At 66.6% G+C, this 55,501-nt stretch carries 52 protein-coding genes, 1 tRNA gene and 1 riboswitch (2 of these 54 cut by a window edge); of the genes, 22 read left to right on the forward strand and 31 right to left on the reverse strand.

All coding sequences use genetic code 11. The annotated features are described in order from the left end of the window. Positions 1-162, reverse strand: the 5' end (the start) of a protein-coding gene (locus ACGLHS_RS12920; protein WP_394480183.1) for an NAD(P)/FAD-dependent oxidoreductase. 921 nt of this gene lie to the left of the window's left edge; the window shows 162 of its 1,083 coding nt (coding positions 1-162); its start codon is at positions 160-162; its stop codon lies off the left edge, out of view. A 116-nt stretch (positions 163-278) separates the two neighbouring features. Then, the gene (locus ACGLHS_RS12925) at positions 279-1,232 is read right to left on the reverse strand and encodes a LysR family transcriptional regulator (protein ID WP_093246936.1); all 954 of its coding nucleotides are present in this window, start codon (positions 1,230-1,232) and stop codon (positions 279-281) included. Positions 1,233-1,394: 162 nt separating this feature from the next. On the opposite strand from ACGLHS_RS12925, the gene ACGLHS_RS12930 reads away from it, so the two are divergent. The 5 genes from ACGLHS_RS12930 (at position 1,395) to ACGLHS_RS12950 (ending at position 4,781) form a co-directional block, all read left to right on the forward strand. Then, a complete protein-coding gene (locus tag ACGLHS_RS12930; RefSeq protein ID WP_394480186.1) occupies positions 1,395-2,096 on the forward strand; it encodes a pirin family protein in 702 nt (233 codons plus the stop codon). Between the two features lie 86 nt (positions 2,097-2,182). After that, a complete protein-coding gene (locus ACGLHS_RS12935; RefSeq protein WP_394480188.1) occupies positions 2,183-2,602 on the forward strand; it encodes a DoxX family protein in 420 nt (139 codons plus the stop codon). Positions 2,603-2,636: 34 nt separating this feature from the next. Then, entirely contained in the window at positions 2,637-3,197 is a 561-nt protein-coding gene (locus ACGLHS_RS12940; protein ID WP_093246990.1) for a flavodoxin family protein, read from the forward strand. Positions 3,198-3,229: 32 nt separating this feature from the next. Then, the gene (locus ACGLHS_RS12945; protein WP_394480190.1) at positions 3,230-4,156 is read left to right on the forward strand and encodes a pirin family protein; all 927 of its coding nucleotides are present in this window, start codon (positions 3,230-3,232) and stop codon (positions 4,154-4,156) included. 208 nt (positions 4,157-4,364) lie between these two features. Beyond that, on the forward strand, positions 4,365-4,781 hold the full coding sequence (locus tag ACGLHS_RS12950) for a hypothetical protein (protein WP_093246940.1): 417 nt from the start codon (positions 4,365-4,367) through the stop codon (positions 4,779-4,781). Between the two features lie 51 nt (positions 4,782-4,832). Here the strand turns inward: ACGLHS_RS12950 and ACGLHS_RS12955 are convergent, their stop codons facing one another. The 5 genes from ACGLHS_RS12955 to ACGLHS_RS12975 all read right to left on the reverse strand — a co-directional run bounded on the left by ACGLHS_RS12955 (position 4,833) and on the right by ACGLHS_RS12975 (position 10,135). Beyond that, a complete protein-coding gene (locus tag ACGLHS_RS12955) occupies positions 4,833-6,401 on the reverse strand; it encodes a tripartite tricarboxylate transporter permease (RefSeq protein WP_093246941.1) in 1,569 nt (522 codons plus the stop codon). A gap of 4 nt (positions 6,402-6,405) precedes the next feature. Next, positions 6,406-6,930, reverse strand: coding sequence for a tripartite tricarboxylate transporter TctB family protein (locus ACGLHS_RS12960; RefSeq protein ID WP_176801267.1), 525 nt, complete (start codon positions 6,928-6,930; stop codon positions 6,406-6,408). A gap of 145 nt (positions 6,931-7,075) precedes the next feature. Further along, positions 7,076-8,656, reverse strand: a complete 1,581-nt coding sequence (locus ACGLHS_RS12965) for a sensor histidine kinase (protein ID WP_394480193.1) — start codon at positions 8,654-8,656, stop codon at positions 7,076-7,078. After that, entirely contained in the window at positions 8,616-9,323 is a 708-nt protein-coding gene (locus ACGLHS_RS12970; protein WP_093246943.1) for a response regulator, read from the reverse strand. The genes ACGLHS_RS12965 and ACGLHS_RS12970 overlap by 41 nt, the downstream gene beginning before the upstream one ends. 26 nt (positions 9,324-9,349) lie before the next feature. Beyond that, positions 9,350-10,135 (reverse strand): sulfurtransferase, encoded by a 786-nt coding sequence (locus ACGLHS_RS12975; protein ID WP_093246944.1) that lies wholly within the window; start codon positions 10,133-10,135, stop codon positions 9,350-9,352. 61 nt (positions 10,136-10,196) lie between these two features. Between ACGLHS_RS12975 and dnaE the strand changes: the two genes are divergently transcribed. Together dnaE and ACGLHS_RS12985 are read left to right on the forward strand one after the other, a co-directional pair. Further along, entirely contained in the window at positions 10,197-13,715 is a 3,519-nt protein-coding gene (gene dnaE / locus ACGLHS_RS12980) for a DNA polymerase III subunit alpha (RefSeq protein WP_394480196.1), read from the forward strand. 95 nt (positions 13,716-13,810) lie between these two features. Then, complete coding sequence (locus tag ACGLHS_RS12985) at positions 13,811-14,185, forward strand: YgiW/YdeI family stress tolerance OB fold protein (protein WP_394480198.1); 375 nt, start codon at positions 13,811-13,813, stop codon at positions 14,183-14,185. 43 nt (positions 14,186-14,228) lie between these two features. On the opposite strand, the gene ACGLHS_RS12990 is transcribed toward ACGLHS_RS12985, so the two are convergent. The 11 genes from ACGLHS_RS12990 to ribD all read right to left on the reverse strand — a co-directional run bounded on the left by ACGLHS_RS12990 (position 14,229) and on the right by ribD (position 23,885). Continuing rightward, positions 14,229-15,959 carry a peptidoglycan D,D-transpeptidase FtsI family protein gene (locus tag ACGLHS_RS12990; protein WP_394480200.1) on the reverse strand — a complete coding sequence of 577 codons (1,731 nt, stop codon included), beginning with the start codon at positions 15,957-15,959 and terminating at the stop codon, positions 14,229-14,231. Between the two features lie 106 nt (positions 15,960-16,065). Beyond that, positions 16,066-16,983, reverse strand: a complete 918-nt coding sequence (locus tag ACGLHS_RS12995; protein ID WP_394480202.1) for an energy transducer TonB — start codon at positions 16,981-16,983, stop codon at positions 16,066-16,068. A gap of 3 nt (positions 16,984-16,986) precedes the next feature. Further along, positions 16,987-17,424, reverse strand: a complete 438-nt coding sequence (locus ACGLHS_RS13000; RefSeq protein WP_093246948.1) for a biopolymer transporter ExbD — start codon at positions 17,422-17,424, stop codon at positions 16,987-16,989. A 16-nt stretch (positions 17,425-17,440) separates the two neighbouring features. Continuing rightward, positions 17,441-18,163 carry a protein TolQ gene (tolQ, locus tag ACGLHS_RS13005; protein ID WP_093246949.1) on the reverse strand — a complete coding sequence of 241 codons (723 nt, stop codon included), beginning with the start codon at positions 18,161-18,163 and terminating at the stop codon, positions 17,441-17,443. Then, positions 18,160-18,618, reverse strand: a complete 459-nt coding sequence (locus tag ACGLHS_RS13010) for a YbgC/FadM family acyl-CoA thioesterase (protein ID WP_394480205.1) — start codon at positions 18,616-18,618, stop codon at positions 18,160-18,162. The genes tolQ and ACGLHS_RS13010 overlap by 4 nt, the downstream gene beginning before the upstream one ends. 13 nt (positions 18,619-18,631) lie before the next feature. Further along, positions 18,632-19,819, reverse strand: a complete 1,188-nt coding sequence (locus ACGLHS_RS13015) for a pyridoxal phosphate-dependent aminotransferase (protein ID WP_394480207.1) — start codon at positions 19,817-19,819, stop codon at positions 18,632-18,634. After that, a complete protein-coding gene (gene nusB / locus ACGLHS_RS13020; RefSeq protein WP_394480209.1) occupies positions 19,816-20,352 on the reverse strand; it encodes a transcription antitermination factor NusB in 537 nt (178 codons plus the stop codon). Before nusB ends, ACGLHS_RS13015 begins: the two co-directional genes overlap by 4 nt. Next, a complete protein-coding gene (gene ribH, locus ACGLHS_RS13025; RefSeq protein ID WP_093246953.1) occupies positions 20,349-20,813 on the reverse strand; it encodes a 6,7-dimethyl-8-ribityllumazine synthase in 465 nt (154 codons plus the stop codon). The genes nusB and ribH overlap by 4 nt, the downstream gene beginning before the upstream one ends. Before the next feature lie 6 nt (positions 20,814-20,819). Next, positions 20,820-21,974 carry a bifunctional 3,4-dihydroxy-2-butanone-4-phosphate synthase/GTP cyclohydrolase II gene (ribBA, locus tag ACGLHS_RS13030; RefSeq protein ID WP_093246954.1) on the reverse strand — a complete coding sequence of 385 codons (1,155 nt, stop codon included), beginning with the start codon at positions 21,972-21,974 and terminating at the stop codon, positions 20,820-20,822. Next, on the reverse strand, positions 21,971-22,624 hold the full coding sequence (locus ACGLHS_RS13035) for a riboflavin synthase (protein WP_093246955.1): 654 nt from the start codon (positions 22,622-22,624) through the stop codon (positions 21,971-21,973). The genes ribBA and ACGLHS_RS13035 overlap by 4 nt, the downstream gene beginning before the upstream one ends. A gap of 133 nt (positions 22,625-22,757) precedes the next feature. Then, entirely contained in the window at positions 22,758-23,885 is a 1,128-nt protein-coding gene (gene ribD, locus ACGLHS_RS13040) for a bifunctional diaminohydroxyphosphoribosylaminopyrimidine deaminase/5-amino-6-(5-phosphoribosylamino)uracil reductase RibD (protein ID WP_394480213.1), read from the reverse strand. Positions 23,886-24,052: 167 nt separating this feature from the next. On the opposite strand from ribD, the gene pilV reads away from it, so the two are divergent. Genes pilV through ACGLHS_RS13070 form a run of 6 tightly spaced genes read left to right on the forward strand, consistent with a single transcriptional unit; the run spans position 24,053 to position 31,195 of the window. After that, complete coding sequence (gene pilV, locus ACGLHS_RS13045) at positions 24,053-24,640, forward strand: type IV pilus modification protein PilV (RefSeq protein ID WP_394480215.1); 588 nt, start codon at positions 24,053-24,055, stop codon at positions 24,638-24,640. Next, positions 24,627-25,601: a PilW family protein gene (locus ACGLHS_RS13050; RefSeq protein ID WP_394480217.1), complete on the forward strand. Its 975-nt coding sequence runs from the start codon at positions 24,627-24,629 to the stop codon at positions 25,599-25,601. Before pilV ends, ACGLHS_RS13050 begins: the two co-directional genes overlap by 14 nt. After that, positions 25,598-26,251 (forward strand): PilX N-terminal domain-containing pilus assembly protein, encoded by a 654-nt coding sequence (locus ACGLHS_RS13055; RefSeq protein WP_394480219.1) that lies wholly within the window; start codon positions 25,598-25,600, stop codon positions 26,249-26,251. Before ACGLHS_RS13050 ends, ACGLHS_RS13055 begins: the two co-directional genes overlap by 4 nt. Then, positions 26,248-30,204: a pilus assembly protein gene (locus ACGLHS_RS13060; protein ID WP_394480221.1), complete on the forward strand. Its 3,957-nt coding sequence runs from the start codon at positions 26,248-26,250 to the stop codon at positions 30,202-30,204. Before ACGLHS_RS13055 ends, ACGLHS_RS13060 begins: the two co-directional genes overlap by 4 nt. Beyond that, the gene (locus ACGLHS_RS13065; protein ID WP_394480224.1) at positions 30,201-30,620 is read left to right on the forward strand and encodes a type IV pilin protein; all 420 of its coding nucleotides are present in this window, start codon (positions 30,201-30,203) and stop codon (positions 30,618-30,620) included. The genes ACGLHS_RS13060 and ACGLHS_RS13065 overlap by 4 nt, the downstream gene beginning before the upstream one ends. Continuing rightward, positions 30,617-31,195: a GspH/FimT family protein gene (locus ACGLHS_RS13070; RefSeq protein WP_394480226.1), complete on the forward strand. Its 579-nt coding sequence runs from the start codon at positions 30,617-30,619 to the stop codon at positions 31,193-31,195. Before ACGLHS_RS13065 ends, ACGLHS_RS13070 begins: the two co-directional genes overlap by 4 nt. A gap of 79 nt (positions 31,196-31,274) precedes the next feature. On the opposite strand, the gene nrdR is transcribed toward ACGLHS_RS13070, so the two are convergent. From nrdR to ACGLHS_RS13085, 3 genes are all read right to left on the reverse strand, one after another. Beyond that, positions 31,275-31,718, reverse strand: a complete 444-nt coding sequence (gene nrdR / locus ACGLHS_RS13075) for a transcriptional regulator NrdR (protein WP_093246962.1) — start codon at positions 31,716-31,718, stop codon at positions 31,275-31,277. Between the two features lie 34 nt (positions 31,719-31,752). After that, entirely contained in the window at positions 31,753-32,997 is a 1,245-nt protein-coding gene (glyA, locus tag ACGLHS_RS13080) for a serine hydroxymethyltransferase (RefSeq protein WP_093246963.1), read from the reverse strand. A 38-nt stretch (positions 32,998-33,035) separates the two neighbouring features. After that, positions 33,036-33,161, reverse strand: a riboswitch (ZMP/ZTP riboswitch). A gap of 29 nt (positions 33,162-33,190) precedes the next feature. Next, positions 33,191-34,027, reverse strand: coding sequence for a lytic transglycosylase domain-containing protein (locus ACGLHS_RS13085; RefSeq protein WP_093246964.1), 837 nt, complete (start codon positions 34,025-34,027; stop codon positions 33,191-33,193). Between the two features lie 604 nt (positions 34,028-34,631). On the opposite strand from ACGLHS_RS13085, the gene ACGLHS_RS13090 reads away from it, so the two are divergent. Then, positions 34,632-38,459, forward strand: a complete 3,828-nt coding sequence (locus ACGLHS_RS13090; protein WP_394480230.1) for a DUF748 domain-containing protein — start codon at positions 34,632-34,634, stop codon at positions 38,457-38,459. Positions 38,460-38,650: 191 nt separating this feature from the next. Then, positions 38,651-41,521: a DUF349 domain-containing protein gene (locus ACGLHS_RS13095; RefSeq protein WP_394480232.1), complete on the forward strand. Its 2,871-nt coding sequence runs from the start codon at positions 38,651-38,653 to the stop codon at positions 41,519-41,521. Between the two features lie 82 nt (positions 41,522-41,603). Here the strand turns inward: ACGLHS_RS13095 and ACGLHS_RS13100 are convergent, their stop codons facing one another. The 6 genes from ACGLHS_RS13100 to ACGLHS_RS13125 all read right to left on the reverse strand — a co-directional run bounded on the left by ACGLHS_RS13100 (position 41,604) and on the right by ACGLHS_RS13125 (position 45,709). Beyond that, positions 41,604-42,200 carry a hypothetical protein gene (locus ACGLHS_RS13100; RefSeq protein ID WP_394480234.1) on the reverse strand — a complete coding sequence of 199 codons (597 nt, stop codon included), beginning with the start codon at positions 42,198-42,200 and terminating at the stop codon, positions 41,604-41,606. A gap of 94 nt (positions 42,201-42,294) precedes the next feature. Continuing rightward, positions 42,295-43,086, reverse strand: coding sequence for a zinc-dependent peptidase (locus ACGLHS_RS13105; RefSeq protein WP_394480236.1), 792 nt, complete (start codon positions 43,084-43,086; stop codon positions 42,295-42,297). Between the two features lie 16 nt (positions 43,087-43,102). Further along, positions 43,103-43,879 carry a UDP-2,3-diacylglucosamine diphosphatase gene (locus tag ACGLHS_RS13110; protein ID WP_394480238.1) on the reverse strand — a complete coding sequence of 259 codons (777 nt, stop codon included), beginning with the start codon at positions 43,877-43,879 and terminating at the stop codon, positions 43,103-43,105. A 19-nt stretch (positions 43,880-43,898) separates the two neighbouring features. Then, positions 43,899-44,411, reverse strand: a complete 513-nt coding sequence (locus ACGLHS_RS13115; protein WP_394480240.1) for a peptidylprolyl isomerase — start codon at positions 44,409-44,411, stop codon at positions 43,899-43,901. Positions 44,412-44,438: 27 nt separating this feature from the next. Next, a complete protein-coding gene (locus ACGLHS_RS13120; protein WP_176801271.1) occupies positions 44,439-45,032 on the reverse strand; it encodes a peptidylprolyl isomerase in 594 nt (197 codons plus the stop codon). Between the two features lie 86 nt (positions 45,033-45,118). Then, a complete protein-coding gene (locus ACGLHS_RS13125) occupies positions 45,119-45,709 on the reverse strand; it encodes a tetratricopeptide repeat protein (RefSeq protein ID WP_394480243.1) in 591 nt (196 codons plus the stop codon). 193 nt (positions 45,710-45,902) lie between these two features. Between ACGLHS_RS13125 and cysS the strand changes: the two genes are divergently transcribed. From cysS to ACGLHS_RS13155, 6 genes are all read left to right on the forward strand, one after another. Continuing rightward, positions 45,903-47,279: a cysteine--tRNA ligase gene (gene cysS, locus ACGLHS_RS13130; RefSeq protein WP_394480245.1), complete on the forward strand. Its 1,377-nt coding sequence runs from the start codon at positions 45,903-45,905 to the stop codon at positions 47,277-47,279. Between the two features lie 17 nt (positions 47,280-47,296). After that, the gene (locus ACGLHS_RS13135; RefSeq protein ID WP_093246973.1) at positions 47,297-47,947 is read left to right on the forward strand and encodes a DNA-3-methyladenine glycosylase; all 651 of its coding nucleotides are present in this window, start codon (positions 47,297-47,299) and stop codon (positions 47,945-47,947) included. A 16-nt stretch (positions 47,948-47,963) separates the two neighbouring features. Further along, positions 47,964-48,944, forward strand: a complete 981-nt coding sequence (locus tag ACGLHS_RS13140; RefSeq protein WP_093246974.1) for an acetyl-CoA carboxylase carboxyltransferase subunit alpha — start codon at positions 47,964-47,966, stop codon at positions 48,942-48,944. 7 nt (positions 48,945-48,951) lie between these two features. Then, complete coding sequence (tilS, locus tag ACGLHS_RS13145) at positions 48,952-49,929, forward strand: tRNA lysidine(34) synthetase TilS (RefSeq protein WP_394480248.1); 978 nt, start codon at positions 48,952-48,954, stop codon at positions 49,927-49,929. A 55-nt stretch (positions 49,930-49,984) separates the two neighbouring features. Next, entirely contained in the window at positions 49,985-51,253 is a 1,269-nt protein-coding gene (locus ACGLHS_RS13150; RefSeq protein ID WP_093246976.1) for an aspartate kinase, read from the forward strand. A 26-nt stretch (positions 51,254-51,279) separates the two neighbouring features. Next, positions 51,280-51,372: transfer RNA gene (locus ACGLHS_RS13155), tRNA-Ser, on the forward strand. 98 nt (positions 51,373-51,470) lie between these two features. Here ACGLHS_RS13155 and ACGLHS_RS13160 read toward each other — a convergent pair. Beyond that, complete coding sequence (locus ACGLHS_RS13160) at positions 51,471-51,827, reverse strand: 2Fe-2S iron-sulfur cluster-binding protein (RefSeq protein ID WP_394480251.1); 357 nt, start codon at positions 51,825-51,827, stop codon at positions 51,471-51,473. Positions 51,828-51,943: 116 nt separating this feature from the next. On the opposite strand from ACGLHS_RS13160, the gene ACGLHS_RS13165 reads away from it, so the two are divergent. Next, complete coding sequence (locus ACGLHS_RS13165; protein WP_394480253.1) at positions 51,944-53,449, forward strand: PLP-dependent aminotransferase family protein; 1,506 nt, start codon at positions 51,944-51,946, stop codon at positions 53,447-53,449. Between the two features lie 51 nt (positions 53,450-53,500). On the opposite strand, the gene ACGLHS_RS13170 is transcribed toward ACGLHS_RS13165, so the two are convergent. The 3 genes in view from ACGLHS_RS13170 to ACGLHS_RS13180 are tightly spaced (at most 38 nt apart) and all read right to left on the reverse strand, a layout consistent with a single transcriptional unit that may run on beyond the window. Further along, positions 53,501-54,298 carry a hypothetical protein gene (locus ACGLHS_RS13170; RefSeq protein WP_394480255.1) on the reverse strand — a complete coding sequence of 266 codons (798 nt, stop codon included), beginning with the start codon at positions 54,296-54,298 and terminating at the stop codon, positions 53,501-53,503. Further along, positions 54,285-55,145 (reverse strand): hypothetical protein, encoded by an 861-nt coding sequence (locus ACGLHS_RS13175; RefSeq protein WP_394480257.1) that lies wholly within the window; start codon positions 55,143-55,145, stop codon positions 54,285-54,287. Before ACGLHS_RS13175 ends, ACGLHS_RS13170 begins: the two co-directional genes overlap by 14 nt. A gap of 38 nt (positions 55,146-55,183) precedes the next feature. Beyond that, positions 55,184-55,501 carry the 3' portion of a sensor histidine kinase gene (locus tag ACGLHS_RS13180; protein WP_394480260.1) on the reverse strand. The gene runs 1,044 nt beyond the window's last position, so 318 of the gene's 1,362 nt are visible here — the last part of the coding sequence; the start codon falls outside the window, past its right edge; the stop codon is at positions 55,184-55,186.

A 55,501-nucleotide genomic window follows, 5' to 3' on the forward strand; every position in this document is an offset into this window, starting at 1 on the left:
GGGTGCCTCGTTGCGCTCGAACAGCGTGACCTTGTGGCCCGCCTGCCGCAGCGTGCGGGCACAGGCCACGCCGGCAATGCCGGCACCGATGACGGCGTAGTGGCGCGGGGTGGCGGGCGTTCGATGGCGGTCGGCTGGCTTGGCAGTTGCGCTTTTGGGCATGGCGGACTCTTTTCTTCTGGATGGAATGCGGATGGATGTGTGTGCACTCTACATCGGTCTGCAGGGGCTGCCGGCTAAGGGCTCACCCTCGGATTGCAAACATGGCGGCCATGTTCTCAGCGGCCGCGATGCCTCTCGAGCAGCGCGCGGCGCGTGGCCTCGTGCTCGAACTGCGCGAGCCACCATTCGAGCGCGCGCCCCGGCCTGCCCGCGCTGCGCACGCGCCACGCGCAATGCATGGTGCCCAGCGGCGGCTGGCGTTCCGTCGCGAGTTCGACCAGGTGCCCGGCCTCGATGTAGGGCCGCGCCATCGGCTCGGGCAGAAAGCCGCCGCCCAGGCCGTGCAGCTGTGCGGCGATTTTGGCCTGCATGCTCGGCACGGTGAGCACGTCCTGCCCGCCCATGAGGTTGACGGTCATGCTCGATCCGCCGCGTGCCGAATCGGCTGCGGCCACCGCGCGGTGCTGGCGCATGACCGCATCGCTCAAGGGCTGGGGCACGCGCGCCAGCGGGTGATGCGGCGCCACCGCGTAGACGAAGCGCAGCTCGCCGATCGGCCGGCTGCGCAGGCCCGTGGCGGTGAGGGCCAGGCTCGGTGCATCGAGCACCGCGCCGATCGCAAGGTCGGCCTCGCCGCTGGTCAGTGCCTCGATGGTGCCGAACAGCGTCTCGTCGCGTAGCTTCAGGCGCGTGGGCGGCTCGAGCGCGAAGAAGGCGGTGCACAGGTCGAGCAGCGGGTCGCGCGCGATCACGCTGTCGACCGCGATGGTCAGCATCGGCTCCCAGCCGGTGGCCACGCGCTTCACGCGATTGGCCACCGCATCGATCTCGCCCAGCAGCCGCGTCGCTTCGCGCAACAGTTCGGCACCGGCCTCGGTCAGTCGGGCCTGGCGCGCGCTGCGGTCGAACAGCAGCACGTCGAGCGCGTCCTCGATCTGGCGCACCCGGTAGCTCAGCGCGCTGGGCACGAGGTTCAGCGCGCGGGCGGCACCGGCAAAGCTGCCCGCGCTGGCCACGGTCTGGAGCATGGCGAGGGCGTCGGGGGTCAGTACATCTCGGGGGCTGGGCATGGCGGCTCCATCGATCAAATTATTTGAATGGTGCCATCAAACCGCGGCGTCTTTCACAAGGGGCCGCAGACCTAAAGTTCCTTACATCCGCTGCGCATCCGGCGCGGCATACGAAGAAGGCCCGAACAGTCCCCACAGGGCAGGGCCACAAGGAGTTCGACGATGTTGCAAGTCCGTAAATCACAGGAACGCGGTTATGCCGACCATGGCTGGCTGCGCTCGTTCCACAGCTTTTCTTTCGCTGGCTACTACGACCCGGCCCACATGGGCTTCGGCAACCTGCGCGTGATCAACGAAGACCGCGTGGCCGCCGGTGCCGGTTTCGGCACCCACGGTCACAAGGACATGGAGATCATCAGCTACGTGCTGTCGGGCGAGCTGGCGCACAAGGACAGCATGGGGAACATCGAGTCCATTCCCCCCGGCGACGTGCAGCGCATGAGCGCGGGGCGCGGCGTGATGCACAGCGAGTTCAACCACAAGGCCGACGAGACCACGCACTTCCTGCAGATCTGGATCGAGCCCAACGTGCGCGGCATCGCTCCCGGCTACGAGCAGAAGAAGTTCAGCGACGCCGAGAAGCGCGGCAAGTTGCGCCTGGTGGCTTCGCCCGATGGCAGCGACGGCTCGGTCACGGTGCATGCCGATGCGCGCCTGTATGCAGGCCTGCTCGACGGCGACGAAAAGGCCAGCCTGGCGCTGGACCCGAAGCGCAAGAGCTACGTGCACCTGGTGCGCGGCGAGCTCGAAGTCAACGGCCAGAAGCTCGCGGGCGGCGACGCCGCGATGCTCGAAGGCGAATCGCAACTGACGCTGGCCGGCGGCAAGGACGCCGAAGTGCTGGTGTTCGACCTGGTCGCGTGATCGATGCCGGGCGCTCGTCGCCCGGCTTTTTTCTTGTTCCCCTTTTCCTGATCTTTCCACTTCAAACAACCGAGGAGTTTTCAACCATGGCAACCACAACCACCACCCCCAACGCCGCACAAGACACGCTGGCCCTGATCGGCCGCCTCATGATCGCGTTCCTGTTCATTCCCGCCGGCATCGGCAAGCTCATGGGCTTCGGCGGCACCGTCGGCTACATCACCTCGGCCGGCCTGCCGTTGCCCGAAGTGGCGGCTGCGGTTGCCATCGTCATCGAGCTGGGCCTGGGCATCGCGCTGCTGCTGGGCTTCAAGACCCGCTGGACCGCCATCGTGATGGCGATCTTCACCGTGGTCACCGCGCTGTTCTTCCACAAGTACTGGTCGGCGCCCGAAGCCATGAAAATGATGCAGCAGATCAACTTCAACAAGAACATCGCGATTGCCGGTGGCCTGCTGGCGCTCGCGGCCTTCGGCCCCGGCCGCTTCAGCATCGACAAGCGTTGATCGATCGATTCCAGTCCTCAAGGAGCACATGAACATGGCCGACATCGTCGTCGTCTTCCATTCCGGCTACGGCCATACCCAGCGCGTGGCCCAGGCCGTGGCCGAGAGCGCGGGCGCGCAGCTGCTCGCCATCGATGCCGACGGCAACCTGCCCGAAGGCGGCTGGGAAACGCTGGCCGCGGCCGACGCCATCATCTTCGGCTCGCCGACCTACATGGGCGGCGTGAGCTGGCAGTTCAAGAAGTTCGCCGATGCGTCGTCGAAGGTCTGGTACACGCAGGGCTGGAAAGACAAGCTCTTCGCCGGCTTCACCAACAGCGCCACGATGAACGGCGACAAGGTCGCGACGCTGACCTACCTCTGGACGCTTGCGATGCAGCACAGCGGCATCTGGGTCAGCCTGGGCATCCTGCCGAGCAACAACAAGGCGGCCACGCGCGATTCGATGAACTACGTGGGCGGCTACAGCGGCCTGCTGACGCAATCGCCGTCCGACGCCAGCCCGGCCGAGATGCACAAGGGCGACTTCGAGACCGCCCGTGCATTTGGCGCACGCGTGGCCGAGGTGGCAAGATCACGCGCGACTGCCAAGTAACGCCAAGCAACCCGCCGCCCACGGAGACCACGATGACCGACAACGCCGCCCCGCTGACCCAACTGCTTCGACCGCACGACAAGGACCTGGGCGGTGGCTTCAACGTGCGGCGCCTGCTGCCCGCGGCGCAGCGCCGCTCGGTCGGCCCCTTCGTGTTCTTCGACCACTTCGGGCCGGCCACCGAGCAGCCGGGCAACGCGCACGACGTGCGGCCGCACCCACACATCGGCCTGTCGACGGTCACCTATCTCTTCAAGGGCGCGATGATGCATCGCGACAGCCTGGGCAGCGTGCAGGAGATATTGCCCGGCGCCATCAACTGGATGACCGCGGGGCGCGGCATCGTGCACTCCGAGCGCAAGCCCGAGCGCCTGATGGCCGACACCTACGTCAACCATGGCCTGCAGCTCTGGGCCGCACTGCCGCAGGAGCATGAAGAAGTCGCGCCGAGCTTCGAGCACACGCCGTCCGAAGCCATTCCCGAACTCACCGAGCAGGGCGTGGCGGTGCGGGTGCTGGTGGGCGAAGCCTTCGGCGCACTCTCGCCCGTCAAGACGCTGTCGCAAACGCTCTATCTCGACATCGCATTGCCGGCCGGTGGCCGCTTCGAACTGCCCGCGCTGGCGCCCGAGCTGGCCGTGTACGCGGTCGATGCCGACGTCAGCGTCGATGGCGAGGCGGTGCCCGCGCACACCATGGCCGTGCTGCCCGACGGTCAGGGCGCGGTGCTGACGGCCGACACCGCCGCGCGCGTGATGGTGATCGGTGGCGAGCCGCTCGACGGCCCGCGCTACATCACCTGGAACTTCGTCTCCAGCCGGCGCGAGCGCATCCTCGAAGCCGGCGCCGACTGGGCCGCGCAACGCATGGGCCACGTGCCCGGCGAGACCGAGTTCATTCCGTTGCCAGGCAAGCCCTTCGACGTGCGCGAGCCCGACACCGGCGGCAAGCCGGCCTGAGCCTTCACCTTCATTTCGCCGCGGCGCGCCCCGTTGCCTTGTGCACGGGGCGCGCTGCCGTTTTGTCCTGATCGACGTGCGCCTCGCGCGTTGGCACCGGCGTGATTTCGCGAGATTCGCCTACATCCGCGAGTAGTAAGCTGCGCCCCGCAAACGGCGATCGAGGGGATCGCCGTCCCAACGACATCCCAGAAAGGGAGCAAGGCACATGGCAGTTTTCCAGACCCCCGAGGTTGCACCGGGCGAGTACGGCGATCTTTTCGAGTTCCTCATGAAGGAACTGAAGCTCTTCAAGCGGCAGCTGGTCTTCATGCTCAAGCATGCGCAGACCGGCGAGTCGATGGTCTTCGACCGTGTCTGGTACCAGTTCAACCGCAAGGAGCAACTGGCGCAGCTCCTGACAGAGGGCAACTACGCCGCAGTCTCGCAACTGCCCGTCAACAAGGAGGGCCAGTCGGGCATCTACATCGAGACCCGCTACGTCAAGTCCGGCAAGCTCGTGAGCTTCCAGATGGTGGAGGCGAGGCCGCACGAGGGCGGGCGCTACGTGGGCCTGACGCCGGCCATGGTGTTCACCGACGCCGACGGCGAGCGAATGCTCCCGTTCGTCAAGAACCTCCAGTAATAAAAAAGGGCCCGCGCATGCGGGCCCTTTGCCTTGTGCGGTCGGTCGGCGTTATTCGCCGCTGATCGACACGGCTTCGGCCGGTGGTGCACCTTCGGGTGCCTTCGGCAGCTCGACCATCTTGTTGCGCCCGCCGCGGCCACGCCAGGCCGAGTAGCCCACGCCCAGCAGCAGCAGCACGCACAGGCCGATGAAGGTGCCGCTGATCGGACGCGTCACGAACACCGTCATGTCGCCCCGCGAGAGCAGCAGCGCACGGCGGAAGTTTTCTTCGACCATCGGCCCGAGCACGAAGCCCAGCAGAATCGGCGCGACCGAGAACTCCAGCGTCATCAGCAGCGCACCGACGATACCGAACACCAGCACTTCCCAGATCTGGAACAGGCTGTTCTGCGTGCTGTACACGCCGGTCGCAATGAAGAACATCGCGGCCGGGAACAGGTACTTGTAGGGCACCTTCAGCAGCTTCACCCACACGCCGATCAGCGGCACGTTCAGCACCACCAGGATCACGTTGCCAATCCAGAACGAGGCGATCAGGCCCCAGAAGATGTCCGGATGCTCCGTGATGAGCTGCGGGCCGGGCTGGATACCCTGGATCAGCAGCGCACCCAGAATCAGCGCCATCACCGCGTCGCCCGGAATGCCCAGGCTCATCGTCGGAATGAAGTCGACCTGCGTCTTCGAGTGAGCCGAAGCCTCGGGGCCCGCCACACCTTCGATCATGCCGGTGCCGAACTTGTTCGGCGTCTTCGACACCTTGCGCTCCAGCGCATAGGCGATGAAGGTGGTGATGGTCGGGCCCGTGCCGGGCATCGCGCCGAACACCGTGCCCACCAGCGTGCCGCGCAGCATGGCGGGGAAGGCACGCTTGAGCTCTTCCTTGCTCGGGCGCATGTCGCTGAGCTTCAGGGTGCCCGTGTCGCCGATGGTCTTCATGCGGTTCACGTTGAGCAGGAAGTCGGCCACGCCGAACAGGCCCATCGAGATCGCCACGAGTTCGAGGCCGTCGCTCAGTTCAGGCAGGCCGAACGCGAAGCGGAAGCTGCCGCTGTTCACGTCGGTGCCGACCACGCCGCACAGCAGGCCGAACAGCGTCATGGCCACGCCCTTGAGCGGCGAGCCGCGCGACATGGTGGAGCCAGCCAGCAAGCCCAGCAGCATGATCGAGAAGATCTCGGTCGGGCCGAACTTGAACGCGATCTGCACCAGCAGGGGCGAGGCGAAGATCATCACGATGATGCCGACGGACGCCGCGAAGAACGAGGCGATCATCGTCACCCCGAGCGCGACACCCCCCTTGCCCTGCTTGGTCATGGGGTACCCGTCCAGACAGGTCACTGCATGCGGCGGGTGCGAAGGCATGTTCATCAGGATGGCGCCGATGGCACCGCCGTACTGCGAACCGTAGAAGATACCGGCCAGCATCAGGATGGCGGGCACCGGGTGCATCACGTAGGTGAGCGGCAGCAGGATCGAGATGGCCTGCAGCGCGCCCATGCCCGGCAGCACGCCGATCAGGTTGCCCACCAGCACACCGAAGAAGGACCACATCAGGTTCGAGCCCTGGAAGGCCACGCCGAAGCCGAACCACAGGTCGTGTAGCGATTGACCGATCATGGTGTCAGCCTCCCCACTGGAACAGGGGGAGCTGCAACTTGAGCGCCCACCAGAAGACAACTACCGCGATGAACGACATCGCGAGCGAAAGGAGCAGCGCTTCGGTCAGCGTGTTGTCGCGGTCGCCGAGCGCCGAGATGAACACGATGGCGAAGGTCGCCGGCAGCAGGCCGCCGTACTCGCCGAACAGCAGGAACGCCAGGATGCCCAGGATGATGCAGACGCCGCCACGGATGTCGGGCATGCCGCCCGGATGTCCGTGCGACACGGCTTCCTCATCGGACGCCGGCTTGTCGCCGCGCGCCGAGACCGCGATCAGCAGCCCGGTGAGCGCGAGCAGGGCGCCCAGCGCCACGGGAAAGAAGCCCGGTCCCATGTGCGCCAGCTCGCCGACGCGATAGCCGATGCCGGCATACACCGCGGCCAATCCGATGACGATCAGCAGGGCTCCGCCGTAGTAGTCTTTTTTGAATTTCGATGCGGGCCGAGGCGCGTGCGAGGCCGGATCTTCACCGAGCTGGTGCTGCATAAGTCTCCTTCGATTTAGAAGGAGCGCAGTCTAGAAATCGAGGCTTTCAATCGGCTTTCGGACAGGGCGCAAACGACCTGCGGAGGCTCAAAATACGTGTAATCACGTACCGGCGTATCCGGTGAAACCCTTGCAAAAAAGGGCCTCAGGCGACGTGCAGCGGCAGTCGCAAGATCGCGCGCAAGCCACCGCCCGTGGCGCTCTCGGGCATGCCGGCACTTTCGAGTTCGATCTCCGCGCCATTGCGTCGCGCGTAGCTGCGCGCGATGGTCAGGCCAAGGCCTGCGCCCTGCGCCGCGCCCGCGGTGCCGGCATCGGGATCGCGATGGAAACGCTCGAACACGCTGTCGCGCCGTTCGGGTGCGATGCCGGGGCCGCTGTCACACACCTCGGCCACCGCCTGCGAGCCTTCGCGCCGCACGGTCACGGTGATGTTGCCGCCGCGCGGCGTGTACTTGATGGCGTTGTGCACGAGGTTCGCGAGCACCTCGTGCAGCTCGGCGGCGTTGGCCATCACGGGCAGCACCGGCGGGTCGTCGGCCTCGCCGGTTTCATCGGTGCCGTCGGCGTCGTCACCGGCCATGCCTTCGGTGGCGACGTCGCCGCGCGCATCGACCCAGCCCAGGTCCTGGTCGTTCTCGCGCGCCAGCGGCAGGTACTGCAGCACCACGGCGCGGGCGATGGCATTGAGGTCGACCACGGCGGGCTCGACGGCGGCGATGGCGTCGTCGGTGGTGGCATGGGCCAGGGCCAGCAGTTGTTCGCTCAGGCGGCGCGTGCGCGCGAGCTGCGCGACGATGGCGTGCAGCGATTCGCGCATGCGGGCCGGGTCGGTCTCGCGCACCGCGTAGCCGGCCTGGATCGAGAGAATGCTCAACGGCGTGCGCAGCTGGTGCGAGGCATCGGCCAGAAACTGCGAGTGCTCGGCCACCATGCGCCGGTGGCCTTCGATGTGATGGTTGACCGCATCGACCAGCGGCACCACTTCCTGCGGCACGCCGCTGGCGTCGAGCGGCTTGAGGTCGTCGCGCGAGCGTTCGCGCAGCGAGCGGCGCAGCCGGTCGAGCGGGCGCAGCGTCCAGGCCACACCCAGCCACACGAGGATGGACATCACCAACACCATGCGCGTGTCGCGCAGCAGCTCCTGGCGCAGCGTTTCCGATTGCGCCTGCACGCGCGGGCCGGTGCCTTCGGCGGCCTGGATGAGCACGCTCCAGGCGGAGCCGGGGTGCACGTTGTCGTACACGGTCTGGCGCAGGGCGGCCACGCGCACTGCATGCTTCTCGTATACCGCGTCGTAGAACACCGGCGTGCCGTCGGGCGGGCGCTGCGCCGGGCGCGGCAGGCCGGGCACGCCCATGAGCGTGGTCTCGGGCGCGTTGACGTCGAGCTGCTCGCCCTTGGCGATGCGCTGCACGCCCACGTGCAGGTACTTGTAGCGCAGGTGGGTCGAGTCGAACATCGACTGGATCGAGAAGGGCTCCTGCACGCGCACGCTGCCGTCGCTGGCCACAACGATGCCGTTGGCCAGCGCCTGCACAGGTTCGAGCAGGCTCTGGTCGTAGGCCACGACCAGCGCGTCGGTGAGCGCGCGGTAGTCGTTCCAGCTGTCGAGTGCCAGCAGCGCGATGATGCCCGGCAGCAGCAGTGCGAGCAGGCGCGCGCGGATGCCGAAGCGACGCGGCTCAGTTGTCGGCGGGGGCGTCGTCGGGGAGCGTGGGTCCATCGGCAATGCTCTCGAGCATGTAGCCCAGGCCGCGCACGGTGACGATGCGCACGTCGCTGTCCGCGAGCTTGCGCCGCAGCCGGTGCAGCACAACCTCGATGGCGTCGGGGCCCGCGGTGCTGTCGTTGGTGAACACCTTGGCGAAGAGCTGCGACTTGCCGACCGGCGCGCCGCTGCGCATCAGCAGGGCCGTGAGGGCGGCCTGCTCGCGCGGCGTGAGCGACAGCAGCGTGCCGCGCAGCGAGAAGGCGTGGCTTTCACTGTCGTACGAGAGCGAGGCGCACTGCAGCCGCGGATGCTGCTTGCCGCGGCTGCGCCGCACCAGCGCCGACAGGCGCGCCTCGAGCTCGACCAGCTCGAAGGGCTTGGTGAGGAAATCGTCGGCGCCCAGGTTGAGGCCGCGCACCCGGTCCTGCAACGCGCCTTGCGCGGTGAGGATCAGCACCGGCGTGCGGTCGTCGGCATCGCGCATGTCGGCCAGCACGCTCAGGCCGTGCTTGTCGGGCAGGCGCAGGTCGAGCACGATGGCGTCGTACTCGGTACCGGCGATGAAGGCTTCGGCGGTGCGCGCGTCGGGCGCGTGATCGGCGACGAAGCCGCTCTGGGTCAGCGCCCGGATCAGCCACGAGGCCATGTCCAGTTCGTCTTCCACCAGGAGGATGCGCATGGGAGGCCCGTGGTTGTCTTATGGGTTTATTGCTTGATGCCGAGGTCCGGGTCTTCGGAGGCCCGTGCGCTGGCGTGTGCCGAGCGTGCGCTCAGGTCGGGCGCGAGCGCCTCGCGGCCGTCGAACACGAAGCAGTCGCCGTGGTAGTGCGCGCCGCCGACCTGCTCGAAATATTTGAGGATGCCGCCTTCGAGCTGCAGCACGTGCTCGATGCCTTCCTCGCGCATCAGGATGGCCGCCTTCTCGCAGCGGATGCCGCCGGTGCAGAAGCTCACGACGGTCTTGCCCTTGAACTCCTCGCGGTGCGCCTTCAGGGCGGGCGGGAATTCGGTGAACTTGGTGATGCGCCAGTCGATCGCGCCGTCGAAGGTGCCTTCATCGACCTCGAAGTCGTTGCGGGTGTCGAGCAGGGCGATCTCGCGGCCTTCGTCGTCATGGCCCTGGTCGAGCCAGCGCTTGAGCGTGGGCGCGTCCACGCCCGGCGCCCGGCCGGCGGCGGGCTGGATGGCGGGGTGGTCCATGCGGATGATCTCGCGCTTGAGCTTGACCAGCATGCGCCGGAAGGGCTGCGTGGCGGACCAGCTTTCCTTGGTTTCGAGGTCGGCAAAGCGCGCGTCGGCACGCAAACGGGCCACGAAGGCGTGGATGGCGTCGGCGGTGCCCGCCAGGAACAGGTTGATGCCCTCCGGGGCCAGCAGGATGGTGCCCATCAGGCCCAAGGCCTGCGCGCGGGCGCGCAGGTCTTCACGCAGCACGGGGCTGTCGTCTATGCCTACGAATTTGTAGGCCGCGATATTCAGAATCTCTTGCACGGGGGGCGATTGTAGGGATTGCCAACCCACATCGTGGAGTGGCGCTTTCTACAATGGAAGGATGTTTGTTCACCTGCGCCTGCACACCGAATTTTCCGTCGTCGACGGCACCAACCGGATCGACGAAGCCATCAAGGCCGCTGCTGGCGACAAGCAGCCAGCCCTCGCCATCACCGACCTGAACAACCTGTTCGGGGCCATCAAGTTCTACAAGCAGGGCCGGGGCAAGGGCGTCAAGCCCGTCATCGGGGCTGAAATCTTCATCGAGGGGCTCGGCAAGGAGCCGGGCGTGCTCACCCGCATCGTGCTGCTGGTGCAGAACATGGAAGGCTATCTGCACCTGTCCGAGCTGCTGGCGCGGGCCTGGACGCAGAACGTGGGCCGGGGCCAGTCGCAGGCGGCCTGCAAGCTCGAATGGGTCGAGGAACTGCAGGGCGGCCTGATCGCGTTGTCGGGCGCACAGGCCGGGCCGCTGGGCGCGCCGCTGCTGCAAGGCCAGGAAGAGCGCGCGGCCGAGCTGGCGCTGCAATTGGCGGGAATGTTCCCGCATCGCTTCTATATCGAGCTGCAGCGCGCCGGCCGTCCTGAAGACGAGCCGCACGTCATTGCCGCCGTCAAGCTCGCGGCGCGCCTGAACCTGCCGGTGGTGGCCACGCACCCGGTGCAGTTCGCGGAGCGCCAGGACTACGAGGCGCACGAGGCGCGCGTCTGCATTTCCGAAGGCGAGATCCTGGGCAACCCGCGCCGCGTGCGCAAGTTCACTGAAGAGCAGTACTTCAAGTCGACCGCCGAGATGCAGGCGCTGTTCGCCGACGTGCCGAGCGCGCTGGCCAACACGGTCGAGATCGCCAAGCGCTGCAACCTGACGCTGGTGCTGGGCAAGCCGCAGCTGCCCGACTTTCCCACGCCCTTCGTCAGCGAAGGCGTGCGCATGCCGATCGACGATTTCTTCCGCCAGGAGTCGTTCGACGGGCTGGAGATGCGGCTGAAGCATCTCTACCCCGACCAAGCCAAGCGCGATGCCGAACGGGGGCGCTATGTGGAGCGGCTGGAGTTCGAGATCAACACGATCCTGAACATGGGGTTCCCGGGCTACTTCCTGATCGTGGGCGACTTCATTCAATGGGCCAAGGCCAACGGCTGCCCGGTGGGCCCGGGCCGGGGCTCGGGTGCCGGCTCGCTGGTGGCGTACGCGCTGAAGATCACCGACCTCGACCCGCTCGAATACAAGCTGCTGTTCGAACGTTTCCTGAACCCCGAGCGCGTCTCGATGCCCGACTTCGACATCGACTTCTGCCAGGGCAACCGGGACCGCGTGATCGACTACGTGAAGGACAAGTACGGCCGCAATGCCGTGAGCCAGATCGCCACCTTCGGCACGATGGCCGCGCGCGCCGCGATCCGCGACGTGGGCCGCGTGCTGGACATGAGCTACATGTTCTGCGACGGCATCAGCAAGCTGATTCCGAACAAGCCGGGCATGTCGGTCACGCTGCAGTACCCGCCCGAGAAAAAGATCGAGGGCGACAAGAACAACTACGCCATCGAGATGGAGCCGCAGCTCGCGCAGCGCATCGAGAAGGAAGAAGAAGTCAAGATGCTGGTCGAGCTTGCGCAGAAGCTCGAAGGCATGACGCGAAACATCGGCATGCACGCCGGGGGCGTGCTCATTGCGCCGGGCAAGCTCACCGACTTCTGCCCGCTCTACCAGCAGCCCGGCAGCGACTCGGCCGTGAGCCAGTACGACAAGGACGACGTCGAAGCCATCGGCCTCGTGAAGTTCGACTTCTTGGGCCTTGCGACGCTCACCATCCTGGAGATCGCCAAGGAGTTCATCGTCAAGCGCCACAAGGGCCAGGAGAACTTCGCGTTCGAGGACATCAAGCTGAACGACGCGGCCACCTACCGGCTGTTCTCCGAAGGCAAGACCGAGGCCGTGTTCCAGTTTGAATCGCGCGGCATGCAGGGCATGCTGAAAGACGCGCGGCCGACGCGGCTCGAAGACCTGATCGCGCTGAACGCGTTGTACCGACCGGGCCCGATGGACCTGATTCCCAGCTTCGTGGCGCGCAAGCACGGCCGCGAAGAAGTGGAGTACCCGCACCCGGCCGTGGCCGAGATGCTCTCCGAGACCTACGGGATCATGGTCTACCAGGAGCAGGTGATGCAGACCGCGCAGATCCTGGGCGGCTACTCGCTCGGCGGCGCCGACTTGCTGCGCCGCGCGATGGGCAAGAAAAAGCTCGAGGAGATGGCCGAGCACCGCGAGAAATTCCGCGCGGGCGCGCTTTCCACGCACGGCATTCCGCAGGACAAGGCCGACGAAATCTTCGACTTGATGGAGAAGTTCGCGGGCTACGGCTTCAACAAGTCGCACGCTGCCGCGTACTCGCTGCTGGCGTACCACACGGGCTGGCTCAAGGTCCACTACACGGCCGAGTTCTTCTGCGCGAATATGACCGTGGAAATGGACGACACGGACAAGCTCAAGCTGCTGTTCGAGGACGCCCAGAAAAACTTCGGCATCACCTTCGAGCCGCCGGACGTGAACCGCGGCAACTACCGCTTCGAGCCGGTCACCAACAAGGTGATCCGCTACGGGCTCGGCGCGGTCAAGGGCACGGGCCAGCTCGCGGTCGAGGCCGTGGTGCGGGCGCGCGAAGAGGGCGGGCCGTTCAAGAGCCTGTACGACTTCTGCGTGCGTATCGACCGCCAGCGCATCAACAAGCGCACGGTCGAAGCGCTCATCAAGGCGGGCGCCTTCGATGCGATCCAGCAGAACCGCGCGTCGCTGATCGCCTCGGTCGACCGCGCCTTCGAATTCGCCAACGCCACGGCGGCCAATGCTTCGCAGGCCGACATCTTCGGCGACTGCGACCACGGCTCGGCCACCGCCGAGCCCGACCTGGTCGACGCCACGCCATGGGGCGTGAAGGAGCGCCTGACACTCGAGAAAACGGCCATCGGCTTCTACCTGTCGGGCCACCTGTTCGACGAGGTCTCGCACGAGGTGCGGCGCTTCTGCAAGCGCGAGATCGGCGACCTGCTCGACAGCCGCGACCCGCAGGTGATCGCCGGCATCGTGAGCGACTTCCGCGTCATCAACGGCCAGCGCGGCCGCCTTGCGATCTTCAAGCTCGACGACAAGTCGGACGCCATCGACGCCACCGCCGACGAGGCACTGATCAACGCCAACCGCAACACATTGAAAGACGACGAACTGGTCATCGTCAGCGGCCGGCTGCAGCCTGCGCGCGGCGGCTTCGAGGCGCGCTTCCAGGTGCAGCAGGTGTGGGACCTGGCGACGGCGCGCTGCCGCTTCGGCAAGTTCCTGCGCGTGGCGGTCAACGGCAAGGTGCCCGAGATCGCGCGGCTGGTGAAAGACTTTCCGCCGCGCACCGAGCAGACCGAAGTGGGCGACCTGGTGCAGGGCCTGCCGGTGCGCCTGTCGATGGCGCGTGGTGGCGCACAGGTCGAGTTGCAACTGGGCGAGCGCGCCAAGTTCTTTCCGACCGACGCGGCGCTCGCAAGCTGGACGGCGCAGGCAGAGGCGGGCAAGGCGCTGGTCGTCTACGAGTAATGGCCCCGGGCTGACAAGGGTCGTGGAACCATTCGGACGCGTGTGGCGTCCATCTGGTTCTTCACAACCAGGCCGTTCGAGGAGGAACGATTGCCATGACCCATGCCCAGAACAAGACCCTGAAGAACGCCGCGCTCGCGCTCGGCATGTCGCTGTCGATGGCGGCCGCCTTCGCGCAGTACGCCGGCCCGAACACCGTGCCGACCCTGACCGTCAAGCAGCTGCTCGACACCGGCAAGGATGACCAGCACGCCACGCTGCGTGGCTTCATCGTGTCGCACGATGGCGGCGAGGACTACACCTTTGCCGACGACAGCGGCCGCATGAAAGTGGAGATCGACGCCAAGTATTTCCCCCCGGGCGTGAAGATCGACGACAAGGTGCGCGTCGAGATTTCCGGCAAGTTCGACAAGAGCCTCGTCGGCAACAAGGTCGAACTCGAGGTCAAGCGCCTGAGCCTGGCGCCCTGAGCGTCGGCTGGCACTGCCGCCGCTGCCGCATGCGCTGCGGCGGTCAGTGCGACATCGGCGCCACCGCAAGGTCGGGCAGCACGTTCATGATGCGCAGCGTCTGCTGCACCACCTGGCTGAACACCGGCGCCGCCACGAGGCCGCCGAAATACTTGCCCGCACTCGGCTCGTCGATCATCACCGCGACGATGATGCGCGGCTTGTCGATGGGCGACATGCCGGTGTACCAGGCGCGGTACTTGTTGCTCGCGTAGCCCTTGCCGACCTGCTTGTGGGCCGTGCCGGTCTTGCCGCCGACCGAGTAGCCCTGGGTCTGCGCGAGCGGCGCGGTGCCACCGGGCGCGGCGGCCAGATGCATCATCTGGCGCACCTCGCTGGCGACCGTCGGCGAGAACACCCGCACGCCGGCCGGCTCGGTGCCGGTGTTCTTCAGCAGGCTCACCGGGATGACTTCGCCGTCATGCGCAAAGGCGGTGTACGCGTGCGCGATCTGGAACAGCGAGGCCGAGAGGCCGTAGCCGTAGGACATGGTGGCCTGCTCGATCGGCCGCCACGACTTCCAGGGCCGCAGCCGCCCGGTCACGGCGCCGGGGAAGGGCGTCTGCGGCTTCTGCCCCAGGCCCACGGCCGTGAGCGAGTTCCACATCTCCTGCGCCGACATGCGCTGCGAGATCTTGGTGGCGCCGACGTTGCTCGACTTCTGGATCACGCCCTCGACGGTCAGCACACCGAAGTTCTCGTCGTCGTGGATGGTCGCACCCGACACGGTGATGCGGCCGGGATTGGTGTCGATGATGGTCTTGGGCGTCACGCGGCCGAGCTGCAGCGCGGTGGCGACGGTGATCGGCTTCATGGTCGAGCCGGGCTCGAAGACGTCGGTCATGGCGCGGTTGCGCAGCTGTTCGCCGGTGAGGTTGTGGCGGTCGTTGGGGTCGTAGCTCGGGTAGTTGGCCATGGCGAGCAGCTCGCCCGTCACGGTGTCGACCACGACCACGCTGCCGGCGCGGGCCTTGTTGGCGATCACGGCGTCGCGGATTTTTTCGTAGGCCACGAACTGCACGCGGTCGTCGATGCTGAGTTGGATGTCGTGGCCGTCGGTCGGCGGCACCTGGTCTTCGGTGTCTTCGACGATGTGGCCCAGCCGGTCTTTCAGCACGTGGCGCGAGCCGGCCTTGCCGGCCAGGTCCTTGTCGAAGGCCAGTTCGATGCCTTCCTGGCCGATGTCCTCGACGTTGGTGAAGCCCGCAAGGTGCGCGGCCGCCTCGCCTTCAGGGTATTGGCGCCGGTAGTCGCGGCGCAGGTAGATGCCCTTGATGTTGAGCGCGGCGACCTGCTTGGCCACCGACTGGTCGACCTGCCGCTTGAGCCAGACGAAGCTCTTGTCTTCGTCCGCCAGCTTCTTGTCGAGCTCTTTCTGCGGCATGCCGAGCAGCTTGGCCGCCTCCTTGAGCTTGCCCTGCACGGCGGGGTCGTCACGCTCGATGTCTTCGGGAATGGCCCAGATACTGGGGGCCGGGATGTCGGACGCGAGGATCAGCCCGTTGCGGTCGAGGATGCGGCCGCGGTTGGCCGGCAGCTCGAGCGTGCGCTGGTAGCGCACTTCACCCTGGTGCTGGAAGAAGTCGTTGTTGAAGATCTGTACGTAGGCGGCCCGGGCTGCCAGCAGCACGAAGCCGAAGGCGATGCTGGCCACGATGAACTTGCTGCGCCATACGGGCGTCCTGCTGGCGAGAAGCGGACTGCTGCCGTACCGGATGTGACCGTTGGGGTTCATCTTTTGCGGGCGTGGGGCCCTGCTGTTGTTTTGTTCGCGTGTAGACAGCGCGACGTTGATCAAGTTCCGGGCGGTTCGTGAAAGCCGCCCGGAGCTTGAGCATAAATCAGCGTTTGGGGCGCAGAGTAACGATCAGCGACGGAAAGATGCGTCCATCGGTGTCACGCGGCAGCTTGTCGGTCTTGCGCAGGCCGCGTTCCGCCGCGTCGTCCCAGCCCGGCAGGCCGCTCGTCTTGCTGAGCTTGACGCCGACGATGGTGCCGTCGGGCGCCAGGCTCACTTCGAACTCGGCCGCCGGATTGCCGTTCACGGTGTCGGCATCGGGGAAGGTGATGTTCGGGCGCACCGCGGCGGCGATGCGTCCGGCGTAGCCGCTCGACGGGCCGGACGAGCGCATGGCCGTGCCCTTCGAGTCATCGGAGCCGCTGGCGCCGGCCAGGCCTTGCATGCGTTTGAGCATGGCGGCGCGGTCGGCGGCGGCCTGCTTGGCGGCGGCCTCGGCCTTCTTCGCTTCGGCCTGCTTGGCGTCGGCTTCCTGCTGCTTTTTCTGCTCGGCCAGCTTCTGCTGCTGTTCCTTCTTGCGGTCGGCCTCGTCCTGCGCGCGCTGCTTGGCTTCCAGCTCTTTCTTCTTTTGCTGTTGCTGCTGCTGTTCGAGCTCGCGCTCTTTCTGTTCCTTCTGCTCCTTGAGCTTCTTCTCGCGCTCCAGGGCGATGTCGGGTGCGCGCGGTGCGGGCGCCGGCTCGGGCTCCTTGGCGACAGGGGGCGGTGGCGCGGGCGCGGGAGGCGGCGGTGCGGGTGTCGGCACCGGTGCCGGCGGCGCGGACAGGCGCGGGGCGGCCTGCTGCACCGTGGACGACCACAGCTCGGCATCGACTGCGCCTTCGTCAGGGTCGCTTTTCCAGCGCACGCCCCAGGTCAGCGCCGCGATCAGCAGCGCATGCGCAATAAGGGCGAGCACCACGGCGCGCGGCGTGCCGCGCTGCGGCGGTGGCGCGAACTCGGGGCGGTCCAGTGCGAGCGACATGCCTTATTTGCTGCCCGTGGTCGTGACCGACAGCCCCACGCGCTCGATGCCGCTGCGCTTGAGCTGGTTCATGGCCTTCACGACGGTTTCGTACTTCACCGACTTGTCGGCGCTGATGACCACCGGGCGCTGGTCGTCGCCGCCCTGGGCGGTCTTGGCGGCCGAGCCGATCTGCGTCATGGGGATCGACGTGCCGCCGGTGCCGGTGGACGGATCTTTCTTGATCTGCACTTCGTCGTCGCTCTTGATGACGATCTCGATGGGCTTGTCGGGCTGCTTGTTGGCGCGGTCGACCGTGGGCAGGTTGATCACGCTCGGCGTGATGAGCGGCGCCGTGACCATGAAGATGATCAGCAGCACCAGCATCACGTCGATGAACGGGACCATGTTGATCTCGTTGATCGTGCGGCGTCCTCGGCCGCGGGATGAAACGGCGGGCATGCGCTTGTGTTCCCGCTCAGCGGTTGGCCGGAGCCACCGACGATGCAGAGCCGCCCGCGTTCGGGTTGGCCGAGAGGTTGCGCTGCAGGATGTTGGAGAACTCCTCGATGTAGGTTTCGAGGGCGATGGCGATCTTGTCGATCTCGCGGGCGAAGCGGTTGTAGCCGACCACCGCGGGAATGGCGGCGAACAGGCCGATGGCGGTGGCCACCAGCGCTTCGGCAATGCCGGGGGCCACAGTGGCGAGCGTCACCTGCGTGAGGGCGGCCAGGCCGGTGAAGGCATGCATGATCCCCCAGACCGTGCCGAACAGGCCCACATACGGCGACACCGAACCGACGGTGGCCAGGAACGAGAGGTTTTGTTCAGCCGCATCCAGCTCGCGCTGGAAGCTCGCGCGCATCGCGCGGCGGGCGCCGTCGAGCAGCGTGCCGGCGTCGGTGACGTGGCGCTCGCGCAGCTTCTGGTACTCGCGCATGCCGGAGGCAAAGATGCGTTCCATGGGGCCGGCGAACTTGGCGTTCTGGGCAGCCGAGGCAAACAGCTCGTTCAGGCTGGTGCCCGACCAGAACTCACGCTCGAAGTCGTCGTTCAGCGCACGCATGCGCTTCAAGGCGAAGAACTTGCGGAAGATCGCGGCCCAGCTGGCGATCGAGACGATCACGAGCAGCAGCACGACCAGTTGCACCACGAAGCTCGCATGGAGCAGGAGATTGATGATGGAGAGGTCTTGGTTCATGGCTTGAAAGGTTGAGTCATGGAGCCGCTGTAGCGCTCAAGGGTTCCCGTCACTTGTTTCGGTATGCGTGCAGGACGCAATGTGGTGGCGTCCACCCAGCCGATACGGATCGTGCCTTCGCACAGCAAGACAGGCGCTTCGGCCCCTGTTTGCTCTTGCTCTGTTTTTGATAGCACACGCTGACCGATTATCAACGACGCACTGCCCAATTGTTGAAGATCGGCGGTAACCAGCAGTTCGTCGTCGAGCCGGGACGGCCGATGGTATTTGAGCTGCGTTTCGCTCACCACGAACTGGCCGCCGGTTTCCTCGCGCAGCTTGCGCTGCTCCACGCCGAGCGAGCGCAGCCACTCGGTGCGGCCGCGCTCCATGAACTTCAGGTAGTTGGCATAGAACACGATGCCGCCGGCGTCGGTGTCTTCCCAGTAGACGCGAAGCGGGAACGCGTAGCTCACCGGAGTGCCTCGCTCATTGCGCGGTCATGGCCCGCAAGCGGGCAATAGCTTCCTGCAGGTGCGCCATCGAGCTGGCCGTGGAAAAGCGCACGAACTTCGCCGTCTCGGCGGTGCCGAAGTCGCGGCCTGGCGTGACGGCGACATGGGCGCGCTTCATGGTCTCGAAGGCGAAGTCCCAACTGCCCGAGATGCCGAGTTTTTCGGCCACGCCGGTGCAGTCGGCCCAGGCGTAGAAGGCGCCATCGGGCATCACGGGCACATTCAGGCCGAGCGCGTTCAGCTGCGGAATGAACCAGTCGCGGCGTGCCTTGAACTCGGCGCGGCGGCGTTCGTACTCGGCGATGCTCTCGGCCTCGAAGCAGGCCAGGGCCGCGTACTGCGACACCGTGCTCGCGCAGATGAAGAGGTTTTGCGCGAGCCGCTCGACCACCGGCACCAGCACTTCGGGCACCACCAGCCAGCCCAGGCGCCAGCCGGTCATGTTGAAGTACTTGCTGAAGCTGTTGATGCTGATGACGTTGTCGTCGATGGCCAGCGCCGTTTGCCCGAAGGCATCGTCGTACGAGAGGCCAAGGTAGATCTCGTCGATCAGCGTGATGCCGCCGCGCTTCGACACCACCTCGTGGATGCGGCGCAGCTCATCGGGTGCGATCGAGGTGCCGGTCGGGTTGGACGGCGAGGCGAGCAGCACGCCGCGCGTCTTGTCGGTCCAGGCGGCCTCGACCTTGGCGGCGGTGAGCTGAAAGCGCTCTTCGGCCGTGGTCGGAATCAGCACCGCCTTGCCGTCCGCCGCGCTCACGAAGTGGCGGTTGCAGGGGTAGCTGGGGTCGGGCAGCAGGATCTCGTCGCCGGACTCGATCAGTGCGAGGCAGGCCAGCTGGAGCGCGGCCGAGGCGCCGGCCGTGACGACGATGCGGCGGGCCGGCACGTCGACATTGAAGCGGCTCTTGTACCAGCCGCTGATGCGTTCGCGCAGATGGTCCAGGCCCGTGGCCTGCGTGTACTGCGTGGCACCGGCGCGCACGGCGCGGGCGGCGGCTTCCTGCACCAATGGCGGCGCGGTGAAGTCGGGCTCGCCGATGTTCAGGAAGATCATCGGCCGGTCGGTGTGGGCCACTTCGCGTGCCAGCACACCGGCGGCCTTCGCCACTTCCATCACATAGAAGGGCTCGATGCGCTCCGCGCGCGTCGAGATCCTCATGCCTTTGCTTTCCCCGAAGCCCGGTCGGCTTCCACTTCCAGCGGGCGCAGCTTCGGCGCCAGGCCATTGAGCACGGCGTTCACGTACTTGTGGCCGTCGGTGCCGCCGAATTCCTTGGCCAGCTCGATGCACTCGTTGAGCACCACGCGCCAGGGCACGTCCAGGCAGTTCTGGAATTCGTACACACCGATCCACATCACGGCGTGCTCGATGGGCGAGATTTCTTCGAATTTGCGATCGAGCAGCGGGCGGATCAGCGCGTCGAGCTGTTCGGCGCCTTCGATCGAGCCGTGCAGCAGCGCGTCGTAGTGCAGCGCGTCGGCCTTGTGGAAGCCCGCGAGGTCGCGCGTGAAATGGTCGATGTCGGTCGGGTCGTTGCGGCCCACCAGGTGCTGGTAGAGCGCCTGCAGCGCGAATTCGCGGGCGCGGCTGCGGTTCGACTTGGCCGAAGCCTTGCGCGCGCCGGTGCTGGTCAGGCCCACGCGCGATTGACGGGGCTTGGTGCCAGTGGGCTTGGAGGTGTCTTCGGTCATGAAAGGGTGGCCAGCAGTTGCGCCATCTCGACAGCCACGCGGGCTGCGTCGCGGCCCTTGTCGGTCTGCCGGGCAATGGCCTGCTCGAGGTTTTCGGTGGTGATGATCGCGTTGGCGATGGGAAGGCGGTAGTCGAGCGAAACGCGGCTCACGCTCGCGCCCGATTCGTTGGCCACCAGTTCGAAGTGGTAGGTCTCGCCGCGGATGATGCAGCCCAGCGCCACGAGCGCGTGATAACCACCGCGCTCGGCCAGCGCCTGCAGGGCGATCGGCACTTCGAGCGCGCCGGGCACTTGCAGGTGATGGATGTCGGAAGCTGCCACGCCGAGCGATTCGAGTTCCGAGAGGCAGGCCGCGGCCAGTGCATCGGTGATGTCGGCGTTGAAGCGCGCCTGCACGATGCCGATGCGCAGGCCTTTTCCATTGAGGGGCGTGTTCTCGCCTTTGTTTGCGCCTTGCATGGTGGGTCAGTCTTTCGTGAGGTAGCCGGCAATCTCGAGGCCGTAGCCCGCGGCCATGCTCGGCATGCGACGCGGCGTGCCCAGCAGGTTCATCTTGTGCACGCCGCATTCGCGCAGGATCTGTGCGCCGATGCCGTAGCTGCGCAGGTCCATGCGGCCGCGCTCGGGGGCTTGCGCGGGGCGCGCGGTGCCGTCGAACTGGGCCAGCAGCTCGTTGGCCGATTCGCCGCAGTTCAGCAGCACGGCCACGCCCTTGCCCTCGGTCGCGATGTGCGAGAGGCTGGCGTCCAGGCTCCACGAGTGCAGCGAGCGGTTGATTTCGAGCGCGTCGAGCACCGACAGCGGCTCGTGCACGCGCACCGACACCGTGTCCTCGGGCGCCCACTTGCCGCGCACCAGCGCCAGATGCACGCCGCGGCTGGGCTTGTCGAGGAAGGCGTGGGCCGTGAAGGCGCCCCAGGCCGTTTGAATCTCACGGCAGCCGACTTTTTCGACCAGCGATTCGGTGCGGCTGCGGTGCTCGATCAGCGCGGCGATGGTGCCGATCTTGATGTTGTGCTCGGCCGCGAAGATCTGCAGGTCGGGCAGGCGCGCCATCGTGCCGTCTTCGTTCATCACCTCGCAGATCACCGAGGCGGGCGAGCAGCCGGCCATGGCGGCGAGGTCGCAGCCGGCTTCGGTGTGGCCGGCGCGCATGAGCACGCCGCCGTCCACTGCCTGCAGCGGGAAGATGTGACCGGGCTGCACGAGGTCGGCGGCCACGGCGTTGGGCGCGACGGCGGCTTGCACGGTGCGCGAGCGGTCGGCGGCCGAAATGCCGGTGGTCACGCCTTCGGCGGCCTCGATGGAGACGGTGAAGGCGGTCGAGTGCTTGGCACCGTTGCGCTGCACCATCGGCGGCAGCTGCAGCCGCTCGCACATTTCGCGCGAGAGCGTCAGGCAGATCAGGCCGCGCGCATGGCGGGCCATGAAGTTGATGGCTTCGGGCGTGATGTGGTCGGCCGCGATGACGATGTCGCCTTCGTTCTCGCGGTCTTCCTCATCGACCAGGATCACCATGCGGCCGGCGGCGAGCTCGGCCACGATTTCCTCGACCGAGGCGATCGGTGCGGGGGCGCGCGCGGCGCGGGGGGCGCCGATGGGCGTGACGGAGGCGTTCATGAAGCGGTGTCCTTGGATGGCGGGACCAGCACGCCGGCCTGGAGCATGCGCTCCACGTAGCGCGCCACGGTATCGATTTCGAGGTTGACCTTCGAGCCGGCCTTCAGGCCGCCGAGGGAGGTGTTGTCGACGGTGTGCGGGATCAGGTTGATGCTGATCTCGGCGCCGCCTTCGATGTCTTTCACGCTGTTGACCGTGAGGCTCACGCCGTTGACGGTGATCGAGCCCTTGTACGCCAGGAAGCGGGCGAGGGCGGGCGGCGCGACCACGCGCAGCTCCCAGCTTTCGCCGATCGGCTCGAAGAAGCTCACCGCGCCGATGCCGTCCACGTGGCCGGACACGATGTGCCCGCCCAGCCGGTCGCTGGCGCGCAAGGCCTTCTCGAGGTTGATGCGGCTGCCTTCGTCGGTCAGGCCCGCGGTCTTGTCGAGCGATTCGGCGGAGATGTCGATGGTGAACTGCTGTCGCTCGGGCAGGAGCGTGGTGACGGTCATGCAGGCGCCGTTGAGCGCGATGCTGTCGCCAAGCCCCACGTCATCGAGGTACCCGTCGGGCACCGCAATGCTGAGTCTTTTGCCAAAGGAGGAGGAGGTGCCGAGGTCGTGGATGGCGGCGATGCGCCCCACGCCGGTGATGATTCCGGTGAACATTCGCACATTTTCGCAGACATCGGGAGCCCTCCGGTTTTTCGTGGCGCTTTGCGCCATGTAATTCGCGCCCCGGAGGGGGCGCGGCTGGCCTTGGGGCGGGTGGCCCCGGCGGTGGCCGCCGTTGCCTCGCCTTCTAGAACGCGTCCCTTCCAGCGACCCGGGCCACGATGCGCAGGTCGGGGCCGAGCATGTCCACGGACCGGAATTCCAGCGGCAGGACACCCGCCAGCGAGGTCAGCGGGCCTTCCGCATGAATGTGGCTGGCAATGTCGAGCCCGCTGCCGATCAGCTTGGGCGCCATGTAGACCAGCAGTTCGTCGACGCAACCTTCGCGCAGCATCGACCCGTTGAGTTTGTGGCCCGACTCGACGTGCAGCTCGTTGACGCCGCGCGCCGCCAGGTCTTTCAGCAGGGCGGGCAGGTCGACCTTGCCGCCGGCATTCGGCAGGCAGGTGACCGTGGCGCCGCGTGCCTCCAATGCGGCGGCCTTGGCTTCGTCGCGGCTGGCCGCGTAGATCCATACCGGACGGCCTGCTATGAATATGTGAGCATCGGCCGGCGTCTGGAGCCGGCTGTCCACCACCACGAGGTGCGGCTGGCGCGGGGTGTCGACCAAGCGCACGTCCAGTCGCGGGTTGTCTTCGAGCACCGTGCCGACGCCCGTCAGCACCGCGCTGGCCCGGGCCCGCCAGGCATGGCCATCGGTGCGGGCTGCTTCCGACGTGATCCACTGGCTCACGCCGTTGTCGAGCCCGGTCTTGCCATCGAGCGAGGCCGCGGCCTTCAGGCGAACCCAGGGTTGCTTGCGAACCATGCGGCTGAAAAAACCGATGTTGAGTTCGCGCGATTCAGCGGCGCCGGGGCCGACCTCGACGTCGACACCCGCCGCGCGCAGGCGCTCGAAGCCTTGCCCCGCTACCAACGGATTGGGGTCGGCAAGCGATGCCACGACCCGCCGCACGCCCGCCGCGATCAGCGCGTCGCAGCAGGGGCCGGTGCGGCCATGGTGCGAGCACGGTTCGAGCGTGACGTACGCCGTGGCGCCCGCGACCGAATGGCCCTGCGCCGCGGCATCGCGCAGCGCCATCACTTCGGCATGCGGGCCGCCCGCCTTTTGCGTATGACCCTGGCCCAGCACGCGGCCATGGGCATCGCACAGCACACAGCCCACGCGCGGATTCGGATCGGTCAGCAGCAGCGCCGAGGTGGCGAGACGCAACGCAGTGGCGATGTGCTGCGCGTCTTGTTCGTGAGAGGGCATGGGTTTCGTGGAAGAAATTAACAGTGGCGTCGCCGGATCATACGAGCGGCATTCGATCGCGGATGAACGGTGCGCAAGCCTTCGCGAAGGTCCCCTTACGCACGAAGTTCGATGGCGGGAACAAACAAGCAACTCGAGTTGCAACACAAGAGGGAGGGCATCGACACATGGCTTCATCGAAGCATCGGGGCACGGGCTTTTCGCTCGTGGAGGTACTCGTTTCCATCGTCGTGCTGAGCGTGGGCTTGCTCGGCACCGTGCGCATGCTGCTGGCTTCCGTGCGCACGAGCAACGAAGCCGCAACATTCACTGCAGCGGTCAACCTTGTGCGCGAACTGTCGGAGAAGGCGCGCATGAACAAGGGCGTTGCGACAAGCAACAGCACGGCCAATGCGTACCTGGTCGAGCAGCGGGCGGTGGGCCTCGGCAGCGATGCGGGTTCTGCTGGTCGGACGTGCATGGCGTCCGGTGCCGCTTGCGATGCGGCGCAACTGGCGGCCTGGGACATGCGCGAGTGGCTGCAGCGCATCGTCAAGGCATTGCCCGAAGCCCGCGTCAGCGTGTGCTTCGACGAAGCCCCCTGGAGCGATGCGGCGGCCGAGTACGCATGGCCCTGCAGCCACACGGGCCGCAACGTGGTCGTCAAGCTCGGCTGGACGCCGCGTGGCACTGCCGAAACAGCGCGCCTGTCCGCGCCGCGTCTGGTGATGCAACTGGTCCCCGGGCACGTGGACCATGGCCATGGCGGGACGTGAATCGATGCGGCCTGCGCCGCAGCGCGGAGTGACGCTGGTCGAGTTGCTGGTCGCCGTGGCCATCGCATTGGGACTGGTGCTTGCCGCCACGGCCACATTCGTCGGCAGCCGCCAGTTGTTCCAGGCCCATACGGAAGCCCAGGCGGTCGAAGATTCACTGCGGTTCGCGGGCTTCGTCGTCAGAAGCATCGTGCGCCAGGCCGGCTATGCCGACTACGCGCCCGACTACATCGACGCCGATGGCATGGCGGCCACAGGGAGCAACGCGACCTTGCTCGCGTCGTCGGCCGACCCGTTCGACCTGAACATCGTCGGTGCGCGCAACACGCGCGTGAGCGCTGTCGGCAGTGGCTACGGCACGCACGACACCCGGGGTGTGAACGGCAGCGACTCGCTGCTCGTGCGCTTCTTCGGCCGCAGCCGGGCGGGTGGCGGTGGCATCGAGCCGGATGGCACCATGGTCGATTGCATGGGTTTTGCGCAGCCCGGACCTACGGCCGGTCGCTCCGCATCCGCAGACCGCGCATGGAGCTTCTTCTACGTCGCAGTGGCGGCGGACGGCGAGCCCGAGCTCTACTGCAAGTACCGCAGCGACAAAGACGGCAGGTTCAGGGCCGAACCGCTGGCGCGTGGCATCGAGGTCTTCAAGGTCGTCTACGGCTACGACGGCAATGGCGACGGTGTTCCCGAGCGCTGGCTCGATGCGGCGCAGATCGAAGCGCAGGCCACCTCCGCTGCGAAGATCGCCGACGAATGGCGCAAGGTGGTCGGGCTGCGCATCGGCATGGTGGCGCGCAGCGCGCGCGACAACAGCGCGCCGCGGCAGGCAGGCGAACTGCTCTACCCGCTGGGCCCCACGTTCTTCGACGTGAGCTTCAAGCCCAAGGCCGACGGCAGGCTGCGGCGCGTCGCGACCTTCACGGTCATGCTGCGCAATGTCGTGAAAGACCCGGTGCCATGAGACGGGCCACCCGGTCCTCGTCGCGCGGCTTCTCGCTGATCGTCGTGATGCTCATGCTGATCGCTGTCTCGGTGCTCGGCCTTGGCGCGGCGCAGATGTCGCTTGTCAACGAGCGCAGCGCCCGCAACGACCGCGACACCGAAGTGGCGTTTCAGGCCGCCGAAGCCGCGCTGGTCGATGCCGAGAGCGATGTGCTCGGGCCCAACGACGGCGCGCGGCAACGCCTGTGCCTTTTCAGCAGCACTGACGCAACGGCGTTCGTGAACGGATGCGGTGGTGAAGGCGAGCAGCAGGGGCTGTGCGCGCCGGGCGAATCCGGCAGCGAGCCGGCCTGGATGGCGGCCGACTTCTCGGCCGATGCAGGCAAGTCCGTCGCCTACGGCACCTTCACGGGGCAGCGCTACCTCAGCGGCGAGTCGGCGCGGGGCTCGCCTGCCGGCGCACTGTCTGCGCGAGCACCGCGCTACATCGTGGAGGCGCTTCGCCATCGCGGTGGCTGGCAGGCCGACCAGCTCCAGAGCGCGGGTGCCGGCGACGCTCGCTACATCTTTCGCGTCACCGCCATCGGCTACGGCATGCGCGAGGAGACGCAGGTGGTGCTGCAGACCAGCTTGTACAAACCGGCGGCCAGCCCCGGCTGCTCTTCATGAAAGGCAGGACCTGCATGCGTGGTCTTCCTGTGGCCGGCATTGCCGCCTTGCTTCTTTGCGTCGTCGGTTGTGCGCAAGCCGCCGGCCCGGCGCTGCCGCCCGATGCGGTGCTGCCGGACGAGCCGCTCGCCTCGCTGGCGGCGCAGGCCGATCCTCACGTGGTGATCGACCTTGCCTTGAAGGTTGCGAATGCCGGTGCGGCTTACCGGGGGCGTTTCGACTGGACGCAAACCTATTCGGGCTACTGGGACCCGATGGGCTGCTATCGCTATGCGAGTTCCGAGGCGTTTTTCAAGCGTGTGTCCAACGCAACGAAGGGCCGTGGTGGGGAGATCGTTTGCAGCCACCAGTGGAGCGGCAATCTCTTGAACTGGGCGGCGTCTTCCACCCTCGATGCGGTGCGCATGGCATTGACCGGCGGCGATCGCGTGGTGGACGAGCCCGGCCGGACCGTGTTGCAGCGCGCCGTGCTGCCGGAAGCGTTCTATCGCAGCAGCCACTTCGCCGACAAGGCCCTGACGGGCAACCTGGACAAGCTCACACCACTGGTCACGGGCGGTGCCGATGGTGTGCGTGCCACGGACACAATCCACTTCAACAGCTGCCTCGACCGCTTGTTCATCGGCCCGACCGCCACGGGGAGCTGCCTCGAGCCGGGGCGCGATCAGCACCACGGACCAGGTCTTGCCAGCGCGCCCTACGCTGCACGCGTGGAAGTCTGCTCGCCTGAAGAGGCCGCAACGCGTCGCAATCTCTGCTTCAAGTACCCCAGCGGCCATTACAAGCCCATCGGCGCCCTGCAGGCGCATTCGGAGCGAATGCGTTTTTCCGTCTTCGGCTACTTGGTGGACGACGACCCTGCGCGTTACGGCGGCGTGCTGCGCGCGCCCATAACGCACACGGGCCCCACAAAGATCGACGCCGCGTTCGATCAGGTAGACAACACGCAGGCGGAATGGGATGCCAACACCGGCGTCTTCAAGGCCGACCCCATGTCTTCCGCTGGCGCCCGCGATGGCACCGCAATGTTCAGCGGAGTCGTCAACGCCATCAACCGCTTCGGGCGCAGCGGTGCGCGGCGGGGTGCCTACAACAGCTTCGATCCCGCCGGCGAGCTTTACTACGAGTCGCTGCGTTATCTCCAGGGCAAGCCGCCGAGCCCGCAAGCTGTGGCGGGTCTGGCACCGGGCGACGATGTCCGCAAGGGCGGGCTTCCCGTCTACAACGGCACCGATTACTGGGGCGTGGGCCCGCAGGCTCGAACGCAAGCGGCCGCTGCCAGTTGCCAGAGGCGGCACATCCTCGCCATCGGCGATCTTGAAACAGACCACGACCGCTCCTTGCCCGGCAGCATCAGGGGCGATTCGCTTGCGGATTTCGATCGCGGCTTCAATGGCGCCGCTTACGAACCAGACACGGCCCATTGGACAAGCCTGGTCGGCGCGTTCGAGAACAGGGAGGCGCTTTTCTACGTGCACCCCTCCGCAAAGACGGGCCTCGTGACCCAGGGCAACGGCGGTCTGCCCGCCTTCAACTACAAGGGCGGCGCGCGGCTCACGTCGAGCAACATCGCGACCGCTGACACCGGTGCCGACAAGGGCTCGTTCGGCATGGCGGGGTTGGCGTACTGGGCGCGCACGCAGCAGCTTCGGCGCGATCTGCCGGATGCGCGGGTGCAGACCTTCGTCATCGACCTGGGGCAAGGCGAAGACGGCGCGATCCGGCAGAAGCAGCGCGGCAGTGTTTTCTATCTCGCCGCCAAGTACGGCGGTTTCACGGACAGCAACGACGACGGCAACCCGTTCCGGGCGTCCGACGGCGCAGGGCGCCCGGATGTGGCGAGCAACACCGAATGGGCCGATGGCCTCGATGCGGATGGTCAGCCGAAGCCCTCGAACTACTTTCTGGCGAGCGAACCACGACAGGTGATGTCGGCGATCCGCAAGGTCTTCCAGCAAGCTGCCGCGCCATCGGCGCGCGGTGTGATCGGCGGTGCGATGTCGTCGGATCGGCTCGCGCAGGCAGGGGCCAATGTCTATCTGGCGCAGTCCAGCGGACGTCGGTGGGCGGGCACGTTGCTGTCGTATCCGCTTGCGCTCGACGCCCTCACTGGTGGCGTGGAGCGTGGCGATCGACCCGACTGGGACGCGGGCGCCCTGTTGACCGGCCACCCGGCAGCCCATCCGGCAGTGGCAGCGCGCGATCCGTCGAGCAGGCGCATCTTCAGCCTGTCGACAGCCGGTGCCGGCATCCCGTTCGAATGGGCCGCACTCGATTCAGCCCTTCGCGGCCATCTGAACGCCACACCCTACGCCGAGCCTTCCGCATCGGATGATCTCGGCCCCGAGCGGCTGGCCTATCTGCGAGGGGAGCGACGCAAGGAACAGTCGATACCGGGCGGCGTGTTCCGGGTGCGCGATTCGGTCATGGGCGACGTGGCCCATTCCATTCCCTTGTTCGTGAGCGCACGGCAGGGGCGGCAGGCGGCGGTGTATGTCGACGCCAACGACGGCATGCTTCACGCCTTTTCCGCGCAGACAGGCGAAGAGCTCTTTGCCTATGTGCCGCGCGGCGTCTTTCCCAGGCTGGCGGTGTACACCTCGCCGGACTACATCCACCAGAGCCATGTCGACGGCTCGCCCGCCATCGGTGAAGTGCCGATGGCCAATGGCGCGCGCAGGACAGTGCTGGTCTCCGGTGCCGGCGGCGGGGCCACCAGTGTCTTCGCACTCGATGTGAGCGACCCCGCGGCGTTCTCTGCCGACAAGGTGATGTGGGAGTTCGGCGCCGCGGACGACGCGGACATGGGCCATTTGACGCAGGCGCCGCGCGTGCTGAGGTTCCGCACCTCGGCGGCTGGCCGCGCGGGGGCGGCCACTTACGGCTGGTTCGCCGTCGTGCCTTCGGGCTTCAACAACGCCAACCCTGAGAAGCGTGCCGCGCTGTTCCTGCTTTCGCTCGACAAGCCGGCGGGCGCGGGCTGGGTGCGGGGCGTCAACTTTCACAAGATCGTCCTGCCTCGCCCGGCCGACAACACCATGGTGAACGCGTTGAGCGTGCCGGGCGACTATGCGGCCGCCGACGGCGCCACGCGATTCCTCTATGCCGGGGATACCCAGGGCAATCTGTGGAAGTTCGACTTCACCGGCAATGCGCCGTGGAGCGAAGGCAACGCGTTGGGGCTCAGGGGCGAACCGCTGATGGTCGCGACGGTGGCCGAGGGCGGCATGGCTGCCAGGCGCCAGCCGATCACCGTGCAACCAGAGGTCGGCGTCGGCCCCGGTGGCGACGCCATCGTGCTCTTCGGCACCGGGAAATTCGTGAGCCCTGAAGACCTGGCGCGCTCGAGCCATGGGTTGCAGACCATGTACGCCGTCCATGACAACGGCACGGCCATTCCTGCCGGTGCCGCGCGAGCGCAGCTCCAACCGCGCAAACCGGCCGTCGTTGCGGGGCAGGCGCTTTCGTCCATCGCTGGCGATGCGTTCGTGTACGGCGCCTTCGACCGCAAGACGACGAGCCGGCGCGGCTGGTACTTCGATCTGCCGGCGTCACCCGATCAGGGGGAGCGGCTGGTGTCCAGGCCGGTGCTGGCCGATGGCCAGCTGTTCTTCAGCACGCTGATTCCACGGGCCAGCGCGTGCGGTGGCGATGCGGGTGGACGCAGCTGCGCCGTGAACGCGATGACCGGGCTCTCGAAGACGGGCACCTGTGAGCCTTCGGAAGCGGCCTTGCCGGGCATGACGCATCTGATGCAACTGGGGGAGGCCACCCACAGCGCGACCGATGCGTTCGGGCGCCGGTCTGTCACACGGCGGTTGTCTGTCATCGGTCTGGGCGGCCGGGGCGGCGTCTCGACAGCCCGGCCTGCCGAGGGCGGCAAGGGTGCGCAAGTTGCGGGGCGGATGAACTGGCGGCAGGTCATCGATTACCGAGGAGCGAAGAAGCAATGAGCCCAACAGTAGCATCGAGGATTCGAGCGTTCACGTTGATCGAGGTGATGATCGTGCTCGCCATCGTGGCCATCCTGGCGGCCATCTCCTACCCGTCGTACATGGACTTCGTGCGCAAGAGCTGGCGCAGCGAAGCGCGGTCGGCGCTGATGCAGCAGATGCAGCAGCAGGAACGCCACTTCACCCAGGTCGGCCGCTACCGACCCTACGAGGGCGACTCGGGCGATGGCGGGGCGGGTGGCAAGTACGCCGTTGAAAGCGGCACTTGCGAAGGGCACGGCAACATCGAACGCTGTGTCCGGCTGACGGCAACCCTGAAGGCCGGCCTTTCCGATCCGATGGCCGGCAAGTTCTGGATCGACAGCATGGGTGGCAAAGGGTGCGACGGCCTGCTGCGCGAGAGGTGCTGGCAGTGAAGGCGTTGCGCTGCAGGGCCAAGCCCATCGGTGGCTTCACGTTGGTCGAGCTGATGGTGGTCGTGGCCATCGTGGCGGTGCTGGCAATGGTCGCCGTGCCGAGCTTTCGCGACCTGCTGCTCAATCAGCGGCTGGCGGCGGCTGCACAGGGGTTCAATGCCGCGCTGAGCCTTGCGCGCATGGAAGCGATCCAGCGTTCGGAGAGCGTCAGGGTGCTGGCGCGCTCGGGTGGCGGCGACTGGGGCAGCGGCTGGTCCGTGATGGCCGGGGCTGACCCGCCGCGCCAGGTCCTGCGAAGTTTCGAGCGACTGCCAGAAGGAGTGAGCGTCGATGCTGCGCTTGGAGACGGGTTTGTCCAGGGGCTGCGCTACGACAGCAATGGCTTTTCCCGCCGGGCAGCCAGTAGCGCCTTCGGTGCCGGATGCCTCACCCTGAAGGCCGACACCGGCCGCAGGGCATCCATCGTCGTTTCAGGATCGGGCCGCGCGAGAGTTTGCGATCCGGACCGGCGCGGCGACTGCGGCGCTGGAGCATGCGGCAGGGGAGGCAGGCAGGAGGAAGAGGGCGGCGCATGAGGCGGCCGGCTGGCAGGGTGTGAAAAAGCTGCAGCGTGCCCCGGGGCGCGCTGCAGGTGGTTCGTTCACGACGTGTATGTCAGATGTCCCGCAGCAGCTGCCGGAACTCGTCCACGTCCTCGAAACTGCGATACACCGAGGCAAAGCGCACGTAAGCCACCTTGTCCATGCGCTTGAGTTCGCGCATCACCAGTTCGCCGACCTTGGTCGAGTCGATTTCGCGCAGGCCGCTGGCCAGCAGCTTTTGCTCGATGCGCAGCAGGGCGTTGTCGATCTGCTCGATGCTCACCGGCCGCTTGCGCAGCGCCAGCATCATCGAGGCGCGCACCTTGCTCGAATCGAAGTCGGCGCGGCTGCCGTCCTTCTTGACGACGACCGGGAAGTTGACGTCGGGCCGCTCGTAGGTGGTGAAGCGCTTGTCGCAGGCGCTGCACTGGCGGCGCCTGCGGACGAAGTCGGCGTCTTCCGACACGCGGGTCTCGACGACCTGCGTTTCAAGATGACCGCAAAAAGGGCACTTCATGCGGCCATCACGATGCCGGGCGCTGCTTCGGGGTTCAGCGGTAGACCGGGAACCGGCTCGTCAGTGCATGCACCTTGGCGCGCACCGCGTCGATGTTCGCCGCGTCGCGCGGGTTCTCGAGCACGTCGGCGATCAGGTTCGCGGTGATGCGGGCTTCTTCGTCCTTGAAGCCGCGGGTGGTCATGGCCGGGGTGCCGATGCGCACGCCGCTGGTGACCATCGGCTTTTCGGGGTCGTTCGGGATCGCGTTCTTGTTGATCGTCATGTGGGCGCTGCCCAGCACGGCTTCGGCTTCCTTGCCGGTGATGCCCTTGGCGCGCAGGTCGACCAGCATCAGGTGGCTTTCGGTGCGGCCGCTCACGATGCGCAGGCCGCGTTCGGTGAGGGTGTCGGCCACGATCTTTGCGTTCTTGACCACCTGTTGCTGGTAGGCCTTGAACTCGGGCGACATGGCTTCCTTGAACGCGACGGCCTTGGCGGCGATCACGTGCATCAGCGGGCCGCCTTGCAGGCCGGGGAAGATCGCGCTGTTGATGGCCTTTTCGTGCTGCGACTTCATCAGGATGATGCCGCCGCGCGGGCCGCGCAGGCTCTTGTGGGTGGTCGATGTGACGATGTCGGCGTGCGGCACCGGGTTCGGGTACACGCCCGCGGCCACGAGGCCGGCGTAGTGGGCGATGTCGACCATGAAGATCGCGCCGACGTCCTTGGCCACCTTGGCGAAGCGCTCGAAGTCGATGTGCAGCGAGTAGGCCGAGGCGCCCGCGATGATCAGCTTGGGCATGTGCTCGTGCGCCTTGCGTTCCATCGCGTCGTAGTCGATGGCTTCGTTGGCGTCCAGGCCGTAGCTCACCACGTTGAACCACTTGCCGCTCATGTTCAGGGGCATGCCATGGGTCAGGTGGCCGCCTTCGGCCAGGCTCATGCCCATGATGGTGTCGCCGGGCTTCAGGAAGGCGAGCATCACGGCTTCGTTGGCCGAGGCACCGCAATGCGGCTGCACGTTGGCGGCGTCGGCGCCGAATATCTGCTTGATGCGGTCGATGGCCAGTTGCTCGGCCACGTCGACGTGCTCGCAGCCGCCGTAGTAGCGCTTGCCCGGGTAGCCTTCGGCGTACTTGTTGGTGAGCTGCGAGCCCTGGGCGGCCATGACGGCGGGCGAGGCGTAGTTCTCGCTGGCGATCAGCTCGATGTGATGTTCCTGGCGCGCGTTTTCGGCTTGAATGGCGGCCCAGATTTCGGGGTCGGTCTGTTCGACCAGGATATTGCGTTGGTACATGGCAGTCCTTTGAAGACGAGGTCCTTGTTCAACCAAACAAGGGCTGCCCAGGCGAACGGCTGAACGCCTGTTGTGGTCAGGCGGCACGCTTCCCAGTGGTATTCCACGTCAGCGCGTGGCACCTTTTCAGGGTGCTGCGCCTATCGCCAGTCGCGTACCGGCCGAGTGTAGCTCACACCCGGCCACCAGCACTTCAGGAAACGGCGGAAAGCAGCGCGACCTTGGCCGGCTCGGCGCCTTCTTCCGGCTGCTTGGCCGGCGCCACCACGGGGATCGGCTGCGAACGCACGGCCGGCGGCAGCACCGACGGTGCGCGGCCGTTGGCCACCTGCAGCAGGCGTTCGTGCTCGGCCATCACCTTGCTGGCGTAGCCGCCGTCGTCTTCGAGGTTGGCCGCGCCTACGTAGTAGCGCAGGCCGCCTTCGAGCGAGCCGGCACGGGCGATGCATTCCTGCAGGACCTTCACGCCGACGCGCATGTTCGTCACCGGGTCGAAGGCGGTGAGCGTGCCGCCCGCGCTTTCGTACTTGTCGCCGTGCACGCGGGTCATGACCTGCATGAGGCCTTGCGCGCCCACCTGGCTTTGGGCGAACGGGTTGAAGCTGGATTCGACGGCCATGATCGCGAGGATCAGCGTCGGGTCGATCTTCGTGCGCTTGCCGATGCCATAGGCCTCGGCGACCAGCACGCTCAGCGGCTCGGCGGCCACGCGGTACTTCTTGCTCAGCCAGTAGGCCACCGCGGCTTGCTGCTTGGGCAGCTCGCTGGGGCTCGCGGCCGTGGTGCGCTCGATGGCGGTCGGCTCGAGGTCGGTGGCTTCAGGCGCGGGCTTGCGCGACTGCAGCCAGCCCATCAATTGCTCTTCACCGGTCTTGCGCAGGTCGGGCCGCGCCACGAGGGCGAGGGCCGCGAACACGATGGCCAGACCGACCAGTGCGAACCCGTTATGGGTGATTTCAAAAAAGCCGTCTGCCACATCGGACACAAAGGTCCTTAGCCCGCGGGCTGTGGCATCAAACGCCTTGTTCATCGCTCTTCCTTTCTGTGCGGCACCCGAACCGCAACGCCTGGAGCAGGCGAGGGATGAGGGCAGCGGCGCTTGGATTGGTACGAATCAGGTTCCGCGCATGGAAGGAGGGGTTAGGAGCGCGGTGACCTGATCAAGCCGGGGGAGTAGTTCGGCAGCGGATTCAGGGAGGCCCCGCTGCGTCCGGCAGTCAGGGCAGGCCGGATTCTAGCGTGGCTAAATACACGGTCAAGTATAACAAATTGGTTTCTTATGCTAATAGTTGTTTAAAAAATTGGCCGCGGTAGAGGTGTTTCGGCTTAAGGGAAAGCCCTCGGAAGATTCGATTTGCAATGCGAGGGTGCGGCACCTAATCTGAACGGGCCTGAGGTTTCAGGCGTTTTTCCGAGGTCCGGCAGCCCGAGGTGCAAGTCAAGGGTTCGAAAGACCGAGGATCCACGGTGGCAATCTCTTGCTGCCAGCACGGCGGGAACCATTGACTTCCGGTCGCGCGAATCGATGGCATGGGTCTTGTGCCCGCCATCAAGCCCGGTGACGAGACATCCCGTCGAGCCACCGGGCTTTCTTGCTTCTGGGATTGCGCACGCGTTTGCGGCACACTTCCGCGATGAACGTAGCTTCGATCAAACAAAACAAATGGGTGCGACGTGGGATCGTCGCGGTGCTGGTTCTTCTGGCCTTCTGGGTCATTGCCTGGCTGGCGGTGCCTCCGATTGCCAAGAGCCAGATCCAGAAGATCGCGAGCGAGAAACTCGGCCGGCAGGTCACGGTCGGCAAGGTCGATTTCAAGCCCTGGACGCTGGAGCTCACGCTGAGCGACCTGCACATTGCCACCGCCGACGGCAGCAAGTCGCAAGTGGCCATCCAGCGCATCTACGCGGACGGCGAGCTTCAGTCGATCTTCCGTCTTGCGCCGGTGGTCGATGCGGTCACGGTGGATGGCCCCGCCATCCTGCTCACGCACCAGGCCGACGGCAAATACGACATCGACGACATCCTGGCCAAGCTCTCGGCCGGCCCGCCGCCCGACCCGAACGCCAAGCCGGCACGCTTTGCCATCTACAACATCGCGATCAATGGCGGCTCGGTCGACTTCGACGACCAGACGGTTCATCGCAAGCACGAGCTGCGCGACTTCGTGCTCCAGGTGCCTTTCCTGAGCAACCTTGCTTCGAAGCGCGACGTCAACACCGAACCCAAGCTCGCCTTCACGCTCAACGGCAGCAAGTTCGACTCGGCCGCCTTCACCGCGCCTTTTTCCGAAAACCGCAAGACCGACGCCCACGTGCAGTTCAAGGGCCTCGACCTGGTGCCGTACCTTGGCTACATCCCTGGTGGCCTGCCGGTGCGCCTGCAGGCTGGCAGCCTGGACGCCGACCTGAAGATCGGCTTCGAGCAGGGCGCCACGACCGGCCTGAAGATCACCGGCACCGTCGAAGCGCACACCGCCAAGGTGGCCGACGCGCGCGGCCGCGACCTGCTGGGCTTCGAGTCGCTCAAGCTGGCGCTTGCCGATGTGCGGCCGCTGGAGTCGGTGTTCCATCTGAGCGAGATCGCCCTGGTCAATCCGCAACTGGCTGTCGCGCGCGACGCGGCCGGTCAGCTCAACCTGCTGGCCACCGACCCCGCCACCGGTGCGACGGAGAAGGCGGCGCCTTTGCCCGCCGCGGCCGCCAGCGCTCCCGCGGGCAAGCCGGCTGAAAAAGCCGCGCTGAAGGTGCAGGTCGACAAAGTCGCGCTGAGCGGTGGCCGCATCGGCTGGCGTGACGAGACCGTCAAGCCCGCTGCTGCCGTCGACCTGACCGACCTCGGCATCGACGTCACTGGCGTCACCTGGCCGATGGAAAAGCCGGCCGAGTTCAACGGTGGCACCGCCATCGCCGGCGCCAGCCTCAAGTTCAAGGGCAGCGCGACCGACAAGGTGGCCGACGTGCAGACCGAGGTCGATGCACTGCCGCTGTCGCTCGCCGCGCCTTATCTGGCACAGAGCCTGGAGCCCACGCTGGACGGCAAGCTCAGCGGGCAGATCGACATCGCCTGGGCCCAGCCCGAGCTGAAGTTCAAGGCGCGCCGCCTGTCCGCCGACGGGCTGGCGTTGACGCAGGCCAAGACCGCGCTGGCCAGCGTCGGCCGCTTCGAGCTGGTCGATGCCGAGGTCGACATGACGAAGCACACCTTGAACGTGGCCTCGTTCACCGCGACCAACCCCAAGGTGCGCGTCGAGCGCGACAACGAGAAGCGCTGGATGTTCGAGCGCTGGCTCAAGACGCCGGCCGGCGGCGGCACCAAGGAAGTCGAAGCCAAGGTGGCCGCGCCCAAGCCCGCCGCCGCGCAAGCGCCGCAGCCCGGCGCCAACACCAAGCCGTGGGCGCTGACCATCGGCACCGTGGCGGTCGACAACGGCAGCCTCTCTTATTCAGACAAGGCAAGCGCCACGCCAGTGGCGGTCGAGGTCACGGCCTTCAAGCTCAATGCCCAGAAGATCGCGCCGGACACCAACACCGTCTCGCCGCTGCAGGTCTCGGGGCGCATCGGGTCCGCGGGCCGCTCGGCCGATCCGGGGCGCTTCGACTACAAGGGCAACCTCGTGCTGAAGCCGCTGGCGGCCGAAGGCCGGCTGGAGATCGCGTCCTTCCCGGCGCATGCCTTCAAGGCCTACTACGCCGACGCGCTCAACGTCGACATCCGCCGCGCCTTCGCAAGCTACCGCGGCACGGTGCACTACACGACCACCCCGGCGGGCATGAGCGTCAAGCTCGCTGGCGACACAGCGCTCGACGACTTCCGCGCCAACAGCGTTTCGCTGACCCAGTCGCCGGGCTTCGACCGCAACAACAACCAGTTGCTGAGCTGGAAGACCCTGAGCCTGCGCGGCCTGCAGGTCAGCATGGCACCCAACACGGCGCCGGCCGTGGACGTGCGCGAAACCACGCTGACCGACTTCTTCGCCCGCGTGATCGTCGACCCGACCGGCCGCCTCAACCTGCTGAACCTGACGAAGAAGGGCGAGGCCGAAGCCAACGCTGCCGCAGCAGCGGCCGGCGAAGCCAGCACCCGCAAGGGCCCGGGCGGCACCACCACCACGACCCGCGCGGCGCCGGCACCGAAGGCGACAGGCGGTGCGCCGGTGTCGGCCGAAGCCATGGTCGGCGGAGCCACCGAACCGGCCAAGCCGGCGGCTGCCGCAGCGCCCGTTGCCACCGCGCAGGCGGCCGACGCGGGCCTGGCACCCGTCATCAACTTCGGGCCGATGAGCCTGGTCAACGGCAAGATCGACTTCACCGACCTGTTCGTCAAGCCCAACTACTCGGCCGATCTCAGCGAGCTGACCGGCAAGCTCAGTTCGTTCTCGTCCAACCCGCCGAAGGGCGAGGGCGGCCGGCCCGCGCTGGCCGACCTCGAATTGCGCGGCAAGGCGCAGCAGACCGCCGCGCTCGAAATCACCGGCAAGCTCAATCCGCTGGCCAAGCCGCTCGAGCTGGACATCACCGCCAAGATGCGCGACCTCGACCTGGCGCCACTGTCGCCGTACTCGGTTCGCTATGCGGGCCATGGCATCGAGCGCGGCAAGATGAGCATGGACGTCAACTACAAGGTGGCGGCCGATGGTCAGCTGACGGCCACCAACAAGCTGGTGCTCAACCAGCTGCAGTTCGGCGACGAGGTGGCGGGCGCACCTGCCAGCCTCCCTGTGAAGCTGGCCGTGGCCCTGCTGGCCGACCGCAATGGCGTGATCGACGTCGACCTGCCGCTCAGCGGCTCGCTGAACGACCCGCAGTTCAGCGTCGGTCCGCTGATCTGGAAGGCCGTGGTCAACCTGATCGGCAAGGCGATCACGGCACCGTTCAGCCTGCTCACGGGCGGGCTTGGCGGCGGCAGCGGCGAATCGAGCGCCATCACCTTCGAGCCGGGCAGCTCGACACTCAGCGATTCGGCCAAGGAGAGCCTGGGCAAGGTCGTGAAGGCACTGACCGACCGGCCGTCGCTGCAGATGACCGTGATCGGCACCTCCAGCCTCGAAAAGGAACGCGACGCCTACCAGCGCCAGCGCCTGCGCCAGCTCACCCTGGCCGAGAAGCGCCGCATCGCGGTGCGCGGCGGCCAGACCGGCACCGACGTGCCGCCGGTCACCGATGCCGAATACCCCGAGCTGCTGACCGCCGTCTACAAGCGCGCCGACATCACCAAGCCGCGCAACATGGTCGGCCTGGCCAAGGACCTGCCTGTGAAGGAAATGGAAAACTTGCTCCTCGCAAGCGTGCCGGTCGACGAAGAGTCGATGCGGCAGCTCGCGGTCGAGCGCGGCGCCGCCGTGCGCGACTACCTGCTCGCGCAGAAGCTGCCGAGCGAGCGCCTGTTCCTGGGCGCGGTGCGCACCACGGCCAGCGGCGCCGACTGGAAGCCGGGCGCCGAGCTCAGCCTGACCATGAAGTGAGGAGGCCGGGACTTGGTTTTTTCCTTCAGCTTGCTATATATGTAGTCCGTTAATCTCCCCGCCTACAGCCCCGCGTTCGCCGCAGTCCCGCAACGGATTTCAGCGGCCAACCGCAAGTGGGTGAAAATGTCGATGTGCGCCGGCCTTTGCCGGCGCCTTCGCTTTCTCTACTAAGACAACGATTTCGCGCAGTGACCTCTACTTCTTCCAAGCCACACGACCTTCAGGCCCTCGACACGCTCACCGGCGGCGCCTTCACCGCGCCAACCTCCGGCGAGCGCGCCGCGCGCATCCGCGACTGGCTCGCGGGCAACCCCGCGCCCGAGCAGATGCAGGAAGTCTTCAAGGAGCTGAGCGGTCGCGACAAGGGCGCCGCGCGCCTGCTGCGCGAGAAACTCGATGAGCTCAAGCGCGCCAAGGGCCAGGAGGCCATCGCCGCCGAATGGGCGCAGAAGGCCGAGGCACTGCTGGGCCAGTCCAAGCTCAACATCGCCGATGCCCTGGCCTGGCAGCGCGACGCCGCCAAGGCGGGCGCACCGCTGTCGCGCGAGCCGCTGGCCGGGCTGAAGCTCAAGCTGGCCGAACGCGTCAAGGGCATCGAAGACCTGCAGCATCGCGCCCAGGTACACCGCGAAGCCGCCGTGCTGTTGGCACAGCGTTTCGAAGTGCTTTCCACCAAGGGCTGGCAAGACGCCCAGGCGGCTGAAGAATCGCTGCGCGCCGACGTCACTCATTGGCAGCAACAGGCAACCGAGATCACCTCCGACGTCAACTGGAGCAGCCTGGACGCCAAGTTCGCGCCGCAGCTCGAATCGTCGAAGTCGCAACTGCTGGTGGTGTCCGACGCTTTCCACGGCGCGCTGGCCCTGGCGATTGCCGCTGCCGCCGACGCTGCGGCTCCGCTGCCGCCCGTGCCCGTGTGGGCCGATGAGCTGCGCGCCGCGCGCGGCGAAGTCGTGGTGCCCAAGGCCGCCGCACCCGCGCGGCCCGCTGCGCCCAAGGTCGATCCGGCCGTGCGCGCCGCCGCGCAAGACGCCGTGCAGGCCGCGCTCGCCAAGCTTGAACAGGAAACCGCCGAAGGCCACGGCAAGGCCAGCGCCGGTGCGGCCGCCACGTTGCGCGCTGTGCTCAAGGAGCACGGCAAGCTGGTCGAGGCCCCGCTCGAAGCCCGCGTGCATGCTGCGCTGGTCGCCGCCGGCGAACTTGAAGGCTGGCAACGCTGGAGCGCCGACAAGGTGCGCGAAGACCTCGTCGCCAAGGCCGAAGGCCTGCTCAAGCGTCCCGAAGGCCAGGCCCTCGGTGGCCGCAAGATGCAGGAAACCCTGCGCGCGCTGCGCGACCAGTGGAAGCAGGCCGACCAGGGCGGCGTGCCGAACCACGCGCTCTGGAAGCGTTTCGACGAAGCCTGCAACGAGGCCCACAAGGTCGTCGAGGCCTGGCTCGAAAAGGTGCGCGCAGATGCCGCCGAGCACCGTGCGCATCGCGTCGCACTGATCGAAGAAGTCAAGGCCTGGGCTGCCGCGCATGCCGACGCCGCCGACCTGAAGGCGCACAACCGCGCGCTGCACCAGTTCGCCGACCGCTGGCGCGATGCCGGCCATGTGGGCGAGAAGGTGTTTGCCGAACTGCAACCGCTGTGGAACGAAGCTTTCGGCGCCGCCCGCGCACCCTTCGAGACCGCGCAAAAGGCCAGCGTCGAACGCCGCCAGGCCATGATCGCCGAGGCTGTCGAGCTGGGTGCCCAGCCCGTGTTGCGCATCGACGCCGTCAAGGCGCTGCAGCAGCGCTGGCAGGCCGAGGCGCAAGGTGTGCCGCTCGACCGCCGCCATGAACAGAAGATGTGGGACGCCTTCCGCGCGCCCATCGACGAAGCCTTCAACCGCAAGACCGCCGAGCGCGAAAAGGCATCGTCTGCGATGAGCGAGCACGACCGCCACGTGCTCGAAGCTTCCAAGGCGCTGGACGCTGCCAATGCCGGCGGCGACGTGCAGAAGATTCGTGCCGCCATCGCCCGCCTCGAAGGCGCGCTGCGTGGCGAAGTACCGCCGCCAGCACCCAAGGCCGAGCAGGCGAGCGACGGTCCGTCCGTGGGCGCGACCGAGGTGGTTGCACCGGGTCAGGCCGCTGCTGAATTCGGCGAAAGCGCCGGGCAGGCGCCGAGCCCGAGCGACGCACAGGCTTCGCCCGGTACGCACGCCGATGCCGCATCCGCAGCGTCGGCCGACCTGGTGGCACCTGCCGATGGCGCCGATGCATCGGCCCGCTCGGACAGCCAGGCACACGAGGCCGGTGAAGCCGCTGCAGCCGAAAGCCCGGCGCCCGCCGCTGCGCCCAAGCCGGCTCCCAAGCCTGTCGTGGCCATGCGTGGCGACGACCGCCCGAGCAGCAAGAAGAACGAGGCGGCACCTGTCGCCCGTGGCGCCGGTGGCCGTTTCGGCGATCGCCGCGATGGCGGCCGGCCCGGTGCGGGCGGCCCGGGTCGTCCGGGTGGCGACCGTGGCGCACCGCGCTCCGACGCGCGCGGCGACCGCGGTGCCCCAGGCGGCCCCGGTGGTCGTTTCGGCGACCGTCCGCCGCGCTTCGAAGACCGTGGTCCCCGTCTCGGCGATGCCGCCTTCCGCGCCCAGCGCGAGGCGCTCGAGCGCGCGGACATGGCGCTGCGCAAGCTCGCGGCCCAGGCCCATGGCGAGGCGCTGACCCAGGTGCTCGGCGCCTGGGAGCAACGCGATGCCGCCCGCCTGCCAAGCGTTCAGGAACTCGGCCGCGCGGTCACCCCCGCGGTGCGTACAGGCTGGTCGCAGGCGCTGGGCTCAGCGCCAACGGCCGCCGCTGGTGACGCCGCCGAAGCACTGCTGCGTCTCGAAATGGCTGCTGAAGTGCCGACGCCCGCAGAGCAACTCGATGCGCGCCGCGCGCTGCAGCTCAAGCTGCTGACGAAGCGCGGCGATCCGGCACCGGCGCAGACCTGGGGCCAGGACGCCGGCAAGGTGCTGGCTGCGGCGCATGACGCGGCCAGCGCGCGTCGTTTGCAGAACGCGCTGAAGGCACTGCTGCGCAAGTAAGGGCAGGGCCAGCCGGCAACCACGAAAAAGGCGCCCCGCGGGGCGCCTTTTCTTTGGGGAATACGCAGGCTTCCGGGCCGCGTCAGACCTTCTCGCCGATCACCGGCGTCTGGACCGCGGCAGCTTGCTCTGCCGCGTACCCGCTGGCGATCTTCCGCCGGACGAACAGCCCGCCGATGCCCAGCAGCAGCGCAATCGCACCGACGATCAGCGTGCCCTTGTCCGTTGCGCTCGACGCGGCCGCCTTGTCCTTGATTTCCATGATCTTTTGCACCTCGGCCAGCGCGAGCACCGGCTGGCCCTTGAGCTTGACCTCGTACACAAGGTTGTTGTCCGAAGGATCGACGCGCACGTCGACGGCCTCGTCGATCAGGGGTTCGAGCTTCTTGCGGCCGACCGCGTAGTCCACGCGCCATTTTTCGGTGCTGCCATCGGCCAGCTTGGCGTCGAGCACGAAGTAGTGGCGCGTCGTGCTGCCGCCGCGGCGGCGCTTGGTGGTCTCGGTGATTTCGCTGCCGCTGACGATCGTGCCGCTCTTGGCAACCAGGTCTTCCACGGCCGTGCCGTGCGTGTCGGCGCCGGCCTTGAATTGCGCGTACGCGGCCCAGCCGAGGATGCCGATGCCGAACAGCAGTGCAATCCAGGCTTTGCCCGTCAGTTGATAGAACCAATCCCTCATGTTGTTTACCTTTTTTGGCGAGTTGATAACCCGTCAATGGTAAGGGTTGGATTGCTATCGATTGCGTAGCGCTATGTCTAGCAAGGGCGCGGGTTCATGGCCTTTTAGGCAGAAAGAATTCATCGAAAAGCGCGAGCACTTCGGGGAAGTCGCGGCCGAAATTCGCGCGGTTCACGAAGTAGGCCTCGCAGGCCACCGCGAAGAACTCACTGAGCGACGTCGCGCCATAGGCGTCGAGCCAGGGCGGCTCGGCGCCGAACCGGTCGGCCAGGATGGTCTTTTCGCGAAAGTCCTCGTAGGCGGGTTTCAGCACGGCCAGCCATGCAGCACGGGCTTCGCGCGCGTTGCGACGGCCGGCAAAGCCGGGTGGCAAGGGCGGGCAGCCATTGGCGTCGCCGCTGCGCATGTCGATCTTGTGAGCGAACTCGTGGATGACGACGTTGTAGCCGCGCTCGCTGGTGACGCTGCTCGCGAGCACGTCGTCCCAGCTCAGCATCACGGGGCCGCGGTCCATCGCTTCGCCGGCCACGACTTCGTTGTACTCGTGCACCACCTGGGCTTCGTCGACGATCTTGCGCCTGGCGACGACCTCGGAGCGGTGCACGACGATGCCGACGAAATCGTCGTACCAGTTCAAGCCGCCCTTGAGGTGCAGCACGGGCAGCACGGCCTGGGCCGCGATGGCCAGTGCGACTTCGTTGGTGATGGTGAAGCCCTTGGCGCCGTGGAATTCCTTGTCGCGCAGGAACTCGGCGCACAGCTGCCGCAGCCGCTGCTGTTCGGCAAGCGGGCGGTCGTCCAGGAAGGCGTAGCGCTTGAGCGCGGACTGCCAGGCGGCTTCGGGAATCGGGGGCAGGGCGCGCAGCCGGCGCAGCCACTTGAACATCGGCGGCGCGGCGCTGCTAGCGCAGGTCGACGCGTTGCGCGCCGGCAGTGGACAGGCAAAGCAACTGCGCGCGCGGCGGATGCGCGGCCGCGTCCCAGTCGCTCAGCACGATGCGGCGCAGGCCGCCTCCGAGGTCGTGATCGGCGGGGCGGTGCGTGTGGCCGTGCACCATCGCGTGGGCGCCTGCCTGCTGCAGCCACTGGCGTGCGGCGTCCGTGTCGACATCGGCCCAGACCATGGAGGGATCGCGCTTGCGGTCTTCGCTTTGCACGCGCATCGAGCGTGCGAGCGCGCGGCGCTCTTCCAGCGGCCGGGCAAGGAACGCGGCCTGCCATTCAGGCGTGCGAACCAGCGCGCGGAACTTGAGGTACTCGGTGTCTTCGAGGCAGAGGATGTCGCCGTGGCTCAGCAGCCAGCGCTGGCCGTGCAGCACCAGGACCATGGGGTCGTCGAGCAGCGTGAAGCCGCACTGCGCCGCGAGGGCGGCGCCGACGAGAAAGTCGCGGTTGCCATGCATGAAGAACACCGGCAACCGCTGCGCCGTGCGGTGCAGCAGTTCGGCACAGCGGGCCTCGAAGCCGGGCTGGACGGCGGCATCGTCGCCCACCCAGACCTCGAACAAATCGCCGAGGATGATCAGCGCATCGGCCGGCGTGGTCTGCAGATAGCCCTGCCAGGCCTCGAAGGTGGCGGGCTCGCCGGCCTGCAGGTGCAGGTCGGAGATCAGGTCGACGGTACGCCACGCGGGCGGCGCCACCAGCTCGGTAAAAGCCGGGTTCGCCACAGTGGTCATGCCGCGTCGCGCCTGTTCGTCATTCAGCGATGACGACAGCCTTTTCGATCACCACGTCTTCGAGCGGCACGTCGTCGTGGAAGCCCTTGCGGCCCGTCTTCACGGCCTTGATCTTGTCGACCACGTCGGTACCGTTGATCACCTTGCCGAACACGGCGTAGCCCCAGCCCTGGGCCGAAGGCGCGGTGTGGTTCAGGAAGCCGTTGTCCGACACGTTGATGAAGAACTGCGCGGTGGCCGAGTGGGGCGCGCTGGTGCGGGCCATGGCGACGGTGTAGTTGTCGTTCTTCAGGCCGTTGTTGGCTTCGTTCTGGATCTCGGCGCCGGTGGGCTTTTGCTTCATGCCGGGCTCGAAGCCGCCGCCTTGCACCATGAAGCCGGGGATCACGCGGTGGAACACCGTGTTGTCGTAGTGGCCCTGCTTGACGTACGAGACGAAGTTCTCGGCCGACTTCGGCGCCTTCTCGGCGTCGAGTTCGAGCGTGATCACGCCGTAGTTCTTGATGTGCAGTTCGACTTGGGGGTTGCTCATGAGGGGACTCCTTCTTCGGAAAACGGATTACTTCGCCAGCAGCGTGGCGGACTTGATGGTGACGGGTTCGACGGGCACGTTCTGCATGCCGGCCTTGTTGCCGGTCTGCACGGTGCGGATCTTGTCGACCACGTCGGTGCCGGCGACGACCTTGCCGAACACGGTGTAGCCATAGCCGTCGGGGCTGGGCGCGTTCAGCGAGTCGTTGTTCTTCACGTTGATGAAGAACTGCGAGGTGGCCGAGTCGGGGTTGCCGGTGCGGGCCATGGCGATCGTGTACTTGTCGTTCTTCAGGCCGTTGCTCGCTTCGAGCGGGATGGGCGCGCGCGTGGGCTTTTGCTGCATGTCGGCCGTGAAGCCGCCGCCCTGGATCATGAAGCCGTCGATCACGCGGTGGAACACCGTGCCGTCGTAGTGCTTGTCCTTGACGTACTGCAGGAAGTTTTCGACCGACTTGGGCGCCTTGGCGGCGTCGAGCTCGACCACGATGTCGCCAGCCGACGTCGCGAGCTTGACGCGCGGGGAGGCCGCTTGCGCGTAGCCCGTGGCGGCAAAGGTCAGTGCGGCGGCAAGCACGAGCGCGCTGCGGCGGCTGAACTGGGTGAAGGCATGGATCGTCAAGTGATGCTCCGGGTACGGATGAGGGAGGGCATGGCCTGCGCAACGGGCGCCGTTGTGCCGGCGCCGATGTAGAAGGCGACGGTTACTTACTTGCTGGTTTTGCCGACCGGCTTGCGGATGACCAGCGGCGCTGTCGGCAGTGCCGCTGCATCGGCTTCGGCCTTCGGCGTGAAGATCTGGCGGATCAGTGCCAGCTTGGGCGCGACGCTCGAATTGGTGCTCGCGAACTGCTGCGCGCGCACGTACTCTTGCGCCGCAAGACGGGCGTAGACGTCGCCGAGGTTCTCGTGCGCCGTCGCGTAGTTGGGGTTGAGCCGCAAAGCCGTTTCGAGCGCGTTGCGGGCCTGGTCGAACTTGCTTTGCGATGCGTACAGCGCGGCCAGGTTGTTGTAGGGCTCGGGCAGTTCGGGGAAGTCTTGCGTGAGCTGCGTGAACGCGGTGATGGCCTCGGCCTGCTTGTTCTGCTCGGTGAGGATCACGCCGCGCAGGAAGCGCATCTGCGGATCGCGGGGCTTGCCGGCGATGTAGGTGTCGGCCTTGGCGAGCGCCTCGTTGGGCTTGCCCTGGCGCAGCAGAAGATTCACATCGTCGTACTCGTTGGCATGTGCTGCCGAGCCCCAGAGGCTGAACAGCAGTGCGAAGGCAATGGAGAGTCTGGAGAACGCGGCGTGCTTCATGAAGCCTCTGCAGGAGTGGGGAAATCCGGGCCTGAGAAACACCCGGGAAATACTTGGCACGTGCCGTTTATACTAGGTCGATTGTAGCCGAGGGGCCATGTCGAACCCCTCGCGACCACTGCCCCCGTCACCCCTGAAAAACACCGTTGTTCGCCCGTGCCGCACGTGCGCGAAGCGACGTTTTCCGAATCTAATGAGTCTGCGCATCTACAACACGCTGTCGCGTGAATTGGAGGAATTCTCCCCATTGCACCCTGGCCAGGTGCACATGTACGTTTGCGGCATGACGGTCTACGACTACTGCCATCTCGGCCACGCGCGCTCGATGATCGCTTTCGACGTGGTGCAGCGCTGGCTCAAGGTGAGCGGCTTCGATGTGACCTATGTGCGCAACATCACCGACATCGACGACAAGATCATCCGTCGCGCCGTGGAAAACGGCGAGACCATCCGCGCGCTGACCGATCGCATGATCGATGCGCTGCACGAAGACGCCGATGCACTCGGCATCGAGCGCCCCACGCACGAGCCGCGCGCCACCGACTACATCCCGCAGATGCTGTCGATGATCGGCACGCTCGAGAAGAAGGGCCTGGCCTACCGCTCCGACAACGGCGACGTGAACTACGCGGTGCGCAAGTTTCCGGGCTACGGCAAGCTCAGCGGCAAGTCGATCGACGAGCTGCACGCCGGTGAGCGCGTGGCCGTGCTCGATGGCAAGGACGATCCGCTCGACCCGGTGCTCTGGAAGAGCGCCAAGGCCAGCGAGCCCGATGAAGTGAAGTGGGCCAGCGAGTTTGGTGCCGGACGTCCCGGCTGGCACATCGAGTGCTCGGCCATGGCCTGCGAGCTGCTCGGCGAAACGCTCGACATCCACGGCGGTGGCGAAGACCTGCAGTTCCCGCATCACGAGAACGAGATCGCGCAAAGCGAAGGCGCGACAGGCAAGCCGCTGGCCAACTACTGGATGCACAACGGCTTCATCGTGACCGACAACGAGAAGATGTCCAAGAGCCTGGGCAACTTCTTCCTGATCCGCGATGTGCTCAAGAAGTACGACGCCGAGACGATCCGTTTCTTCGTGCTGCGTGCGCACTACCGCCGCCCGCTCAACTACAGCGACGTGCATCTCGACGATGCGCGCGCATCGCTCAAGCGGCTCTACACGGCGCTCGACCTCGTGGCGCCGGCCGACGTGACGATCGACTGGGCCGACCCGTATGCCGCGCGCTTCAAGGCCGCGATGGACGAAGACTTCGCAACGCCCGAAGCCGTGGCGGTGCTGTTCGATCTGGCGGGCGAGGTCAACCGCACGCAATCGGCCACGCAGGCGGGCTTGCTGAAGGCACTGGGCGCGTGCGTGCAGATTCTGCAGGACGATCCGAAGCGTTTTCTGCGCGCCGGCACCACGCTCGACGAAGCCACCATCCAGGCGCAGATCGACGCGCGCGCTGCCGCCAAGGCCGCCAAGAATTTCGCCGAGGCCGATCGCATCCGCAAGGCACTGCTCGAGCAAGGCATCGTGCTCAAGGATTCCCCCACGGGCACGACCTGGGCGGCTGCGCAGTGAACGGAACCACGAACCCCATGCCCGCCACCCGAAAGACCAGCGTTCAGATCTTCACGCCGGACTATTGGGAAGATGCATGCAAGCACCTCGCCAAGAAAGACCGCGTGATGAAGCGGTTGATTCCGAAGTTCGGCGACGCCTGCCTCGAGTCGCGCGGTGACGCCTTCACGACGCTGGCGCGCAGCGTGGTCGGCCAGCAGATTTCGGTGAAGGCCGCCCAGTCGGTCTGGGACAAATTTGCTGCACTGCCGCGCAAGCTCACGCCGGCCAACGTGCTCAAGCTCAAGGTCGACGACATGCGCGGGGCAGGGCTCTCGGCGCGCAAGATCGAATACCTCGTCGACCTCGCCCTGCATTTCGATTCGGGCATGGTGCACGTCGATGCGTGGAAAGACATGGCCGACGAGCTCATCATCGATGAGCTCGTCGCCATCCGTGGCATCGGCCGCTGGACGGCCGAGATGTTTCTCATCTTCCACCTGATGCGCCCGAACGTGCTCCCGGTCGACGACCTGGGCCTGCTCAACGGCATCAGCGTGAATTACTTTTCGGGCGACCCGGTGAGCCGGAGCGATGCCCGCGACGTCGCCGTGGCCTGGGCGCCTTATTGCAGCGTGGCGACTTGGTATATTTGGCGGTCTCTCGACCCCGTACCGGTCGCGTACTGAACAACAGGAGAAGACGTTGGCAAAACGAACCTTCCTCGACTTCGAGCAGCCCATTGCTGAACTCGAAACAAAAATCGAAGAACTGCGCTATGTACAGACCGAATCCGCGGTCGACATCTCGGAAGAAATCGATCAGCTCGGCAAGAAAAGCCAGCAGCTCACCAAGGACATCTACAGCGACCTGACCCCCTGGCAGATCACCAAGATCGCCCGGCATCCGGAGCGCCCCTACACGCTCGACTACGTCAACGAAATCTTCACCGATTTCGTCGAACTGCACGGCGACCGGCACTTTGCCGACGACCTGTCGATCGTGGGTGGTCTTGCGCGTTTCAATGGCGTGCCCTGCATGGTGCTTGGCCACCAGAAGGGCCGCGACACGAAGGAGCGCACCGCGCGCAACTTCGGCATGAGCAAGCCCGAGGGCTACCGCAAGGCCTTGCGGCTCATGAAGACCGCCGAGAAGTTCAAGCTGCCGGTGTTCACCTTCGTCGATACGCCGGGTGCCTACCCGGGCATCGATGCGGAAGAGCGTGGGCAGTCCGAAGCCATCGGCCGCAACATCTTCGAGATGGCGCAGCTCGAAGTGCCGATCATCGTCACCATCATCGGTGAAGGTGGCTCGGGTGGCGCGCTGGCCATTTCGGTGGGCGACCAGTTGGTGATGCTGCAGTACTCGATCTATTCGGTCATCAGCCCCGAAGGTTGCGCCTCGATTCTCTGGAAGACCAGCGACAAGGCACAAGAGGCCGCGGATGCGCTCGGCATCACCGCGCACCGCCTCAAGGCGTTGGGCCTGGTCGACAAGATCGTGAACGAGCCCGTGGGTGGCGCACATCGCGACCATCGCCAGATGGCGGCTTTTCTCAAGCGCGCGCTCAACGATGCGTTCCGCCAGGTCAGCGACCTGAAGCCGAAGGAACTGCTGGAGCGCCGCTACGAGCGCCTGCAAAGCTACGGCCGGTTCAACGACACCAAGGCCGACACCGGCAGATAAGCAAGCCATGAGCGAAGCCTTCGAACGCGCCATCGCCGCGTTCGAGCCGGCGCAACTGCCGCTGGCGGTGGGCTTCAGTGGCGGCGCGGATTCCACCGCCTTGCTGGCCGCATGCGCATCGCGCTGGCCGGGGCAGGTGATTGCCTTTCACGTGCATCACGGCCTGCAGGCCGCGGCCGATGATTTCGAGCGACATTGCCGCGCCGTGTGCGAAGGGCTTGGCGTACCGTTGGTCGTTCACCGGGTCGATGCGCGGCATGCACCGGGCGACAGTCCGGAGGACGCGGCCCGCCGGGCGCGCTACGAGGCGTTTGCGGACATGGCGCGCATGGACGCGGGCAGGGCGCCTGTCAGCGCCATTGCGCTGGGGCATCACGCCGACGACCAGGTCGAGACCCTGCTGCTGGCGCTTTCGCGCGGCGCCGGGCTTCCGGGCCTGGCCGCCATGCCGGCGCATGCAGGGCGCAATGGGCTCGACATTCACCGGCCGCTTCTTGCCGTTCCTGCCGCAGACATTCGCGCGTGGCTGGCCGGGCGCGATCTGCCCTGGATCGAAGACCCGAGCAACGGTGACGCGCGCTATACCCGGAACCGGATTCGCGCCGTGTTGCTGCCTGCATTGGCACAGGTTTTTCCGCAGTTTCGCGCCACCTTCGCTCGCAGCAGCGGCCACGCGGCCCAGGCGCAGCAACTGCTCGGCGAACTGGCGGCGCAAGACCTGGAAACGGTTGGCGATCCGCCCCGTATCGCGGCGTTGCAGGCGCTGTCGCGCGCCCGTCAGGCCAATGTGCTGCGCCACTGGCTGATGCAGGCACACGGCTGCGCACCGAGCGCGGCGCAGCTCGACCAGCTGCTCGACCAGGTCCGCGCCTGTACCACGCGCGGCCACCGCATTCACCTGAAGGTGGGCGCGGGCTTTGCCGAGCGCAGGGGCGATTTCCTGCATTGGTACAATGCCCCGCCCTCGCCAAAGACTTTGCTCTGACAGCTTGCAGGGCGCCGCCCTTCAAGCGGCCCTTTTCCTTTCTCTGATTTCATCCATGGCATTGATCGTTCACAAATACGGCGGTACGTCGATGGGCTCGACCGAGCGCATCAAGAATGTCGCCAAGCGCGTTGCCAAGTGGGCACGCGCCGGCCACCAGATGATCGTGGTTCCGAGTGCCATGAGCGGCGAAACCAATCGCCTGCTCGGACTGGCCAAGGAACTGGCGCCGAGCAAACCGGGCGTGGCCCACGGCCGCGAACTCGACATGCTGGCCGCGACGGGCGAGCAGGCGTCGTCGGCGCTGCTGGCCATCGCGCTGCAGGCCGAAGGCGTGGAGTCCGTGAGCTACGCGGGCTGGCAGGTTTCGGTGCGCACCGACAACTCGTACACCAAGGCCCGCATCGAGAGCATCGACGATGCCCGCGTGATGGCCGACCTGAATGCCGGCAAGGTGGTGGTCATCACCGGCTTCCAGGGTGTGGACGACGCCGGCAACATCACGACGCTCGGCCGTGGCGGCAGCGACACGTCGGCCGTGGCCATTGCCGCCGCCATGAAGGCGAATGAATGCCTGATCTATACCGACGTCGACGGTGTCTACACGACCGACCCGCGCGTCGAGCCCGATGCGCGCCGCCTGACAACCGTGAGCTTCGAAGAGATGCTCGAGATGGCGAGCCTGGGCTCCAAGGTGCTGCAAATCCGCTCGGTGGAATTCGCCGGCAAGTACAAGGTGCCGCTGCGCGTGCTTTCGAGCTTCACGCCGTGGGACATCGACATCAATGAAGAGGCCAAGTCCGGCACGCTGATCACTTTCGAGGAAGACGAAAACATGGAACAAGCCGTCGTATCCGGCATCGCATTCAACCGCGACGAAGCCAAGATCTCGGTGCTCGGCGTGCCCGACAAGCCGGGCATCGCGTATCACATCCTCGGTGCCGTGGCAGACGCCAACATCGAAGTCGACGTGATCATCCAGAACCTCAGCAAGGACGGCAAGACCGACTTCAGCTTCACCGTTCACCGCAACGAGTATGCGAAGACGATCGACCTGCTGCAGTCGAAGGTCATGCCCTCGCTGGGCGCGACCGAAGTCGTGGGCGACACCAAGATCTGCAAGGTCAGCATCGTCGGTATCGGCATGCGCAGCCACGTCGGCGTGGCGAGCAAGATGTTCCGCGTTCTGAGCGAAGAGGGCATCAACATCCAGATGATCTCGACCAGCGAAATCAAGACTTCGGTCGTGATCGACGAAAAATATATGGAATTGGCAGTGCGCGCACTGCACAAAGCCTTCGATTTGGACCAACCGAGCGTCTGACGATGGCATAATCTCGGCTTCTTTCAGGAACTGTGACCGAGTGGCCGAAGGTGCTCCCCTGCTAAGGGAGTATGGGGTGTAGAGCCTCATCGAGGGTTCGAATCCCTCCGGTTCCGCCAAACAGGCCCAGTAGCTTTCGAGCTGCTGGGCTTTTTTGTTTCTGGGCGCTTCTGTTCTCCGTCTTCCGGGAACGCGTCAATCACGGCTTGCAGCGTCGCTAGCGCTTGGGGGCCACCGCATCGAGCGCGACGATCTTCGCGGCGTAGCGGGCGGCCGGGCGCGCCGGCGTTCGCCAATGCGAATAGTGCAGGCGCAGGTCGGTCGTGGCGCGGCATTGGCACATGAGCAGTTCGCCGTCCGCCACCTGGTAGGCGGCTTCGGACGGCGGCGCGATCCGCTCGAAGTTGCCTTCGAGCACCTGCGCGCGGCACGAGCCGCATTCGCCGCGCTTGCACGAGAAGGGCACGGCGACCCCTTCGGCCAGTGCCGAATCGAGAATGCTGCCCGCATTGCCCAGAGGAAAGCGCGGGCCGTCCGGCGCGACGGTGCAGAAGTGAACAGGTGAATTCGTCATGCGTGGGAAAAGTTCTGCGTTGAACCACGGCGGAGGCCGCAGCTTGGAAGCCAGGGGCTTCAAGAAACCGAACTTACCTAGAATGCGGCCTTGTCCATAGAGCCATATCACGCAATATGACCAGGCCACTTTCTCGCGCCTCGCAATTGCGCCGAACGCAGTCGAGCCTCGACCTCGCGGCAGAGCCGATTCAAGGCGGCGAGCTGAAGCAGGCCTGGATCTACCGCCAGATCCGCGCCCGCATCCTCGAAGGCGTGCTGGCAAAGGGCGCGCGGCTGCCTTCCACCCGGCACCTGGCCGAGCGCTGGCAGGTGTCGCGTGCCACCGTCGACCTGGCGTACGACCAGCTGCGCAGCGAAGGCTATCTGGTCAGCACGGCGGGTTCGGGCACGCATGTCGCGGCGAAGGTGCCCGACCAGTTCTTCGATGCCGGTGCGCGCGCAGGCGATTCACCCCGGCCGCAGGCGAAGCCGCCGCGGCGCGGCATCTCCGGCGTCGATGTGGCGCAACTCGTCGCCAGCGTGCCTGACGTGCCGTTCCTGGCCCGGGTGGCCGATCCCTCGCTCTTTCCGCTGGACCGCTGGCGCAAGGAGCTGCAGGTTGGCGCACGCCGCGTGACGGCCGAGCAACTGAGCGACAGCGAACCCCTCGGGCTCCATGCCCTGCGGGTGCAGATCGCGCGCTACCTGGGCGTGGCGCGCGGCATCTCTTGCGACGCGGAGCAGGTCGTCGTGCTGTCCGGCATCCGCCAGGGGCTGGACCTGTGCGCGCGGCTCCTGCTCTCGCCCGAAGACCGGGTCATGGTGGAAGACCCCGGCTATCTGCATGCGGCCCCGATATTCAGCCGGCACGCACGCGAGGTCATTCATGTGCCCATCGATGCGCAGGGTTTTTCAGTGGCACATGCGCGCCGCCGCGCTGGCGTGCGGCTCGCGCACGTCACGCCGGCACACCAGGCGCCCACGGGCATCACGATGCCGGTCTCGCGCCGGCTGGCGTTGCTCTCGTGGGCCGAGGAGGCCGACTGCTGGCTGATCGAAGACGACTACGACAGTGAGTTCAGCTACGACAGCGCACCGCTGCCCGCGCTGAAGAGTCTGGACGCGGCCGATCGCGTCATTCATTGCGGCAGCTTCAACAAGACGATGTTCGCCGCGCTGCGCATCGGTTATGCCGTGCTGCCCGAAAAACTCGTGCCCGAGTTTCGCAAGGCGCGACACGTCACCGGTCGGTCCACCGGCGTGATCGAGCAACTGGCGCTGGCGAACTTTCTCGAGAGCGGTGCGTTTGCCCGGCACGTGCGCCGCTCGCGCCCGGTCTATGCGCAGCGCCGGGACATGGTGTTGCAGGCCTTGAGCGATGCACTGGGCCCGGGGCGGCTGCACGTCAGCGGCGAGCAATCGGGTTTCCACTTCGTGTGGTGGCTGCCGCCGGAAATCGATCTGGCTGCATTCCAGCGCAATGCATCGGCGCGCGGCCTGCGCTTTCAGGCCATTTCAGACTTCTGCAAGCGTGCCGTGCTTCCGCCCGGATTGGTGATCGGTTATGCGGCGCTCGAAGACAAGGCGTTGATCCGCCACGTCGAAGAACTGCGCCAGTTGGTTCCTCGAATCAGCGGATGACCAGGCGGTGCGAGGATGCGTCGGCGCATACCTCTCGCATCGGATGCGTACTCAACGCGGCGGCGATCCGTTGCGCCGTTCGGCGCGTTGCGGGATCACCAGAACGCAGCCGAGGATGAACGCGCCCAGCGCGGCCGATGCCGTGTAGCGGCTCAACGCCAGCCCGCCGCTGCTCAGTGGCTTGTCGAGCAGATCGCCCACGGTCGCACCGAGCGGCCGCGTGAGGATGAATGCGAGCCAGAACAGCACCGTGTGCGAGGCCTTCGTCCACCAGTACGCGGCCACCACCAGCGCGAGCCCCGCGGCAAAGAGGAGCGCGCCGCCTTCGTACCCCAGGCCCAGGCCGCCCGCGCTGTCGGCCATCCAGTCGCCGAGCGCGGTGCCCAGGGTTTGCGAAAACAGGATCGTCGTCCAGTAGAAGATCTCGGCCTTGCGCGAGGAGATGTCCGACACCGAGACCGATCCCATCGTGCGGTGCCACAGGGCCAGCGTGCCCAGCAGCAGGGCCAGCAGGATCGCCGAGCCTCCCAGGTAGCCGATGCCCAGCGAGCGGTCGAGCAGATCGGCCAGCGTCGTTCCCACGGTGGTGGTCGCGATGATGACCGCCCAGAAAAGAAAGGGATGGAACTTGCGCACCGAGATCTGCGCCGCCACTGCCAGCAGGAACAGCGTGGCAAAGATGGCGGTGCCGGCGAGGTAGCCGAGGTTCATCGACATCGTGACCGCGTCGCCACCGGTTTCGCCGAGGGTCGTTGCCGCGATCTTGATGACCCAGAACCAGAAGGTGACTTCGGCGATCTTGCCCACGCCGGTGTGGGTCTGCGCGTGCGCGTGCTCAGTGGTGCTCATCGGCGGCCTTGAGTGCGAGGTAGGTTCCCCGGTCGATTTCGTGCAGCTGCTTCGGGTACTTTTCGGTGGCCGTGTACCACGCGTTTCTTCGCGACAGGGCGTCCTTGCCGCCAAGGTAGGCATCTACCGCGAGAAAGTAGCGCATGGCGTTGCGCTCGACCAGCCCGTGGGTTCCGCCGATGTACTCCGGTTGCCCCTCCGCCTTCTGCCCGACCTCGGTGAAGCCGACCTTCGAGCGGCCGAAGGTGGCGAGGTAGGCCTCCATGGCGGCGCGGGTCAGGAAGTTTTCGTCGTACGCGTACGAGAAGTGCAGAAAGCTGTGCGCCGCGTCGGCGGGCACGGCCTCGAATGCGATCTGGTAGTTGCCGGTGCCCAATGGGCCGGCCTGTGCGCCGAGCCGCACCTCCAGGTGCTGCGGCGACGCATCGATGGTGTGGAAGTCGAAGTCCAGGCGGAAGGCGCTGTCGACGGGCTTGTCATACCTGCGCACCACGCTCAGCGCGATCACGGGGCCGGTGGCGCCTTTCGAGACGGTGCAATCGCGGTTGTTGATGTGCAGCAGCATGGCGTGGCACCAGGCCTCGGGCGTGCTCAGGGCCGAGCTGATCGACGAGACCGGATGGTCGACGATGGCGTACACGTCGCCCTTGAGTCCGTTCGCGGTATCGCTCGCGTTCAGTATCAAGGGACGCTTGAAGACCGACCTGTCGAGCAGGCCGTGCAGCAGGACGAGTTTTCCGCTCAGCTCGTCGGCCCCCGACGCCTGCGCGGCAGAGGCACAGAACGCCATCACGACGGCAAGGGCGATGCCGGCCGCACGGCGCTGGAATGAGTGCAACAAGAACATGTGGCGGCCAGTGTGGAATGCCGCGACTTAAGGAACACTTAATGGCCCGATGCTCTCGCGGCCGCAGCAAATTGCACACGCACTTCGAGCCCGCGCCGGTCGGGGCCTTCATGCAACGACACCGTCGCGCCGTGCCGTTCGGCAATCGACTTGACGATGGCCAGCCCCAGGCCGCTGCCGGCCGGATCGCCTTCGCGCACGTGCGGGCCTTCACCGCGAAAGAAGCGATCGAACGCGCGTGCGCGCTCCGCCTGCGGAATGCCGGGGCCGTTGTCGGTCACGCGCAGAAGGGGCGCGCCGTCGACGAGGGCCGTGGCCACATCGACCTTGCTGCCGGCGGGCGAGTAGTGCAGCGC

Source organism: Variovorax sp. VaC1, from assembly GCF_043658315.1.
Classification (GTDB): domain Bacteria; phylum Pseudomonadota; class Gammaproteobacteria; order Burkholderiales; family Burkholderiaceae_C; genus Variovorax.

Excerpts from the sequence above, each read along its gene's own strand:
- ACGLHS_RS13175 (WP_394480257.1), bottom strand. The coding sequence starts at position 55,145 with ATGTTCTTGTTGCACTCATTCCAGCGCCGTGCGGCCGGCATCGCCCTT.
- ribD (WP_394480213.1), bottom strand. The coding sequence starts at position 23,885 with ATGCCCTCTCACGAACAAGACGCGCAGCACATCGCCACTGCGTTGCGT.
- ribBA (WP_093246954.1), bottom strand. The coding sequence starts at position 21,974 with ATGAACGCCTCCGTCACGCCCATCGGCGCCCCCCGCGCCGCGCGCGCC.
- nusB (WP_394480209.1), bottom strand. The coding sequence starts at position 20,352 with ATGACCGAAGACACCTCCAAGCCCACTGGCACCAAGCCCCGTCAATCG.
- dnaE (WP_394480196.1), top strand. The coding sequence starts at position 10,197 with ATGTTTGTTCACCTGCGCCTGCACACCGAATTTTCCGTCGTCGACGGC.
- ACGLHS_RS13170 (WP_394480255.1), bottom strand. The coding sequence starts at position 54,298 with ATGAGCACCACTGAGCACGCGCACGCGCAGACCCACACCGGCGTGGGC.
- ACGLHS_RS12960 (WP_176801267.1), bottom strand. The coding sequence starts at position 6,930 with ATGCAGCACCAGCTCGGTGAAGATCCGGCCTCGCACGCGCCTCGGCCC.
- ACGLHS_RS12995 (WP_394480202.1), bottom strand. The coding sequence starts at position 16,983 with ATGTCGCTCGCACTGGACCGCCCCGAGTTCGCGCCACCGCCGCAGCGC.
- ACGLHS_RS13100 (WP_394480234.1), bottom strand. The coding sequence starts at position 42,200 with ATGAGGGATTGGTTCTATCAACTGACGGGCAAAGCCTGGATTGCACTG.
- ACGLHS_RS13000 (WP_093246948.1), bottom strand. The coding sequence starts at position 17,424 with ATGCCCGCCGTTTCATCCCGCGGCCGAGGACGCCGCACGATCAACGAG.
- ACGLHS_RS13050 (WP_394480217.1), top strand. The coding sequence starts at position 24,627 with ATGGCGGGACGTGAATCGATGCGGCCTGCGCCGCAGCGCGGAGTGACG.
- tilS (WP_394480248.1), top strand. The coding sequence starts at position 48,952 with ATGAGCGAAGCCTTCGAACGCGCCATCGCCGCGTTCGAGCCGGCGCAA.
- ACGLHS_RS13135 (WP_093246973.1), top strand. The coding sequence starts at position 47,297 with ATGCCCGCCACCCGAAAGACCAGCGTTCAGATCTTCACGCCGGACTAT.
- ACGLHS_RS13165 (WP_394480253.1), top strand. The coding sequence starts at position 51,944 with ATGACCAGGCCACTTTCTCGCGCCTCGCAATTGCGCCGAACGCAGTCG.
- ACGLHS_RS13150 (WP_093246976.1), top strand. The coding sequence starts at position 49,985 with ATGGCATTGATCGTTCACAAATACGGCGGTACGTCGATGGGCTCGACC.
- ACGLHS_RS13125 (WP_394480243.1), bottom strand. The coding sequence starts at position 45,709 with ATGAAGCACGCCGCGTTCTCCAGACTCTCCATTGCCTTCGCACTGCTG.
- ACGLHS_RS13060 (WP_394480221.1), top strand. The coding sequence starts at position 26,248 with ATGAAAGGCAGGACCTGCATGCGTGGTCTTCCTGTGGCCGGCATTGCC.
- glyA (WP_093246963.1), bottom strand. The coding sequence starts at position 32,997 with ATGTACCAACGCAATATCCTGGTCGAACAGACCGACCCCGAAATCTGG.
- ACGLHS_RS13090 (WP_394480230.1), top strand. The coding sequence starts at position 34,632 with ATGAACGTAGCTTCGATCAAACAAAACAAATGGGTGCGACGTGGGATC.
- ACGLHS_RS13115 (WP_394480240.1), bottom strand. The coding sequence starts at position 44,411 with ATGAGCAACCCCCAAGTCGAACTGCACATCAAGAACTACGGCGTGATC.
- nrdR (WP_093246962.1), bottom strand. The coding sequence starts at position 31,718 with ATGAAGTGCCCTTTTTGCGGTCATCTTGAAACGCAGGTCGTCGAGACC.
- ACGLHS_RS12985 (WP_394480198.1), top strand. The coding sequence starts at position 13,811 with ATGACCCATGCCCAGAACAAGACCCTGAAGAACGCCGCGCTCGCGCTC.
- ACGLHS_RS12955 (WP_093246941.1), bottom strand. The coding sequence starts at position 6,401 with ATGATCGGTCAATCGCTACACGACCTGTGGTTCGGCTTCGGCGTGGCC.
- ribH (WP_093246953.1), bottom strand. The coding sequence starts at position 20,813 with ATGCAAGGCGCAAACAAAGGCGAGAACACGCCCCTCAATGGAAAAGGC.
- ACGLHS_RS12930 (WP_394480186.1), top strand. The coding sequence starts at position 1,395 with ATGTTGCAAGTCCGTAAATCACAGGAACGCGGTTATGCCGACCATGGC.
- ACGLHS_RS12965 (WP_394480193.1), bottom strand. The coding sequence starts at position 8,656 with ATGGACCCACGCTCCCCGACGACGCCCCCGCCGACAACTGAGCCGCGT.
- ACGLHS_RS12970 (WP_093246943.1), bottom strand. The coding sequence starts at position 9,323 with ATGCGCATCCTCCTGGTGGAAGACGAACTGGACATGGCCTCGTGGCTG.
- ACGLHS_RS13160 (WP_394480251.1), bottom strand. The coding sequence starts at position 51,827 with ATGACGAATTCACCTGTTCACTTCTGCACCGTCGCGCCGGACGGCCCG.
- tolQ (WP_093246949.1), bottom strand. The coding sequence starts at position 18,163 with ATGAACCAAGACCTCTCCATCATCAATCTCCTGCTCCATGCGAGCTTC.
- pilV (WP_394480215.1), top strand. The coding sequence starts at position 24,053 with ATGGCTTCATCGAAGCATCGGGGCACGGGCTTTTCGCTCGTGGAGGTA.
- ACGLHS_RS13055 (WP_394480219.1), top strand. The coding sequence starts at position 25,598 with ATGAGACGGGCCACCCGGTCCTCGTCGCGCGGCTTCTCGCTGATCGTC.
- ACGLHS_RS13035 (WP_093246955.1), bottom strand. The coding sequence starts at position 22,624 with ATGTTCACCGGAATCATCACCGGCGTGGGGCGCATCGCCGCCATCCAC.
- ACGLHS_RS12950 (WP_093246940.1), top strand. The coding sequence starts at position 4,365 with ATGGCAGTTTTCCAGACCCCCGAGGTTGCACCGGGCGAGTACGGCGAT.
- ACGLHS_RS12990 (WP_394480200.1), bottom strand. The coding sequence starts at position 15,959 with ATGAACCCCAACGGTCACATCCGGTACGGCAGCAGTCCGCTTCTCGCC.
- cysS (WP_394480245.1), top strand. The coding sequence starts at position 45,903 with ATGAGTCTGCGCATCTACAACACGCTGTCGCGTGAATTGGAGGAATTC.
- ACGLHS_RS12940 (WP_093246990.1), top strand. The coding sequence starts at position 2,637 with ATGGCCGACATCGTCGTCGTCTTCCATTCCGGCTACGGCCATACCCAG.
- ACGLHS_RS13085 (WP_093246964.1), bottom strand. The coding sequence starts at position 34,027 with ATGAACAAGGCGTTTGATGCCACAGCCCGCGGGCTAAGGACCTTTGTG.
- ACGLHS_RS13015 (WP_394480207.1), bottom strand. The coding sequence starts at position 19,819 with ATGAGGATCTCGACGCGCGCGGAGCGCATCGAGCCCTTCTATGTGATG.
- ACGLHS_RS12935 (WP_394480188.1), top strand. The coding sequence starts at position 2,183 with ATGGCAACCACAACCACCACCCCCAACGCCGCACAAGACACGCTGGCC.
- ACGLHS_RS13065 (WP_394480224.1), top strand. The coding sequence starts at position 30,201 with ATGAGCCCAACAGTAGCATCGAGGATTCGAGCGTTCACGTTGATCGAG.
- ACGLHS_RS13105 (WP_394480236.1), bottom strand. The coding sequence starts at position 43,086 with ATGTTCAAGTGGCTGCGCCGGCTGCGCGCCCTGCCCCCGATTCCCGAA.
- ACGLHS_RS12945 (WP_394480190.1), top strand. The coding sequence starts at position 3,230 with ATGACCGACAACGCCGCCCCGCTGACCCAACTGCTTCGACCGCACGAC.
- ACGLHS_RS12925 (WP_093246936.1), bottom strand. The coding sequence starts at position 1,232 with ATGCCCAGCCCCCGAGATGTACTGACCCCCGACGCCCTCGCCATGCTC.
- ACGLHS_RS13110 (WP_394480238.1), bottom strand. The coding sequence starts at position 43,879 with ATGACCACTGTGGCGAACCCGGCTTTTACCGAGCTGGTGGCGCCGCCC.